68 protein-coding genes, 1 tRNA gene and 2 pseudogenes (1 of these 71 cut by a window edge) are annotated in these 55309 nt (G+C 48.8%); 48 read left to right on the top strand and 23 right to left on the bottom strand.

Going from position 1 to position 55309, the window contains the following annotated elements; translation table 11 throughout:
• Positions 1-86: 86 nt before the first annotated feature.
• The 5 genes from map to HMPREF3066_RS10775 form a co-directional block, all read right to left on the bottom strand.
• Positions 87-866 (bottom strand): type I methionyl aminopeptidase, encoded by a 780-nt coding sequence (gene map / locus HMPREF3066_RS10755; RefSeq protein WP_003768885.1) that lies wholly within the window; start codon positions 864-866, stop codon positions 87-89.
• A 109-nt stretch (positions 867-975) separates the two neighbouring features.
• A complete protein-coding gene (locus tag HMPREF3066_RS10760; RefSeq protein ID WP_039405960.1) occupies positions 976-1590 on the bottom strand; it encodes a hypothetical protein in 615 nt (204 codons plus the stop codon).
• Positions 1591-1659: 69 nt separating this feature from the next.
• The gene (locus tag HMPREF3066_RS10765) at positions 1660-2271 is read right to left on the bottom strand and encodes a BON domain-containing protein (RefSeq protein ID WP_060975678.1); all 612 of its coding nucleotides are present in this window, start codon (positions 2269-2271) and stop codon (positions 1660-1662) included.
• A gap of 73 nt (positions 2272-2344) precedes the next feature.
• Positions 2345-2938, bottom strand: coding sequence for a phosphoheptose isomerase (locus HMPREF3066_RS10770; RefSeq protein ID WP_060975677.1), 594 nt, complete (start codon positions 2936-2938; stop codon positions 2345-2347).
• Positions 2939-2963: 25 nt separating this feature from the next.
• Complete coding sequence (locus HMPREF3066_RS10775; protein ID WP_003760451.1) at positions 2964-3311, bottom strand: YraN family protein; 348 nt, start codon at positions 3309-3311, stop codon at positions 2964-2966.
• Positions 3312-3366: 55 nt separating this feature from the next.
• Here HMPREF3066_RS10775 and rsmI point away from each other — a divergent pair, with 55 nt between their 5' ends.
• From rsmI to HMPREF3066_RS10820, 9 genes are all read left to right on the top strand, one after another.
• On the top strand, positions 3367-4254 hold the full coding sequence (rsmI, locus tag HMPREF3066_RS10780; RefSeq protein ID WP_003768904.1) for a 16S rRNA (cytidine(1402)-2'-O)-methyltransferase: 888 nt from the start codon (positions 3367-3369) through the stop codon (positions 4252-4254).
• Between the two features lie 68 nt (positions 4255-4322).
• Entirely contained in the window at positions 4323-4694 is a 372-nt protein-coding gene (locus HMPREF3066_RS10785; RefSeq protein ID WP_070442868.1) for a DUF488 domain-containing protein, read from the top strand.
• Positions 4695-4790: 96 nt separating this feature from the next.
• Entirely contained in the window at positions 4791-5570 is a 780-nt protein-coding gene (locus HMPREF3066_RS10790; protein ID WP_003758273.1) for an exodeoxyribonuclease III, read from the top strand.
• Positions 5557-5901, top strand: coding sequence for a hypothetical protein (locus HMPREF3066_RS10795; RefSeq protein WP_016686828.1), 345 nt, complete (start codon positions 5557-5559; stop codon positions 5899-5901). The genes HMPREF3066_RS10790 and HMPREF3066_RS10795 overlap by 14 nt, the downstream gene beginning before the upstream one ends.
• Positions 5902-5911: 10 nt before the next feature.
• Positions 5912-6442, top strand: a complete 531-nt coding sequence (locus HMPREF3066_RS10800; RefSeq protein ID WP_070442871.1) for an alpha/beta hydrolase — start codon at positions 5912-5914, stop codon at positions 6440-6442.
• A gap of 260 nt (positions 6443-6702) precedes the next feature.
• Complete coding sequence (gene zupT / locus HMPREF3066_RS10805; RefSeq protein ID WP_016686830.1) at positions 6703-7512, top strand: zinc transporter ZupT; 810 nt, start codon at positions 6703-6705, stop codon at positions 7510-7512.
• Positions 7513-7585: 73 nt separating this feature from the next.
• The gene (locus HMPREF3066_RS10810) at positions 7586-8080 is read left to right on the top strand and encodes a hypothetical protein (RefSeq protein WP_240594003.1); all 495 of its coding nucleotides are present in this window, start codon (positions 7586-7588) and stop codon (positions 8078-8080) included.
• Positions 8081-8482: 402 nt separating this feature from the next.
• Positions 8483-8776 (top strand): helix-turn-helix domain-containing protein, encoded by a 294-nt coding sequence (locus tag HMPREF3066_RS10815; RefSeq protein WP_003744960.1) that lies wholly within the window; start codon positions 8483-8485, stop codon positions 8774-8776.
• Between the two features lie 135 nt (positions 8777-8911).
• A complete protein-coding gene (locus HMPREF3066_RS10820) occupies positions 8912-11851 on the top strand; it encodes a valine--tRNA ligase (RefSeq protein WP_070442880.1) in 2940 nt (979 codons plus the stop codon).
• Positions 11852-12009: 158 nt separating this feature from the next.
• Here HMPREF3066_RS10820 and HMPREF3066_RS12585 read toward each other — a convergent pair whose 3' ends face one another.
• From HMPREF3066_RS12585 to aldA, 7 genes are all read right to left on the bottom strand, one after another.
• Positions 12010-12288, bottom strand: a complete 279-nt coding sequence (locus HMPREF3066_RS12585; protein ID WP_210385717.1) for a hypothetical protein — start codon at positions 12286-12288, stop codon at positions 12010-12012.
• Positions 12289-12466: 178 nt separating this feature from the next.
• Complete coding sequence (locus HMPREF3066_RS10825) at positions 12467-13387, bottom strand: hydrogen peroxide-inducible genes activator (protein WP_049226127.1); 921 nt, start codon at positions 13385-13387, stop codon at positions 12467-12469.
• Between the two features lie 3 nt (positions 13388-13390).
• Positions 13391-13666: a cell division topological specificity factor MinE gene (gene minE, locus HMPREF3066_RS10830; RefSeq protein WP_003742768.1), complete on the bottom strand. Its 276-nt coding sequence runs from the start codon at positions 13664-13666 to the stop codon at positions 13391-13393.
• A 3-nt stretch (positions 13667-13669) separates the two neighbouring features.
• Entirely contained in the window at positions 13670-14485 is an 816-nt protein-coding gene (minD, locus tag HMPREF3066_RS10835; protein WP_039406013.1) for a septum site-determining protein MinD, read from the bottom strand.
• Between the two features lie 27 nt (positions 14486-14512).
• The gene (gene minC, locus HMPREF3066_RS10840) at positions 14513-15217 is read right to left on the bottom strand and encodes a septum site-determining protein MinC (protein ID WP_039406010.1); all 705 of its coding nucleotides are present in this window, start codon (positions 15215-15217) and stop codon (positions 14513-14515) included.
• A 224-nt stretch (positions 15218-15441) separates the two neighbouring features.
• Positions 15442-16953 carry a lysine--tRNA ligase gene (gene lysS / locus HMPREF3066_RS10845; protein WP_039406007.1) on the bottom strand — a complete coding sequence of 504 codons (1512 nt, stop codon included), beginning with the start codon at positions 16951-16953 and terminating at the stop codon, positions 15442-15444.
• A 178-nt stretch (positions 16954-17131) separates the two neighbouring features.
• Entirely contained in the window at positions 17132-18574 is a 1443-nt protein-coding gene (aldA, locus tag HMPREF3066_RS10850; protein ID WP_003760973.1) for an aldehyde dehydrogenase, read from the bottom strand.
• Between the two features lie 633 nt (positions 18575-19207).
• Between aldA and HMPREF3066_RS10860 the strand changes: the two genes are divergently transcribed.
• From HMPREF3066_RS10860 to HMPREF3066_RS10965, 22 genes are all read left to right on the top strand, one after another.
• A complete protein-coding gene (locus HMPREF3066_RS10860; RefSeq protein ID WP_070442886.1) occupies positions 19208-19849 on the top strand; it encodes a lytic transglycosylase domain-containing protein in 642 nt (213 codons plus the stop codon).
• Positions 19850-19913: 64 nt separating this feature from the next.
• Positions 19914-20234, top strand: coding sequence for a TrbC/VirB2 family protein (locus tag HMPREF3066_RS10865; RefSeq protein WP_083286454.1), 321 nt, complete (start codon positions 19914-19916; stop codon positions 20232-20234).
• 17 nt (positions 20235-20251) lie between these two features.
• Positions 20252-20686 (top strand): VirB3 family type IV secretion system protein, encoded by a 435-nt coding sequence (locus HMPREF3066_RS13665; protein ID WP_234396119.1) that lies wholly within the window; start codon positions 20252-20254, stop codon positions 20684-20686.
• Positions 20586-22997 (top strand): VirB4 family type IV secretion/conjugal transfer ATPase, encoded by a 2412-nt coding sequence (locus HMPREF3066_RS10875; RefSeq protein WP_070442889.1) that lies wholly within the window; start codon positions 20586-20588, stop codon positions 22995-22997. Before HMPREF3066_RS13665 ends, HMPREF3066_RS10875 begins: the two co-directional genes overlap by 101 nt.
• Positions 22998-23084: 87 nt before the next feature.
• Positions 23085-23750 (top strand): TrbJ/VirB5 family protein, encoded by a 666-nt coding sequence (locus HMPREF3066_RS10880; protein WP_045075658.1) that lies wholly within the window; start codon positions 23085-23087, stop codon positions 23748-23750.
• A gap of 62 nt (positions 23751-23812) precedes the next feature.
• Positions 23813-24727, top strand: a complete 915-nt coding sequence (locus HMPREF3066_RS10885; RefSeq protein ID WP_045075656.1) for a TrbL/VirB6 family protein — start codon at positions 23813-23815, stop codon at positions 24725-24727.
• 23 nt (positions 24728-24750) lie between these two features.
• Entirely contained in the window at positions 24751-24942 is a 192-nt protein-coding gene (locus HMPREF3066_RS10890; protein ID WP_128582986.1) for a hypothetical protein, read from the top strand.
• A gap of 18 nt (positions 24943-24960) precedes the next feature.
• The gene (locus HMPREF3066_RS10895) at positions 24961-25455 is read left to right on the top strand and encodes a hypothetical protein (protein WP_045075652.1); all 495 of its coding nucleotides are present in this window, start codon (positions 24961-24963) and stop codon (positions 25453-25455) included.
• A 195-nt stretch (positions 25456-25650) separates the two neighbouring features.
• Positions 25651-26352, top strand: a complete 702-nt coding sequence (locus HMPREF3066_RS10900; protein WP_070442892.1) for a VirB8 family type IV secretion system protein — start codon at positions 25651-25653, stop codon at positions 26350-26352.
• Between the two features lie 27 nt (positions 26353-26379).
• Positions 26380-27210 (top strand): TrbG/VirB9 family P-type conjugative transfer protein, encoded by an 831-nt coding sequence (locus HMPREF3066_RS10905; RefSeq protein WP_070442895.1) that lies wholly within the window; start codon positions 26380-26382, stop codon positions 27208-27210.
• A complete protein-coding gene (virB10, locus tag HMPREF3066_RS10910; protein WP_321178939.1) occupies positions 27207-28547 on the top strand; it encodes a type IV secretion system protein VirB10 in 1341 nt (446 codons plus the stop codon). The genes HMPREF3066_RS10905 and virB10 overlap by 4 nt, the downstream gene beginning before the upstream one ends.
• Before the next feature lie 35 nt (positions 28548-28582).
• Positions 28583-29731, top strand: coding sequence for an ATPase, T2SS/T4P/T4SS family (locus HMPREF3066_RS10915; RefSeq protein WP_321178940.1), 1149 nt, complete (start codon positions 28583-28585; stop codon positions 29729-29731).
• A gap of 14 nt (positions 29732-29745) precedes the next feature.
• A complete protein-coding gene (locus tag HMPREF3066_RS10920; protein WP_049225667.1) occupies positions 29746-30123 on the top strand; it encodes a single-stranded DNA-binding protein in 378 nt (125 codons plus the stop codon).
• A gap of 54 nt (positions 30124-30177) precedes the next feature.
• Positions 30178-32187: a type IV secretory system conjugative DNA transfer family protein gene (locus HMPREF3066_RS10925; RefSeq protein ID WP_070442898.1), complete on the top strand. Its 2010-nt coding sequence runs from the start codon at positions 30178-30180 to the stop codon at positions 32185-32187.
• Between the two features lie 62 nt (positions 32188-32249).
• Positions 32250-34817: an LPD7 domain-containing protein gene (locus tag HMPREF3066_RS10930; protein ID WP_070442900.1), complete on the top strand. Its 2568-nt coding sequence runs from the start codon at positions 32250-32252 to the stop codon at positions 34815-34817.
• Between the two features lie 68 nt (positions 34818-34885).
• Positions 34886-36250, top strand: coding sequence for a hypothetical protein (locus tag HMPREF3066_RS12985; protein ID WP_141743220.1), 1365 nt, complete (start codon positions 34886-34888; stop codon positions 36248-36250).
• Between the two features lie 60 nt (positions 36251-36310).
• On the top strand, positions 36311-36862 hold the full coding sequence (locus HMPREF3066_RS10940; protein ID WP_070442907.1) for a MobC domain-containing protein: 552 nt from the start codon (positions 36311-36313) through the stop codon (positions 36860-36862).
• Positions 36863-36872: 10 nt separating this feature from the next.
• On the top strand, positions 36873-37937 hold the full coding sequence (locus HMPREF3066_RS10945) for a relaxase/mobilization nuclease domain-containing protein (RefSeq protein ID WP_070442912.1): 1065 nt from the start codon (positions 36873-36875) through the stop codon (positions 37935-37937).
• A 227-nt stretch (positions 37938-38164) separates the two neighbouring features.
• Positions 38165-38407: a hypothetical protein gene (locus HMPREF3066_RS10950; protein WP_070442915.1), complete on the top strand. Its 243-nt coding sequence runs from the start codon at positions 38165-38167 to the stop codon at positions 38405-38407.
• Positions 38404-39036, top strand: a complete 633-nt coding sequence (locus tag HMPREF3066_RS10955) for a recombinase family protein (RefSeq protein WP_070442918.1) — start codon at positions 38404-38406, stop codon at positions 39034-39036. The genes HMPREF3066_RS10950 and HMPREF3066_RS10955 overlap by 4 nt, the downstream gene beginning before the upstream one ends.
• A gap of 3 nt (positions 39037-39039) precedes the next feature.
• Positions 39040-39255 (top strand): hypothetical protein, encoded by a 216-nt coding sequence (locus HMPREF3066_RS10960; RefSeq protein WP_321178941.1) that lies wholly within the window; start codon positions 39040-39042, stop codon positions 39253-39255.
• Positions 39256-39267: 12 nt separating this feature from the next.
• Positions 39268-40161, top strand: coding sequence for a zeta toxin family protein (locus HMPREF3066_RS10965; RefSeq protein WP_070442921.1), 894 nt, complete (start codon positions 39268-39270; stop codon positions 40159-40161).
• Between the two features lie 301 nt (positions 40162-40462).
• Here HMPREF3066_RS10965 and HMPREF3066_RS10970 read toward each other — a convergent pair whose 3' ends face one another.
• From HMPREF3066_RS10970 to HMPREF3066_RS10980, 3 genes are read right to left on the bottom strand one after another with little or no spacing between them, the layout of a single operon-like run.
• Positions 40463-41017, bottom strand: a complete 555-nt coding sequence (locus tag HMPREF3066_RS10970) for a hypothetical protein (protein ID WP_070442924.1) — start codon at positions 41015-41017, stop codon at positions 40463-40465.
• 17 nt (positions 41018-41034) lie between these two features.
• Positions 41035-41823, bottom strand: a complete 789-nt coding sequence (locus HMPREF3066_RS10975; protein WP_070442927.1) for an N-6 DNA methylase — start codon at positions 41821-41823, stop codon at positions 41035-41037.
• 57 nt (positions 41824-41880) lie between these two features.
• Positions 41881-42279 carry a phosphoglycerate kinase gene (locus tag HMPREF3066_RS10980; RefSeq protein ID WP_070442930.1) on the bottom strand — a complete coding sequence of 133 codons (399 nt, stop codon included), beginning with the start codon at positions 42277-42279 and terminating at the stop codon, positions 41881-41883.
• A 665-nt stretch (positions 42280-42944) separates the two neighbouring features.
• Between HMPREF3066_RS10980 and HMPREF3066_RS10985 the strand changes: the two genes are divergently transcribed.
• Entirely contained in the window at positions 42945-43325 is a 381-nt protein-coding gene (locus HMPREF3066_RS10985; RefSeq protein ID WP_070442933.1) for a hypothetical protein, read from the top strand.
• Positions 43326-43373: 48 nt separating this feature from the next.
• Here HMPREF3066_RS10985 and HMPREF3066_RS13670 read toward each other — a convergent pair whose 3' ends face one another.
• From HMPREF3066_RS13670 to HMPREF3066_RS11005, 5 genes and pseudogenes are all read right to left on the bottom strand, one after another.
• Positions 43374-43457 (bottom strand): type II toxin-antitoxin system YoeB family toxin, encoded by an 84-nt coding sequence (locus HMPREF3066_RS13670; protein ID WP_321178945.1) that lies wholly within the window; start codon positions 43455-43457, stop codon positions 43374-43376.
• A pseudogene (locus HMPREF3066_RS10990) lies at positions 43443-43633 on the bottom strand (type II toxin-antitoxin system YoeB family toxin); the annotation flags it as partial. The pseudogene HMPREF3066_RS10990 and the gene HMPREF3066_RS13670, both read right to left, overlap by 15 nt.
• Entirely contained in the window at positions 43633-43881 is a 249-nt protein-coding gene (locus HMPREF3066_RS10995) for a type II toxin-antitoxin system Phd/YefM family antitoxin (protein ID WP_231574631.1), read from the bottom strand. The gene HMPREF3066_RS10995 and the pseudogene HMPREF3066_RS10990, both read right to left, overlap by 1 nt.
• 506 nt (positions 43882-44387) lie before the next feature.
• Positions 44388-45155: a hypothetical protein gene (locus HMPREF3066_RS11000; RefSeq protein ID WP_070442936.1), complete on the bottom strand. Its 768-nt coding sequence runs from the start codon at positions 45153-45155 to the stop codon at positions 44388-44390.
• A 5-nt stretch (positions 45156-45160) separates the two neighbouring features.
• On the bottom strand, positions 45161-45349 hold the full coding sequence (locus tag HMPREF3066_RS11005; protein WP_049322041.1) for a Cro/CI family transcriptional regulator: 189 nt from the start codon (positions 45347-45349) through the stop codon (positions 45161-45163).
• A gap of 106 nt (positions 45350-45455) precedes the next feature.
• Here HMPREF3066_RS11005 and HMPREF3066_RS11010 point away from each other — a divergent pair, with 106 nt between their 5' ends.
• The 14 genes and pseudogenes from HMPREF3066_RS11010 to HMPREF3066_RS11060 form a co-directional block, all read left to right on the top strand.
• On the top strand, positions 45456-46106 hold the full coding sequence (locus HMPREF3066_RS11010) for a LexA family protein (protein ID WP_049322042.1): 651 nt from the start codon (positions 45456-45458) through the stop codon (positions 46104-46106).
• A gap of 220 nt (positions 46107-46326) precedes the next feature.
• Positions 46327-46485, top strand: coding sequence for a hypothetical protein (locus HMPREF3066_RS13215; protein ID WP_168160674.1), 159 nt, complete (start codon positions 46327-46329; stop codon positions 46483-46485).
• Between the two features lie 270 nt (positions 46486-46755).
• A complete protein-coding gene (locus tag HMPREF3066_RS11015) occupies positions 46756-47052 on the top strand; it encodes a hypothetical protein (protein ID WP_070442939.1) in 297 nt (98 codons plus the stop codon).
• Positions 47053-47057: 5 nt separating this feature from the next.
• Positions 47058-47432 (top strand): hypothetical protein, encoded by a 375-nt coding sequence (locus tag HMPREF3066_RS11020; protein ID WP_070442942.1) that lies wholly within the window; start codon positions 47058-47060, stop codon positions 47430-47432.
• Between the two features lie 14 nt (positions 47433-47446).
• On the top strand, positions 47447-47731 hold the full coding sequence (locus HMPREF3066_RS11025) for a hypothetical protein (RefSeq protein WP_070442945.1): 285 nt from the start codon (positions 47447-47449) through the stop codon (positions 47729-47731).
• Positions 47732-47736: 5 nt separating this feature from the next.
• On the top strand, positions 47737-48102 hold the full coding sequence (locus HMPREF3066_RS11030; protein ID WP_321178943.1) for a hypothetical protein: 366 nt from the start codon (positions 47737-47739) through the stop codon (positions 48100-48102).
• A gap of 493 nt (positions 48103-48595) precedes the next feature.
• Positions 48596-48787 (top strand): hypothetical protein, encoded by a 192-nt coding sequence (locus HMPREF3066_RS11035; RefSeq protein ID WP_070442952.1) that lies wholly within the window; start codon positions 48596-48598, stop codon positions 48785-48787.
• 49 nt (positions 48788-48836) lie between these two features.
• Complete coding sequence (locus HMPREF3066_RS13220) at positions 48837-49004, top strand: hypothetical protein (RefSeq protein ID WP_019271420.1); 168 nt, start codon at positions 48837-48839, stop codon at positions 49002-49004.
• A 109-nt stretch (positions 49005-49113) separates the two neighbouring features.
• Positions 49114-49665: a TrbM/KikA/MpfK family conjugal transfer protein gene (locus HMPREF3066_RS11040; protein ID WP_070442955.1), complete on the top strand. Its 552-nt coding sequence runs from the start codon at positions 49114-49116 to the stop codon at positions 49663-49665.
• Positions 49666-49815: 150 nt separating this feature from the next.
• Positions 49816-50577 carry a P-loop NTPase family protein gene (locus HMPREF3066_RS11045; RefSeq protein ID WP_070442958.1) on the top strand — a complete coding sequence of 254 codons (762 nt, stop codon included), beginning with the start codon at positions 49816-49818 and terminating at the stop codon, positions 50575-50577.
• A complete protein-coding gene (locus HMPREF3066_RS11050; protein WP_070442961.1) occupies positions 50577-51026 on the top strand; it encodes a hypothetical protein in 450 nt (149 codons plus the stop codon). Before HMPREF3066_RS11045 ends, HMPREF3066_RS11050 begins: the two co-directional genes overlap by 1 nt.
• A gap of 7 nt (positions 51027-51033) precedes the next feature.
• Positions 51034-51288, top strand: coding sequence for a lipopolysaccharide heptosyltransferase (locus HMPREF3066_RS11055; protein WP_070442963.1), 255 nt, complete (start codon positions 51034-51036; stop codon positions 51286-51288).
• Positions 51289-51290: 2 nt separating this feature from the next.
• Entirely contained in the window at positions 51291-51620 is a 330-nt protein-coding gene (locus tag HMPREF3066_RS12595; RefSeq protein WP_083286456.1) for a helix-turn-helix domain-containing protein, read from the top strand.
• Positions 51536-52525: pseudogene (locus tag HMPREF3066_RS11060) on the top strand (tyrosine-type recombinase/integrase); the annotation flags it as partial. The gene HMPREF3066_RS12595 and the pseudogene HMPREF3066_RS11060, both read left to right, overlap by 85 nt.
• Positions 52526-52559: 34 nt before the next feature.
• On the opposite strand, the gene HMPREF3066_RS11065 reads toward HMPREF3066_RS11060, so the two are convergent.
• Positions 52560-52635 (bottom strand) — tRNA-Lys (locus tag HMPREF3066_RS11065).
• Between the two features lie 186 nt (positions 52636-52821).
• Here HMPREF3066_RS11065 and HMPREF3066_RS11070 point away from each other — a divergent pair.
• Together HMPREF3066_RS11070 and trpC are read left to right on the top strand one after the other, a co-directional pair.
• Positions 52822-53199 carry an Ag473 family lipoprotein gene (locus HMPREF3066_RS11070; protein WP_070442967.1) on the top strand — a complete coding sequence of 126 codons (378 nt, stop codon included), beginning with the start codon at positions 52822-52824 and terminating at the stop codon, positions 53197-53199.
• Between the two features lie 125 nt (positions 53200-53324).
• Positions 53325-54107, top strand: coding sequence for an indole-3-glycerol phosphate synthase TrpC (gene trpC, locus HMPREF3066_RS11075; RefSeq protein WP_070442970.1), 783 nt, complete (start codon positions 53325-53327; stop codon positions 54105-54107).
• A gap of 85 nt (positions 54108-54192) precedes the next feature.
• On the opposite strand, the gene dapB is transcribed toward trpC, so the two are convergent.
• Together dapB and HMPREF3066_RS11085 are read right to left on the bottom strand one after the other, a co-directional pair.
• A complete protein-coding gene (dapB, locus tag HMPREF3066_RS11080) occupies positions 54193-55002 on the bottom strand; it encodes a 4-hydroxy-tetrahydrodipicolinate reductase (protein ID WP_070442973.1) in 810 nt (269 codons plus the stop codon).
• 16 nt (positions 55003-55018) lie between these two features.
• Positions 55019-55309, bottom strand: the 3' portion of a protein-coding gene (locus tag HMPREF3066_RS11085; protein WP_003757199.1) for an outer membrane protein assembly factor BamE. Its footprint extends 93 nt past the window's final position; only the last 291 of its 384 coding nucleotides appear in the window; its start codon lies beyond the right edge, outside the window; the stop codon is at positions 55019-55021.

Consider the following 55309-nt stretch of genomic DNA (forward strand, 5'->3'; position numbering starts at 1 on the left):
ATGTCCAACTTTTGGGGTGCAGTTCAAACTTGATTTCCAAGTTTCCAGACGACCTTTTTGCTTTGAAAGCGGGATGGTTTGACAGATTAGGGTTTGCCGGTGGCAGGGCTGATGGTCAGGATTTCGTAGCCGGTTTCTGTCACTAAAACTTCATGTTCCCATTGGGCGGAGAGGGAGCGGTCTTTGGTTACAACTGTCCAGCCGTCGTTTAGGATGCGCAGGTGGCGTTTGCCTTGGTTGATCATCGGCTCGATGGTGAAAATCATGCCGGGCTTCAGGACGACGCCTTGTCCTTTCCTGCCGTAGTGCAGAACTTGCGGGGCTTCGTGGAAACCGCGTCCGATGCCGTGGCCACAAAATTCTTGTACGACGGAGTAGCCTGCGTTTTCGGCAACTTGTTGGCAGGCATAGCCGATGTCGCCCAAGGTCGCGCCGGGTTTGACGGCGGCGATGCCCGCCATCATGGATTCGTGGGTGATGTCAATCAGGCGCTGGGCGATGGGGGAGACTTTGCCGACGGTAAACATACGGCTTGAGTCGCCGTGGAAGCCGTCTTTTTTGATGGTCAGGTCGATGTTGATGATGTCGCCTTCTTTGAGCGGCTTGTCGTCGGGAATGCCGTGGCAGATGACGTGGTTGACGGAGGTGCAGCAGGATTTGGGGTAGGGCGGGTTGCCGTAGTGCAAAGGAGCGGGATAGCCGCCTTGGACGTTGACGTGGTAGTCGTAAACGAGTTTGTCGATTTCGTTGGTGGTTACGCCGGGTTTGACGAATTGTCCGATGTAGTCGAGGGCTTCGGCGACGAGTTTGCCCAGTTCGCGCATTTTCTCGATTTCTTCGGGGGTTTTGATGATGATTTCGTTCATGTTGTTTCCTTGATGGTTTCAGACGACCTTGTTGCGGCACAAAGGTCGTCTGAAAGGGAAGAGGATGCAGATTACGGATAAGGCGGCCGCAGGCCGGCGGGTTGTCTGGTTAAAACAGATTGTCCATGACATCTTTGGACTGAGGTTTGGGCTGAACCGGTTTAGGTTGAGCGGGTTTAGGCTGAGCCGGCTTGGGAGCGGGTTGCGGTGCGGGTTTGGATTCGCCCTTCGTTTCGTGAACTTCGGTTTTGGCAGGCTGGGCAGGGGCTTGGGCCTGTGGCTGATCCGCAGGGGTACTTTGGGCAGGTTTGGCTTTGGTTTCCGCTGTTTCTGTCTGCGCGGGCGGTATTTGGTCGTGCTGGTCGTTGTTTTTATCTTTATTTTTCTTATTGTCAGGCTGTGCTTTGGCACGACGGTTTTCGGATTGGTTTTGTGGCGGAATAACGGGGTTTTGAGAAGCGGTTTTTTCTTGTTCGTTTGTTTCGTCTTCAGAGCCTACTATGATTTTTTTCGGTTCGACGGTGCCGTTCGGACGCCAAACTTCCACACCTTCGTCTTTGGGCGCGGTTTGGGCGGATTGGGTGTTGCTGGTGTCGGGTTTGGTATTGAGCGTACCGATAACGCCAACAATCAGTGCGCCGACGGCAATGATGGAAATGACGAAAGCGGCGCGGATAAGGTGTTTAGGTTTGAGTTGGAAAGATTCGTTTTGTTTTTTGGACATAGATCGATGTGTGAAAAGGTGGATGGGGACGGGCGGGATGTTGTTCCCGCCCTCTGGATTAGGGCTGCGTTATTCGGGTTGGGTGTAGTTTTGATACAGGGTAACGACTTTTTGTACGCCGACGGTGGTGCTGACGCGGCGGGTTACCTGCTCTTGCTCTTCGGGTGTCAGTACGCCCATGACGTAAGTAACGTTGCCGTAAGTTACGATTTTGACACGAGCCTGTGTAGCGGGTTTGAGGCCTAAAAGGGCGGTGCGGACTTTGGATGTACCCCATGTGTCGTTGGTTATGTCGCCGATGGTGCGTTCTTGGGAGGCAACGGTGATGTAGTTGTACACGCCTTCGGCGGCTTGTTCGGCGCGGGCGATTTGTTCGACGAATTGTTTTTCGCCTTCAGTGGCGACTTGTCCGAGCAGCAGCAGTTGGCGGTTGTAGCCGACAACGTTGATTTTGGGGGTGTAACCCTGCGCTTGGTTGTTTTGGCGCAGGTAGGAGCGGGCAGTGGTTTCGACGCGCACGGCCATTACGTTGTCGTCGGTTTGCGCGCCTGTGGTGCGGCGGTCGACGGCGGATTTGGTGCCGACTGCCGCGCCGCCGAGGAGTACGCCGACACAGCCGCTGAGTGTCAGGCTGAGGAGGAGGGCGGTCAGAACGGGTGCGGTATGACGTTTGATGTTCATATTTTTTCCTTGATGATGGGTTCGGCGGATATGTTTCAGACGACCTTTAAAAGAGGGTCGTCTGAAAAAAGGCTTACATTCCTTCAAGCAACATGGAGTCGATGCAGTCGCACATGGCGTGTATCAGCAGGATATGGTTTTCCTGAATGCGGGCGGTGCGCGGGTAGGGGACGTTGAGCAGTACGTCGGTGTCTTTGAGCATGGCGGCGATTTTGCCGCCGTCGCGGCCGGTCATGGCGATGACGTGCATATCGCGTTCGTGTGCCGCTTTGATGGCTTCGATGACGTTGGCGGAGTTGCCGGAGGTAGAGATGCCGACCAAAACGTCGCCGGCACGTCCGAGCGCGCGCACTTGCTTGCTGAACACATGGTCAAAACCGTAGTCGTTGCCGATGGCGGTCAGCGCGGAAGTGTCCGTCGTCAGCGCGACGGCGGCAAGTTCCATGCGCTCTTTTTCAAAGCGTCCGGTCATTTCGGCGGCGAAGTGCTGCGCGTCGGCAGCCGAACCGCCGTTGCCGCAGGCTAAAATTTTGCCGTCGTTCATCAGGCATTGCAGCATCAATTCCGCCGCTTGAGCGGTCGGCTCAATCAACACTTTTTCGGCTTCCTGCTTGGCAAGGATGCTTTCGGCGAAATGGGCGGCAACGCGCTCTTGTAAAGTCGTCATATCGTCAACTAATGTCGTCATATCGTCAACCTGTAATATTCTTTATCCATTCGGGCGGGCGGTTTCCTTCTATCAGCACCGCATCGATGCGGCACGCGCTATCCGTCATGCCGTTTTGTTGCAGATAATACTCCGCAGACCGTTGCAGTTTCAATAACTTAGACGGCGAAATACTGTATGCGGCACCGCCGAAACCCTGATTTTTGCGGTATTTTACTTCAACAAACAGAATCATGTTACCGTTTTTGACAATCAAATCGATTTCGCCGTAAGCGCAGTGCCAGTTGCGCGCCACGAGTTTGCAGCCTTGCGAAAGGAGAAACGCCAGCGCGGCATCTTCGCCCGCCACCCCTTGTTTGTGGTTCAGACGCATGGAAGTTTACCCCGTATAATATCGTTATATTGTTTTCAGACGACCTGATAAAGCCATGTTTCAAAAACACCTTCAAAAAGCCGCCGACAGTATTGAAAAACGGACATTATACGTTGTCGCCACGCCCATCGGCAATTTGGCGGACATCACCCTGCGCGCGCTCGCCGTCCTGCAAAAAGCCGACATTATCTGCGCCGAAGATACGCGCGTTACCGCACAGCTTCTGAGCGCATACGGCATACAGGGCAAACTCGTCAGCGTGCGCGAGCATAACGAACAGCAAATGGCGGACAAAATCATCAACCATCTTTCAGACGACCTCACTGTCGCACAAGTCTCCGACGCAGGTACGCCCGCCGTCTGCGATCCCGGTGCGAAACTCGCCCGCCGCGTGCGCGAGGCTGGGTTCAAGGTCGTCCCCGTTGTCGGCGCGAGCGCGGTCATGGGGGCATTGAGCGTCGCAGGCGTTACCGAACCCAATTTCTACTTCAACGGTTTCCTACCGCCGAAATCCGGCGAACGGCAGAAGCTGCTTGCCAAATGGGCGCAGGCTGATTTCCCCGTTGTGATGTTTGAAACCCCGCACCGTATCGAAGCCACCCTTGCCGACATGGCGGCCCTCTTCCCCGAACGCAGCCTGACCCTCGCCCGAGAAATCACCAAAACCTTCGAAACCTTCCTCAGCGGCACGGTTACTGAAATTCAGACGACCCTGAAAAACGACGGCAATCAGGCGCGCGGCGAAATGGTGCTCATCCTCCATCCTGCGCCCCGTGAAAAACACGGTACCTTGCCCGAGGTCGCGCAAAACGTTATGAAAATCCTCGCTGCCGAACTGCCTACCAAACAGGCAGCCGAACTTGCCGCCAAAATTACCGGCGAGGGTAAAAAAGCCTTGTACGATTTGGCGTTGGAGTGGAAACGGGTTTCAGACGACGTTTGAAGGTGAAAGGTCGTCTGAAAGGACTCGGTGCCGTTTGATTGAACCCAAGATATAGGAGCAGAAAAACGATGTTTACCGTACAACGCATTTATCGTTACCTCCCCGCAGACGGACAAACCGCCGTCTTTATCGATCGCCTTTATCCGCGCGGGGTGACGAAGAAAAAGTTTGCCTCCGTCCTCTGGCTCAAAGACATTACGCCCAGTGCCGCCCTGCGCCGTTGGTATCATGAAAACCCGGAGCAGAATTTCGACGGCTTCGTTACGCGCTATCACGAAGAATTGCAGGGCGAGGTGCAACAGCGCGCCGTGTCCCGCCTGCTTGAGTTGGAGAAGCAAAACGGCAGGGTATGGCTGCTGACCGCCGTCAAGAATCCGCAGCGTTCCCATGTTTCGGCGTTGGCTCAGTTTTTAGGTGCGGCGTTTGAGTATCGGGAATAGGATGGATTTGTCCGAACCTGTTTTTCAGACGACCTTTGCCGCTATCGGTTACAATCCGTTTTTTCTCCTTAAACCAATATTCCAAAGCACAAAATTATGCTGAAAATCATCTCCGCCAACGTCAACGGCATCCGCTCCGCCTACAAAAAAGGATTTTACGAATACATTGCCGCATCGGGCGCGGACATCGTCTGCGTGCAGGAACTCAAAGCGCAGGAAGCCGATTTGTCCGACGAAATGAAGAATCCGCACGGGATGCACGGCCATTGGCATTGCGCCGAAAAACGCGGTTACAGCGGCGTAGCGGTGTACAGCAAACGCGCACCTGACAATGTGCAAATCGGTATGGGCATTGAAGAATTCGACAGGGAAGGGCGGTTTGTGCGCTGCGATTTCGGCAAGCTATCGGTGATTTCGCTTTATCTGCCCAGCGGCACCAGCGCGCCGGAGCGGCAGGAATTGAAATACCGTTTTTTAGATGCGTTCTATCCCATGCTTGAAGCCATGAAGGCGGAGGGGCGCGATATTGTCGTCTGCGGAGACTGGAACATCGCCCACCAAAACATCGACTTGAAAAACTGGAAAGGCAACCAGAAAAACTCAGGCTTCCTGCCGGAAGAGCGCGAATGGATAGGCAAAGTCATCCATACGCTCGGCTGGACGGATATGTGGCGCACGCTCTACCCCGACAACCCCGGCTACACTTGGTGGAGCAACCGCGGACAGGCGTATGCGAAAGATGTCGGGTGGCGCATCGACTATCAGATGGTTACGCCTGAACTCGCCGCCAAAGCGGTGTCCGCACATGTTTATAAAGACGAGAAATTTTCCGACCATGCCCCTTTGGTAGTGGAGTACGACTATGCTGCCCAATAAAGTTTTCGGCAAATACGATTGGAATGTGAACGGTAAAACCGGCATAGGCGCGGCATGGGTAGTCGCCGCGTTTGTACTGCCTATGCTGGTGTGGACGATATTCATGCTGGCGCGGATGTCCGGCTGGGTTGAAATGACCCGCGCCAATCCGCTTTGGGCGTTGGTGTGGCTGCTGTTCTCGCTGCCCTGTCTTCTGATTGCCGCCAAGTGTTTCGGCTGGAAAGGCTGGCGGTTGATTGCCAACATCCTGATCTGCCTCGCCACCTGTGCCGTTTTAAGCGTCCCTGCCGCGCTCTTGATTACCTTTACGCTCAACGATTTGCTCAAATAGGTCGTCTGAAATGCGAACTTTCGAACTCGAAGACCTGACGCTTTTCTTGATACGCGACGCGGACGAAGCGGAAATGTGGATAGACCGCTGGGAGGTCAGCTATCCCGTCGTCCAAACCGCTGCCGCTTCCGCCAGCCAAAGCATCGCCCAATGGCAGGCAAATATTCAAACAGCGTTTGAAGGCATCAGCGGCGAACACATCGCCGTCGTCGCACACGGCGCAGGCGTATCCGCTTTTCTGGCGTGGCTCTACCAAACCGACATCCTGACACAGAAAAAAATCGTCAACATCATCCTCGTCTCGCCGCGTCCAGAAGCATTCCCCGACGATGAAATACACACCCTCCGGCGCGTCCGTTGCCCCTGCCGCACCGCGCTTGTAATCGCCGAACAAAACGGCACGCCGCGCAACTGGGCGGAAGAACGGGCAAACCTGTGGAACGCCCGCCTCCTCCTGTCGCCACACTCTGGCACGCTCAACGGCGCACTCGGCGGCTGGCAATGGGGCATGAAGCTGATGCAGGAAATGCTCTTGAGTTGAGTAAAACGCTTGTAAGGATTAAAGCAGAAAAGGTCGTCTGAAACCGGAAATCAGGTTTCAGACGACCTTTTTGTTACGTTAAAGTGAAATGAAAAGTCTGTGCCGTCATGCCTGCGCAGCCGCCTTTGCGTAAGCGGGTAGGGGATGACAGTTTCAATATTTTTCCATCTTAATCTTTATTTATGAAAATAATAACTATTCTCTTTTATGGAAATATGTGTTAGCCTGATGGCATTACATTCACTGAAGAACCGATTTTCATGCTTGATATTGCCTTGCCCAACCTTATCACCGCCTTCGGCATCGCCCTTGCCGCCGGATTGTTTACCGTATTGGGCAGCGGGCTGGTGATGTTTTCCAAAACGCCCAACCCGCGCGTATTGTCGTTCGGATTGGCGTTTGCGGGCGGGGCGATGGTGTATGTGTCGCTGACGGAGATTTTCAACAAATCCAGCGAAGCCTTCGGGCAGGTTTACGACAAAGACAAAGCCTTCGCCGCCGCGACGCTGGCTTTTCTGGCAGGCATGGGCTCGATTGCGCTGATTGACCGCCTTGTGCCGAACCCGCATGAAACGCTCGATCCGCACGACCCCGCCTTTCAGGAAAACAAACGCCGCCACATCGCCCGAGTCGGCATGATGGCGGCGTTTGCGATTACCGCGCACAACTTTCCCGAAGGTTTGGCAACGTTTTTCGCCACGCTGGAAAACCCCGCGGTCGGGATGCCGCTGGCGCTCGCGATTGCGATACACAATATTCCCGAAGGCATTTCCATTGCCGCGCCCGTTTATTTCGCCACCCGCAACCGCAAAAAAACCGTCCTCGCCTGTCTCGCCTCAGGACTGGCCGAACCCTTGGGCGCGGTTTTGGGCTACACCATGCTCAAGCCGTTTTTATCGCCTTTCGTGTTCGGTGCAGTGTTTGGCGTGATTGCGGGCGTGATGGTGTTTCTTGCGTTGGACGAATTGCTGCCCGCCGCCAAGCGTTATTCCGACGGACACGAAACCGTTTACGGGTTGACGTCCGGCATGGCGGTGATTGCACTGAGTTTGGTGTTGTTTCATTTCTGATCTGATTCCGCTTCAGGCTGATACCGCAAAGCGATTGTTCTATAATTGCCGTTGTTTTTGATTTTGGAACGGCATGATGTATCTCGAACAGGAAAAACCTTATCGGCCTTTGCTGACGGCATTGATTTTTGCCGCATTGCCGCTGTCGTTATTGATTCATGATGTGTTTGCCATGATGGCGGGTGGCGGCGGATTGCTGTTTGGCCGGCAGGGTGGCGGATGGTCTGTGGCGAAAGGATGGAACGATTCGGCGGTGTGGCTGGTTGCAGGCGTGTTTTTCTTTTTCAATCTGTTGATTGCTGCCGTTTTGGTCAAAGCAGCTTTGAAAAAAATGTTGCGCAGATATGCCCGCCATGCGCTGTTTCTTGCCGGCATGGCAGCTTGTGCGGCTGCCGCCGTTTGCTTGATGCTGGAGGCAGTTTTAGGCAGTACTGCATTGGGAGGGATGCGTAACGGCGGGATATTGTGTTACACGGTGGGCGTGTGGATGATTGCAATGATGACCTTGCCGAAACAGCTGACACGCTCCATCGTCCAGCCGATTACCTTTTATCCGAGAAAGCGCTAGGCAGCGTTTTGAGGCCGAATAGCTGAAAATACGCATTGGAATACGGTTCTATTGCGTATTTTTTGTGCAAAATATTATGATGAATTAATAATTGCGAATGAAATATTCCTGTTTGAATTGTTTATTTTTGTAAAATATTACTGATGCTTAAAATATATATTTTTGATTTATAATAATAATTTCATTGAAATTATTTGACTTGGAAATATTTTTGCAAATTATCAAGAATCTGACAAAACTTCTTTCGAATATACTGTCTAAACATTCAGTATAGATAGTTTTCTATCGCACAGCCGATTGTCATTTGTGTAACAATTCAGGCTGTATCGAAAGCTTCCGCATCCCGTTGCAGAGAAGCAGAATTGCTTATCAACAAACAATACAGAAGAAAAAGGAATTTTCATGAAGTCGTTTGAGAAAATTGACAACATCCGCGATATCCGCAAAAAACTCGGTTTGAACCAAATGGACTTTTGGAGCCGTATCGGCGTAACTCAGTCCGGTGGTTCACGTTACGAATCCGGCCGCAATATGCCCAAACCTGTACGCGAGCTGCTGCGCTTGGTACACATCGAACGCGTTGACTTGGCAAAAGTAAACCGCGACGATTTGGCGATTGCCTCCCTGCTGAAAAACCGTGACCCTGAGTTGTACGCTTCCCTGAAGAAAGAAGCCAAATCCGATAAAGGCAAATAAGCCCGTTTCGATTTGTTTCAAAAAGGTCGTCTGAAACGATATTCCGTTTCAGACGACCTTTTTGCGCTATAATCCGCAATTATTTTTTAAACAGACGTTTGCCCGCAAACCCTTTTACAGACAGCATTTTTTACCATGTTAGACAAATACAATCCCGCCGAAATCGAATCCAAACACTATCAAAACTGGGAAACCCAAGGTTATTTCCAGCCCGATATGGATTTGACCAAACCGTCTTTTTCCATCCAACTGCCGCCGCCCAACGTAACCGGTACGCTGCATATGGGCCATGCCTTCAACCAAACCATTATGGACGGCCTGACCCGCTACTACCGCATGAAAGGCTGCAACACCGCCTGGATTCCCGGCACCGACCACGCCGGCATCGCCACGCAAATCGTGGTCGAGCGTCAGCTTGCCGCGCAAAACGTGTCCCGTCATGACTTGGGCCGCGAAAAATTCTTGGAAAAGGTGTGGGAATGGAAAGAAGTTTCCGGCGGCACGATTACGCAGCAGATGCGCCGCGTGGGCTGTTCCGCAGACTGGACGCGCGAGTATTTCACAATGGACGACGTGCGCGCCGAAACCGTGACCGAAGTGTTCGTGCGCCTGTATGAACAGGGCTTGATTTACCGCGGCAAACGCTTGGTGAACTGGGATCCGGTATTGGGCACGGCGGTATCGGATTTGGAAGTGGAAAGCGTGGAAGAACAAGGCTCTATGTGGCACATCCGCTATCCGCTGGCCGACAATCCTGCCGAAGCCGTTATCGTGGCGACCACCCGCCCTGAAACGCTGCTGGGCGACGTGGCCGTTGCCGTCAATCCTGAAGACGAACGTTATACCCATTTGATTGGCAAAGAATTAATCCTGCCGCTGACCGGCCGCACCATCCCCGTGATTGCCGACGAATACGTTGAAAAAGACTTCGGTACCGGTTGCGTGAAAATCACGCCTGCGCACGACTTCAACGACTACGAAGTCGGCAAACGCCACGACACGGGCTTGGTTAATGTATTTGACTTGGAAGCCAAAGTGCTGGCAAACGCCGAAGTGTTCAACTTCAAAGGCGAAGCGCAACAAGGCTTTGCCCTGCCTGAAAAATACGCAGGCTTAGACCGCTTTGCCGCGCGCAAACAAATGGTTGCCGATTTGCAGGAACAAGGCTTGTTGGTCGAAATCAAAGCACACACGCTGATGACGCCGAAAGGCGACCGTACCGGCTCAGTGATTGAGCCGATGCTGACCAGTCAATGGTTTGTGGCGATGTCGGATAAACCTAATAATCCAGATAACCTCCGAATGTACGAAGTACATGAAGCAATTCAGGAAAGGATTGAAGGTAGAGAAATCAAATTTTTTGGCAACAAAAACCAACAACCTAAATGCCCTGAACCCGACAGCGACTTCAAAGGCTTGAGCCTCGCCGAAAAAGCCAAAAAAGCCGTCGACAGCGGCGCGGTACGCTTCATCCCCGAAAACTGGGTCAATACCTACAACCAATGGATGAACAACATCCAAGACTGGTGCATCTCACGCCAACTGTGGTGGGGGCATCAGATTCCCGCGTGGTACGACGAAGCAGGCAATGTTTACGTCGCCCGCAATCAGGCGGAAGCCGAAAAACAAGCCGGCAAAACAGGCTTGACCCGCGACGAAGACGTATTGGATACATGGTTCTCCTCCGCGCTCGTGCCGTTCTCCACGCTCGGCTGGCCGTCTGAAACCGACGAACTCAAAGCCTTCCTGCCGTCCAACGTCTTGGTCACCGGCTACGAAATCATCTTCTTCTGGGTGGCGCGCATGATTATGATGACCACCCACTTCACCGGCAAAGTGCCGTTTAAAGACGTGTACATCCACGGCATCGTGCGCGACTATGACGGCAAAAAAATGGCCAAATCCGAAGGCAACGTCATCGACCCTGTCGATTTGATTGACGGCATCGACTTGGACAAGCTGCTGGTGAAACGCACGACCGGCCTGCGCAAACCCGAAACCGCGCCGAAAGTGGAAGAAGCCACGAAAAAACTCTTCCCAGAAGGCATCCCCAGCATGGGCGCGGACGCATTGCGCTTCACCATGGCGAGTTACGCCAGCTTGGGCCGCAGCGTGAACTTCGACTTCAAACGCGCCGAAGGTTACCGCAACTTCTGCAACAAAATCTGGAACGCCACCAACTTCGTCTTGATGAACACCGAAAATCAAGACTGCGGCTACGGCGCAACCGCCACCGAACCGCGCGGCTACTCCTTCCCCGATATGTGGATCATAGGTCGTCTGAATCAGACCATCGAGCAAGTAACGCAAGCCTACGAAACCTACCGCTTTGATTTGGTAGCGGAAACCCTGTACAGCTTCGTGTGGAACGACTATTGCGACTGGTATCTGGAACTCGCCAAAGTGCAGCTCCAAACCGGCTGCGCCAGCCGCCAGCGCGCCACACGCCATACCTTATTGCGCGTACTCGAAGCCGCCCTGCGCCTGCTGCACCCGATTATCCCGTTCATCACCGAAGAACTATGGCAAACCGTCGCCCCCATGTGCGACGCCAAAACCGCCGACAGTATCATGCTCGTCCGCTTCCCCGAAGCCGACCGCGAACAAATCGTTCAGACGACCTTCGAGCAAATGACCGTGTTGCAGGATTTGATTGGCGCCGTCCGCAACCTGCGCGGCGAAATGGGCATCCAGCCCAACGTGAAAGCCCCGCTGTTTGTCGAAAGCGCGGACGATCTGGCGGACTACCTCAAATACCTGCCGATGATGACCCGCCTGACCGAAGCACAGCAAGTCGCTGCCCTGCCCGAAAGCGAAGACGCCCCCGTCGCCGTCTGCAACGGCGCACGCCTGATGCTGAAAGTCGAAATCGACAAAGCCGCCGAAACCGCCCGTTTGAGCAAAGAAGCCGAGAAGCTGCAAAAAGCCTTGGACAAACTCAATGCCAAACTCTCCAAACCCGGCTACACCGAAAAAGCCCCGGCGCATTTGGTGGAAAAAGACAAAGCCGATTTGGCGGAATTAGAAGACAAAATGGCGAAAGTTCAAACTCAGTTGGCGAAGTTGAAAGACTGATTGTTGGTTGAACAATTACAGAGGTCGTCTGAAAACCTTGGTTTCAGGTTTTCAGACGACCTCTTTTTGATTATTTACAGCATTTAACTCTCCGCGAAATAAATAATCACAAAGAATATCTAACGCATATTCCTAATATGGTGGATATTTTTCTGATGCTATTCCGCGCAAGATTTTAAAACTAATGCCTTTCTGACAGCTTCCTTCTCTCCTTTCACATTAGCAAGCTCTGTGGCTTTAACTCCGTCACCTTGTCCATATTCGAACCATGTCGCCTGCTTCTCACTGTTTTTTACGCGTTGCTCTTGGGCAACAACTAAAACTGATTCTCGTTGTGATATGGAATCAAGCTCGGTTTGCAGTTGATGGCAATCAAATAAACTGTACTTCGCACTTGAGATATAAGCTGTCGCAATCTGCGATGATGGTGTAGTCATGTTTGGATAAACGCAACCCTAAACAAGCAATAACATCAATACCGACAATGCAATCTTATTCATTGAAAATTCATCCTTTTGTTTTGACTATACAAGGTTGTAATCAGGATTAATCTTGTTTGATAAAATGTCAGGTGGTATTAATCAGTCTCCATCTAAATTTTATAACAACGCCCTTTTATTCCTTCACAAAACTTACGCCGTGAAGATGGGAATTGAGGATGGCAGTCCGCAAAGCAGTCAATGCTTTGGGGCGGACGAAGTTTCGACGGTATGCCAAAACGACGCGGCGGTGCGGTACGGAGCCTGAAAACGGGATGATGCTGAACAGCAAATGGTCGTTTTCGGTCAATGCTGTAGCGGGCATGACGCTGATAGCGAGACCGCTGGCAACCATGTGGCGGATAGTGTTGATGGAGCTGCCTTGCAGGGTGTTGGTCAGACCTTGGATTTTCTGCTTGGCGGCCAGCTCGGAACAGCTTGATAAAACTTGGTCGCGCATACAGTTGCCTTCCGTCAGCAACAAGACCTGCTCTTCGCCCAACATCTGCGGGGTAACGGCATCGAGTTCTTCGAAATGGTGTCCTTTGGGGACGATGACGAAGAAAGGCTCGTCATACAAAGGCTCGGTGACGATACCCGGCTCTTGGAAGGGTTCTGCGACTACGATGGCATCGACGTCGCCGCGTTTGAGCGATTCGGTCAGGATGTGCGTGTAGTTTTCTTCGAGCATCAGGGGCATTTTCGGCGCGGTTTCGCGCAGGGAAATGATGAGCTTGGGCAGAAGGTAGGGGGCGACGGTAAAAATCAGACCGAGTTTGAATGCGCCTTCCAATTCGTTTTGCTCTTCGCTGGCAAGGTGCTTGATCAGCTCGGCTTCTTCCAACACGCGACGGGCTTGGGCAATGATGCGCTCGCCCGCTTCGGTGGTGATGATGTCGTTGCTGCTGCGGTCAAACAGGGATACCGACAGCTCTTCTTCCAGCTTTTTGATGGCGATGGAAAGGGTGGGCTGGCTGACAAAGCAGCGGCGCGCGGCACGTCCGAAATGACGCTCCTGCGCGACGGCTACGATGTAACGCAATTCGGTCAAGGTCATGTGTTAAGCCTTTTTCTGTTCCGTTTTTTGTTCAGGCAGGGTGATGTTCAATTCGAGAACGTCCATACCGTCCTGCTTTTCTTGGGAAATGCGGATGTCGTCCAGGGAAACGTTGACGTATTTGGACAATACTTCCAGTAATTCTTTGCGCAGGGTCGGCAGGTAGTCGGGAGCCTTTCCTTCTTGAGCGCGTTCTTGGGCAATGATGATTTGCAGGCGGTCGCGCGCGACGGCGGCGGTTTTCGGCTTTCTGCCAAACAACATATCTATTAATGACATGGCTTAGCCTCCGAACAGTCGTTTGAAGAAGCCTTTTTTCTCAGCTTCAAGGAAACGCATTTCGCGGTTTTCACCCAAGAGGCGCGCGATGACGTCTTTGTAGGCTTCGGCAGCGGAAACGCTGTTTTGGTGGATGACGGGTTCGCCGGCATTGGATGCTTGCAGGACGTTTTGCGATTCGGGAATGACACCGATGAGCGGGATGCGCAGGATGTCGCAAATATCTTGTACGGACAGCATTTCGCCTTTGTTGACGCGTTCGGGAGAATAGCGGGTAATCAGCAGGTGTTCTTTAACTGTGCCGCCTTGTTCGGCTTTGCGGGATTTGCTTTGCAGGATGCCCAAGATACGGTCGGAGTCGCGGACGCTGGATACTTCGGGGTTGGTTGTAACGATGGCTTCGTCGGCGAAGTAGAGTGCCATCAATGCGCCCTGTTCAATACCGGCGGGAGAGTCGCAGATGATGTATTCGAATCCCATTTTGTCACTGCTCAATTCCTGCATGACTTTCTCAACGCCTTCACGGGTCAGTGCGTCTTTGTCGCGGGTTTGCGATGCAGGCAGAATGAAGAGGTTTTCGCAGTTTTTGTCTTTAATCAGTGCCTGGGTGAGCGTGGCTTCACCCTGGATGACGTTAATCAGGTCATACACAACGCGTCGTTCGCAACCCATAATCAGATCGAGGTTACGCAAACCGACGTCAAAGTCGATAACGGCAGTCTTGTGGCCTCGCAATGCCAATCCGGCTGCAATACTGGCGCTGGTCGTGGTTTTACCTACGCCGCCTTTACCTGATGTTACTACGATGATTTTTGTCACGATATTTCCTTTCAAATTTTGGAACGGTTAATCTGTGTCGATTGCGCTGATAACCAAACGGTTGTCTTGCAATGAAACCTGTACGGCTTTTTTGTGCAGGTGGTCGGGCAGGTCTTGTTCGAAATTGCGGTAGATCCCCGCTACGGAGACCAGCTCCGCCTGCATGGAGTGAATAAAGATGCGCGCGTTGGTGTTGCCTTTCGCGCCTGCCAGCGCCCTGCCGCGCATGGGTGCATAGACGTGAATGTTTCCGTCGGCAATGAGTTCCGCACCTTCACTGACGATGCCGGTTACGATAAGGTCGCCGTTTTCCGCATAAACCTGCTGTCCGGTGCGGACGGGGGTGCTGATGAGGACGGTCGGGTTATTGATGACGGTTGCCTGAACAGGGGCAGGCTCTTGGTTGATTTTGGGTTGTTGCGGCTCGGATTTGTCGCTGCGGCTGAAAACCAAATGATAACGTGCAGCAAAAGACGACCAACTTTCACTTTCATGGCGCAGCCCTAAAATCTGCATGCCATAACGGGCAAAAAGGGTCAGCATAGCTCCGATGTCCAATGACTCGGGATGATCGAAATCCTGTACGTCTAAAACAAAAGGAACAATATCCAATTCTTGATACTGACCGGCGCGCTGGCGCAAAAATTCTTCCAGTTCGGTCAAGTCTGCGGTATGCAGGTGAATAGCCAGTACGTCAAGCCGGGCTGACTTTATGTCGAAGGCGGGTTTCATAGTGAGTAAATCATAAAATTTTTTAATTGTATAAGTTTACCGTGTAAATCTTGGCTATTCAATCCGTTTGGGTCGTCTGAAGTGAAATTTCCCATTCTCTTCTGAATTTCATGAGAAATCGATATAGGTTAATCAAAGTTACAAAGTGGTACAAAAACGACAAAGGTCGTCTGAAAACCAATCTTCCGGTTTTCAGACGACCTTTTCTTTATTATCTGCCTACCTTATTCGGGACGCATTTGCGGGAACAAAATCACGTCGCGGATGGTTTGCGAATCGGTCAGCAGCATCACCAGGCGGTCGATGCCGATGCCGCAACCGCCTGTCGGCGGCAGGCCGAATTCCATCGCGCGGATGTAGTCGGCATCGTAGTGCATGGCTTCGTCGTCGCCCGCGTCTTTTTGCGCCACTTGCGCTTTGAAGCGTTCGGCTTGGTCTTCGGGGTCGTTCAACTCGGAATAGCCGTTTGCCAGCTCGCGACCGACAACGAACAATTCGAAACGCTCAGTCAGTCCTTGTTTCGTATCCGAAGCGCGTGCCAACGGGGAAACTTCGACCGGGTAATCGACGATGAAGGTCGGGTTCCACAGTTTGCCCTCGGCACAACCTTCAAACAGGGCAAGTTGCAGGCTGCCGATGCCGGGGGACGGCGGCAGGCTTTCGCCGTGTTTGACGATTTCTTTTTTCAGCCACTCCGCATCGTTCAACTGCTCGTCGGTGTAGTGTGGATTGTATTTTTTGATGGCTTCGAGAATGGTCAGGCGTTCAAACGGGCTTTCCAAATCGACTTCTTTGCCGTTGTAGCTGATTTTCGCCGTGCCGTTGACCGTGCGCGATGCGTTGCGGATGATGTCTTCCGCCATCTGCATCATGCGTTCGTAGTCGGAGAAGGCTTCGTAGAATTCAATCATGGTGAATTCGGGGTTGTGGCGCACGGACATGCCTTCGTTGCGGAAGCTGCGGTTGATTTCAAACACGCGCTCCAAACCGCCGACCACCAGGCGTTTCAGATACAGCTCGGGGGCGATGCGCAGGTAGAGCGGGATGTCCAAGGCGTTGTGGTGGGTCACGAACGGTTTCGCCGTCGCGCCGCCGGGAATCGGGTGCATCATCGGGGTTTCGACTTCGAGATAATGCTCGTTCACCATGAAATTGCGCACGGATTGGATGATTTGGCTGCGTTTGATAAACGTATTGCGCGATTCTTCGTTGGCAATCAAATCGACGTAGCGTTGGCGGTATTTGGTTTCCTGATCGCTCAAGCCTTTGTGTTTGTCGGGCAGCGGGCGCAGGGATTTGGACAGCAGGCGGATGTCGGATACGCGCACGGTCAATTCGCCGTGGTTGGTTTTGAACAAAGTACCTTCCGCGCCGACGATGTCGCCCAAGTCCCAATGGTTGAAATCGTCCAAAACTTCCTGACTCACGCCTTTGTTGTTCAGATAAAGCTGGATTTGTCCGGTCACGTCTTGGATGGTGGCGAAGCTCGCCTTGCCCATTTGGCGTTTGAGCATCATGCGGCCGGCAATTTTGACGGGAACGGCTTGCGGGTCGAGTTCTTCTTTGCTGATTTCGCCGTATTGGGCGTGCAAATCGGCGGCAAAGCTGTCTCGCTTGAAGTCGTTGGGATAGGCAATGCGCTGTTGGCGGATGTTGTGCAGTTTTTCGCGGCGCAGGGCGATGATTTGGTTTTCGTCCAACTGCGGCTCGGTTTGCGGATTGTTTTGTTCGCTCATGGTGTTTTCCGGAAAAATAAATCAGGCGCAATCTGTTTCAGACGACCTGATTGAATCACAAAATTTGCGCATATTTTACGCGATGTCGGTGTTTTTTTCTATAAAGGCAAAAATGCCGCCCGAAACCCGAAAATCGGTTGCAGGCGGCATTTCGTTTAACTGAGGCTAATATCGGTAGTTAAATATTGGTTTCCAGATAAACGACTTGGGTTTGCAGATATTCTTCCAAACCGTGTTTGCCGTCCGCGCCGCCGATACCGGATTTTTTCCAGCCCGCGTGGAAGCCCTGCATGGCTTCGAAGTTTTCGCGGTTGATGTAGGTTTCGCCGAATTGCAGGCGGCGGGTGACGTAGAAGGCTTCGTTCAGGTTGGTGGTGTAAACGGAGCTGGTCAGACCGAATTCGCAGTCGTTTGCCAAGGCGATGACTTGGTCGAGCGTGTCGAAAGTGGAAACAGGCAGGACAGGGCCGAAGGTTTCTTCCTTCATGATGTCCATGTTGTTGTCGGTGTCGGTCAGCAGGGTCGGCTCGAAGAAATAGCCGCGTCCTTCGGCGCGTTTGCCGCCGCAAACCAGCGTCGCCCCTTGTTTGACGGCGCGTTCCACTTTTTCGGCAACGGCTTTGACGGCGCGCTCTTCAATCAGCGGACCCATTTCCAGCGCGCCTGCTTCGGCTTCGGCAGGATTGCCGTAGCGCACGCCTTTCATGGCGGCGGTCATTTTTTCAATGAACGCGTCTTTCAGGCTGCTGTGGACATAGACGCGCTCGGCGCAGTTGCAGATTTGACCGGTGTTGCCGACGCGCGAAGCCAAGATGGATTTCACTGCCAAGTCCAAATCCGCGTCTTTCAAAACGATAGCGGGCGCTTTGCCGCCGAGTTCCAATGAGACTTTGGTGATGTTGGCGGAAGCGGCTTCCATCACTTGGCGGCCTGCTTCAACGGAGCCGGTCAGGCTGACCATATCGACTTGCGGATGGGCGGACAGGGCATTGCCGATTTCCGCACCCGGACCGTTCACCACGTTGAACACGCCTGCAGGCAGTCCGACCGCATCGACGATTTCGGCGAAGATGTGGCAGTTGATCGGGGTTACGCTGCTGGGTTTGACGACGATGGTGTTGCCCGTTACCAAAGCAGGCCCCATTTTGCGGGCAATCAGGAAGAAGGGGAAGTTCCACGGCAGGATGCCTGCCACGACGCCCAGCGGACGTTTGAACAATAAAATGTTTTCACGCGGACGGTCGCTTTGGATGATTTCGCCTTCGTAACGGCGCGCCCATTCGGCTTGATAATCGAGATAGTCGGCGGTAAACATGACTTCCACGCGCGCCAAGTCTTTGGTTTTACCACCTTCGGCAACGATGGTGTCGGTCAACTCGTCGGCGCGTTCGCGTATGCCTTGGGCGATTTTGCGCAAATACGCGCCGCGTTCGACCGCAGGCAGCCGCTCCCATGCCGGTTGCGCCGCACGCGCCGCCGCTACGGCACGGTCAACGTCCGCTTTGCCGCCTTTGGGTTCGCGGGCGATGGCCTCTTCAGTGGAAGGGTTCAATACGTCGCGCCATTCGCCGTTGAAATCGTTTTCAAAGCGTCCGTTGATGTACATGGCCAATTGTTTCATTTTAAGTTCTCCTGTTGTTGTAGTCGCGTGTAGTTTTAGTCTATGCTTAAATTGCCTGGCATACAAGTATATTTAGCATATTTACAGGGGAAGTAGATTATTCCGGAGAACATAAAAAAACCTGCTTTTTTCAAAGCAGGTTTTGATATTTGGTGGGTCGTGAGCGATTCGAACGCTCGACCAACGGATTAAAAGTCCAAAAAATATAATATAACTAATTGTTTCTAAACAGAGTTGAAGCCAGCACCTTCAGTCTGATACAGTCTGATTTTGCCTTATCACGGCACAAACCGGACACACTCCAAAGAACGAAAATCCAAGCATTTTTAATCAATTTGCTTCGCTTTTCGTTTTTTTTTTCAGAAAAAATAAAGGATAAGTAATGGGTAGAACAATTCGTAAGGAACAACCGGATGGTTGGAACGGTTCGCATCTTCTTAAATGTTCGCATTCATTGAATAGCCGGTCTCGGATTGATTACTTGATGTACTGCAATGTGTTGAAAACCATGTCTGACGGTCGTTTGAAAGTTTTTGTTTATGGAAAACGGTATCACTCTGTTCAAGGCGGCCGTATCCGTTATGTAAATGATTGGCAGGTGTCCCCTGCCGAGAAATGGGATGTGAAAAAAACATGAAGAAAATATTGATACTGACAACATCACTCTTTGCTTTTTACCAAACATCAGCGATTGCCGCCGCCCCGTACCCACAATATGAGGCTTTGGTGGAAAAGCATGCCGCTTTGCAACGATTAGACAAAAACATTGTATGGGCGGTTATGGGACGAGAAAGCTCAGGTAATCGTTTCGCAATATCTAATAAAAACGCCAGAGGTTTGTTACAGGTTATACCGCCGACGGCCGCAAGAATGGGGGTGAATCCAAAACATCTCTACGATCCGGAACAAAACATCATCGCAGGTACTCGTTACCTGCGTTTTTTATGTAACCACTTTCCTGACAAATCCAGTATTCACGGCTGCAATCTTGATTTGGTGCTGGCCGGCTACAACGCCGGTGAAGGGGCAGTGCGAAAATATGGTGGCATACCGCCTTATCGGGAAACACAACACTACGTCAGAGATGTCAAAGCGCGTTACGCGCGCTTGAGCGGCAGCCGTACAGTTCTGGCATCAAGTCCTGTTCAACCTTTCAAGTTGAAACCTATACCTGCTGTTGCCCGATCTGACAACTCGTCTGAAAACATAGTTAAAGTAGCAGCCCAAGCACCCGCCAAGCGATACGCGGAATGGGATGTATTCAAAGAGTTTTAACTGCCTTCGGGCTTTTTTATTGCCGCTTTAAGCGGTTTTTTTGTTTTCGTAAAAAGGAAAAACGATGATGAATAACATCAAAAAAGCGGGTAGTAATACCCAAACCGTTATAACAGTTGCTTTGTTGGCAATGGCACAAACGGCATTAGCGGACGGGTTTAGTAGTGACGTTTCTTCTATGGCTATAAGTGTCCGAACGGCCATCTACACGCTTGTCGGCGTTGTCGCCACTATTGCCCTTGTTTGGCAGGCGGCACAAGGATTCGGGGCAAGAAAGACATGGGGGGATGTTTTAGAAACCTGTTTATGGATTGTGTTTGCCGGTGCTGCTATTGCCGTTGGCACTTGGCTGTTTACAAAAGGCGGTAGTATGAAAGTGGGCTAAAAGTTGGAGGTTCTCAAGTGAAAAAAGAAGACATCCATACCGAACAGGCGACCTTCAACGGCTTGAATAGGCGTGCGATGGTTTTAGGAATTCCTCTACCGGCTTTGGCCGTTTGTGGTTTAGCTGCCGTCATCTTGACAATGGCAACACTGCCCTTTCTTGAAGGAAGGGCATTATATTTTCTGCTGTTGCCTTTGCCGGTTTTGGCCTTCCTATACACCATCAGTAAGAACGACGATCAGGCATTGAGGATTTATTTCTATGAAACGAAATATTTCTTACGTCGTCGAAATGCCAAAATGTTCAACGGTACCAATACCATTCTCGCCACAAAATTCGGGAGACAACAAAGTGATTATCAGCGATTTTTTGAGCAACGCTCTAAAAGCGCAACCGGCACAGTCGGATTTTCTACCGAAAATCTGCCAACACGTCACAAACAACATCGTTAATTACAAAACGGGACATCTCGCCTTCGTCATCAGGATGGAAGGCCTGCCGTTTGATGGTGTGGACGACAAGCACCTGTTCACGCAGTTTGTATCGTTACGCAACCTGCTCGCCGGTATGGGCAAAACCTTGGGCAACCGTTTGGCGGTGTGGGGAACGCTGCAACGCCAAAAGATTGTCTTTGACCGTGAATACAAGTTTCGGACGGCCTTCTGTCAGCAGTTTGCCGATAAGTATCTGAAACGCTTTCAGGAAGCGGATTATTTTGAAAACGTGTTCCATCTGACGGTTTTGATTAAGTTCGACCATTTGGAAGCAGGGATTAAAGAGGCAGAAGAACAAATTCAGATTCTGATGCGTGCACTCGAACCCTATGATCCGTATCTTCTGACTGCCTATCAGAATGAAAACGGTGTTGCCTTCTCGGAGGTGTACTCGTTTTTCGGTAGTCTGATTAATGGAACAAGGGAAGAGATTCCGCTATCGGTTGGTGATGCCTATCAGACCATTCCTGGTGCTAATCTGCATTTCGGATCGGATTTGTGCGAAATCCGTGCACAAAACGGAACGCGCAAGTTCGCGCAGATGTTCGATCTGAAGGACTTCGGTGTCAGCAAGCCTAAGATTTTGACATCAATCCTGCGCTTGCCGTGTGAATTCACATTCACGCAAAGCCTCGTATTCATCAATCCGTATGATATGCAGGGTGAAATCAGGAAGCAGCTCAACAACCTGACATCGGTCAATGACAAAGCTACCGCACAACAGGAAGAGTTACAACAAGGTCAGGGCTTGCTGGTATCGGGCGAACTGATGTTCGGCGACTATCATGCGGCGTTGGTCGTGTACGGTAAGACGGCGGAAGAGGCGGCGGCAAACGGTGCGCGTGCCTATTCCACATTCCTGAATGCGGGCGGTTATCGCTTTACCAAGGCGGGACTTTCCGCTCCTGCGACGTTTTTCAGCCAAGTGCCGGGCAGCAAGGAAAAGCCCCGCTCTTTCCCGAAAACGACAACAAACTTTGCGACAACCTTCGGCATACACAACTATTCGCACGGCAAAAAACAGGGTAATCCGATTGGCGATGGTTCCGCAATTATGCCGCTGCAAACCACGTCCAAAACGATTTATGACTTCAACTTCCATTTTTCAAACCTGAAGGAGGACAGCCTCGGAGAAAAAATCGCCGGACACACGCTGATACTGGGTGCAACCGGTACGGGTAAAACTACGCTGCAAACAGCCATGATGGCGTTTACCGAACGTTTCAACCCTTATATGTTCGTGATGGACTTAGACCGGGGCATGGAGATATTTATCCGTGCCATTGGCGGCTCGTATTTTGCGTTGGAAGCTGGAGTTCCGACCGGGTTAAACCCTTTCCAACTGCCCGATACGCCGTCAAACCGTGAATTCTTGTACAGCTTGGTTGGTATGTGCGGCGCAGACGAGAACGGCAAACTCACGGCGACGGAGGAAAAGGAGATTCAGGCCGCTGTCGATACGATGTTCAACATGAACTATGAGCATCGTCGTTTCAGCCATCTGTTACAAAGTATTCCCGTCGTTCCTGATCCCAACTCACTGCGTATGCGCCTGTCCAAATGGTGCGAAAGTGAAGGCGGACGGTTCGCATGGTGCTTGGACAACCCGACAAACCTGTTTGATGCTGAACAGTTCTACCGTGTCGGCTTTGACCTGACCGATATTCTGAAGGACGACTATCCGCCGACCGCTCCGGTTTTAGCGTATATGTTCCACCTGCGAAATATCATGATGGACAAAGTTGCCAAAGAAGACGGCATCCTTGCCTCCATCATTGAAGAATTTTGGTATGCTGCCCGATTTGAGGCATTGCAGGACATCATGCTCAAAATTCTGAAAACCGACCGCAAACGCGGCGGCTGGCTGATTTTGGTGTCGCAATCGCCGGAAGATGCTATTTCCTGTCCGATATTCCCCGCCATTGTTCAGCAAACGCCGACCAAAATCTTCTTGCCAAACCCTGATGCCGAGTATGAAAACAGCTACGAACGTTGCGGCCTGACGGTAAAAGAGTTTGAGGAATTGTCCAAACTCTCGTTGGAAAGCCGCACATTCTTGGTTAAGCAGTCGAAACAGTCGGCATTCGCCATGTTGGATTTGTACGGTTTTCAGGATGAAATGGCATTTCTTTCTGGATCATCTGACAACGTGGAGTTGTTGTATCGGGTGATGAAGGATGTTGGCAGTGAAAATCCGGATGTTTGGTATCGTTCGTTTGTTGAGGCAGTACAGGAACGCCGCGAACGGAAGAAAGCCCATGTCGCATGATATTCATCTTTATTACGAAGGTCGTCTGAAATATCAGACGGCCTTTTTTATTTCCGCCTACTGGCGGTTTTTAATTAGGAGTTCAAAATGAAGATCCATTTGAAAAAAACAGTCTGCTCGGTATTGCTGGCTGTAAGTTTGGCTTCAGTGCCACTTGTGTCAACTGCCGGAATCCCCGTTACCGACGGAGCGGCCGCAGCCCAGCGTGAAAAAAACTTTGCCAAAGAAATGCTTGAAATGGGCAAGCAACTTACAGAAATGAAGCGTCAGTTCGAACAGCAGGTCAAACAGTTCAAGGCAATGACCGGCTCTCGCAACATGGGCAACCTTTTGAAGGATACGGTTAAAGACCAAATTCCGTCCGAGTGGAGCGAGATTTATAAAGGCGCAAAAAATATCGACTATAAGTCTGTAATTAATAGTAAGGCTTATAACCCCGAAACGGCGCAACGAATGGCTGTGCATAACATGAAGGAGATGGAAAAAGTCTTTAACTCGATGGAGACACAACTTAAATCTCTGTCGCGCTTGATGGACGAAGTCAACAATACACAAGACATCAAAGCCGCTACTGACCTGCAAAACCGCATTTCTGTGGAACAGGCAAAAATCGCCAACAATCAAACCAAGCTGGATATGCTCGATCGGTTGTATAAACGACAACAAGAAATCGAACAGCGCCAGTATGCTTCCCGTGAAGCTTGTATGGCACGCCATATCCGTGACCGCAACTATGTGGTCTGCAATCAGTAGTAGCTTTATCGTGCTGTATTCGGGAATAAGCGAATGCAGCACTAAATAAAATAGGGCAAATTATGGAAACAACTTCTTATTTTTCCGAACTCGCCAACTTTCTACTAAACGGTATGGGAACTAATCTGTTCCATAAATCAAACAACATGATCAGCGGTATTGCTCCGGTTTTTCAAATCGGCTTTGGGATTTATATCCTGTTGGTCGCGTTTGACTATTACAAACGGGGGTTTGATGAAAATGTCGTGGATTTGGGCAAGCGCATGTTCGGCTGGTTGCTTATTATTGCTTTTGCTTTCAATTCCAGTCAGTATCAGAAACTCGCCAATATCATGTGGATGTTGCCCGAAAATCTGAGTGGATTGTTGGGGACTTCAACCTATACTGCAAGCGCGTTGGATACCCAAAGCAACAATATCTTAAAGATGATGGAGAATATTTTTGCGTATGCCGCTTCATTGGATATGTTACAAGTATCAGATAAGCTGATGCTTTATATTGGTGGTGGGTTTGCTGTTATATTGGCTTATTTGTTCTTTCTCATTACATTTGCTTATTACCTAATTGCCAAACTATCATTGGCGATGGTAATCGTCATCGGACCTTTGTTTATAGGTTCAATGCTGTTTCCTGCAACACGGCAGTGGGGCATGAATTGGATAGGACAAATCCTCAATTACTCAGTTACAGTAGTGTTTTACGTTATTCTAGGTGCATTGCAGAATGATTTTTTCAAGAACCAATTAGAAAGAGCTGTAGTTGGAGAAATTGGATCAGTTGCTCAGGTAGTCGGCTTGATTCCGCTCTTTTTCCTATCAACAACAATTTTTATTTTGGTTGCCTGGAGTATTCCTTCGATTTCTTCCGCTTTAACGGGTGGGGCATCTGTAAACGGTTTCAGTCGAACCGTTATGTCTGTGGCAAGATGGGCAAAAGGTGTGAAACTTCCCGGTGGAGGGAAAGTCAAACCGAAATAACCCAATTTTAGGAAAATATGATCATGACTTTCGTAACTAAAATGCTTTGGTGGATGTTGTTGCTTTCTGTGGGCACATTGATGTTTATCGGTATGTTCGGCAACTTGATGGAAAGTTCTTTGGCCAGATTAGCCGGGCTATGTATCGGTTTATCGATTTTTGGATTATTTTTTAAACTGCTTGACCGACCGGTACCGGTTCGTTTTGATGATTAATACTCTAAGGGTTTAAATATGGATTATCGCAAGATTACTAAATTTGCTGCTATAACAACCCTGAGTTTGGGCTTGAGTGCCTGTGCTGAACTGACTGACGGCCTCAGCGCTATCAATGGTACTTTGGCGGGCATCAATTCAGGTATGGCCAGTTCGGGAGCAGGTCAGGCTAAAGACATTTTGTCTTTAGGCAGTAAATCTACAGCTCAATACGAATTAAAAAACTTGAAAATGCTTGTTGTCCAAAGGGGTGGCAGTTATAAGGGGGCGATTCCACAGGCAGATATAACCTTTACTGGTGAGGCTTTAAACAAAACCAATCGTCTGATTGTGGTTAATGTGTCCGTTCCTATTTATGACAAACAGGGTTATTATGTGTCGGCAGTATCAACCGACATCCACATTCCGCCTAAAGAGAAAGTCAAAATTGACAACTTTCGTACAACTCTTTCTCTAACCGATGATAATCGTTTCAATATTCAAAAAACGCAATATCACTCAACAACCTATTAATCTACCTAAGAATCACACCCCAATCGGGGTGTTTTTTTGGGCTTATCGATTCATAAATCAAAGGAAATCCCCATGAAAACCATCCTTCTTCTTTCCCTTTCCATCGCACTCTGTGCCTGCTCCGGAAATAAACCACCGAAGCCGCATGGCTCGCCGTTTCCAATCAATTCAACTTTGCAAACAAGAGGGTAAACGATGTCTGAAAAATCAAAACAAGCTGTCAATAACAAGATGGCTAATGAATTTATCAATGCCGCCAAGGGTTTTGAAAGTGCGGAAATTGTGCGTGTCCACAAAAACGCAAAAATAGCATGGCGCATCAGTGGTGCATGCCTCTTGATTACAGGCTTGGCAGTTGGAGCAGTAGCAGGTTTGACACCTTTAAAAGAGTCACGGCCTTATGTAATCAAGGTCGATAACAACACCGGGCTAACGGAAGTCGTAACGATGATGAAAAATCAGGAACAATCCTACGGCGAAGTTATGGATAAACACTGGTTGACACGTTACGTCCAACTCCGTGAAAGCTATGACTGGGTAACGATACAAGATAGCTACGATGCAGTCATGTTGATGAGTTCTCCGGAAACACAGGCTGCTTATGCCAAAATTTACAATGACAATCCGCAGGCTCCACATAAGGTTCTGAAAAACCAATATAAAGTTGTCGCAAAAGTGAAAGCCGTGACCTTTATCGGTAACACCGCACAAGTCCGTTTTGAAAAACGTATGGTGCCGGTATCGGGGGATTTAAATCAGGAAATTCCCGTGCAGAACATGATCGCAACGATAGGTTATGAATACGCGAACCAGCCTATGAGTGAAGAAGCCCGACGTATCAATCCGCTGGGCTTTATTGTCAAAAGTTATCGCGTCGATCCGGAAACCGCGCCATAACAGAAAGGGTTAACGATGAATTTAAATATGAAACTGACAGCATTGTTGCTGATGGGGTTCTTGCCTGCGGTATCCGGCGCGGTATCCATCCCAAAAGGGTCTGCTAAAGACGGCCGTATCCAAACCGTTATGTACAATCCCGATGACGTTATCCATATCCATGCACGCATTGGTGAGGCAGTTTTAATCCAACTCGAAGATGGCGAGCTGTTGACTGGTGATCCGACCAGTGGCTTGGGTATGGGTGATGCCGCAGCGTGGAACTTGGCAGCACGGGGCAACAACCTCTACATGAAACCGGTTGCTTCCGCACCTGCCACGAATATGTTGATTACGACCAACAAAAAACGGACGTATGCCTTCGACCTATCGCTGACCGGCAAGAAAAACGGCAAATATGTGCAAAAACCAACCTATATATTGCGGTTCGTCTATCCCGACACGGCGGCTTACAAAGCCCGCGCCGAAGCACAGAAACAGGCAAAGGCTTTGGAAAAACTCAAAGCGGCGGGACACCGCCCCAACGCGCGGCACAATTACAACTATTGGGGTAAAGGTGATAAGACACTTGCACCGACAGCGGCCTACGACAACGGCCGCTTTACTTATTTCAGCTTCGATAACGGCCGTGAGCTGCCGCTGATTTACAAGGTGATGGACGACGGTTCGGAAATGCTGCTCAACAGCCATGTGGACGGCGATACCGTGGTTATCCATGAAACGGCCAAACATTTTGTATTGCGCTTGGGCAAATCGGTTTTGGGTTTGGAAAACCGCAGTTTTAACGAAAAAGGCTCTTTCAACCGTACAGGGGCAGGCAGCCGAGACTCAGTACGCATAGAGAAGGATGGCAGATGAAAATCTTAGACAAATTCAAACGTAAAAATCAGGAACAGGGTCAACCGAATACGGTAGAAAACGGCGACTACACAAAACCCGAAGCTCTGTCCCAATCCGTCAAGAACGAAAAAATCGAACCCGGTATGCCGCTGAACCTCAATTCCACGGCGCCCAACAATATGCGTAAAGTGTTATTCGCAGGTGTAGGTATTCTTGCAGCAGGTGTAGTTGTATCGGGCTTGATTGGCATGACGGGCGGCAGCGAAGATGCTGAAGCGTCGCAACCACAGGCGGCATCCGCTCCTGAAACAACAAAAGGTAAAAACTTCGATCGAGACAAAGCTGAACTTGCCCTGTTTGAACAACAGGCAGCTTCCGAAGCCGCTCCCGAAGGTGTGGCCTCAGAGGTGAAGACTGAAGCAGCCTCTCAAGTTCAACCGGCAGGCGGTCAACCTGCCGAAATACCTGTTGAACAACCCGATCTCGGAACATTGCCGGCTGATGGCCAACCAAAACAAACGCCCCAAGACCGGAAAATGAGTGGCAATGTGATGGCCAACTTGGAAGGCGATATGTCAGAAAATACTCGTCCCGTCTCTTTGGGCAGTCCTTCGTCAGAAGGCGGTCAACAGATGAATACAACTGGTTCGAGCTTATTTAGCGAAGCGGAAGGCAATAGTCCGTTATCAGGTAGCAGTGGCAATGGTTTCGGTTCACGCCTGAATGCCACAACGACGGCATCAGTTAAAGCGCAACAGCGCGGAGATTTAACCTACTTGCTTGCCAAAGGCACAAATATCCGCTGCGGACTGGATACCAAAATTGTAACGACCCAGCCGGGCTTTACCCGCTGCATCGTGTCAAAAGATGTATATTCCGCCAACGGGAAAACCCTTCTGATCGAACGTGGCAGCAAAATCATCGGCGAACAGACATCCGCCCTGTTACAAGGTCAGGCACGGGTCTTCGTTTTATGGAACGAACTGGAAACTCCATCGGGTGTGAAAGTGCCGTTGGCCAGTCCCGGGGCTGGAGCATTAGGCGAGAGCGGCCATGCCGCCTATGTGAAATATCATTTTTGGCGGCGTTTTGGTGGGGCACTCATGATTAGCATGATAGGTGATGTTGGAGATGCTTTCAGTAACCGCCAAAACCGCCCCTCCGGCAGCAATAATCATATATCCTATGAAAATACGACTGAAGCCGCGCAACAGATGGCAACTGAAGCCCTGAAAAACAGTATTAATATTCCGCCAACCGGCACAATTAATCAGGGCACGTTGATTAACATCATGGTCGCTCGGGATGTCGATTTCAGTAACGTGTATGAATTGGTCAATCCTTACGGATACTGATTAAGACGACCTGCTCCTTCGGGAGCAGGTTTTTTATGAAAGCCAAATTCCAAATGACACAAAATCCGAAACCTTTTAACGGGCAGGCATCAATCCATTCTGATGCGGTTGTCCGTAACTTGATGGCCAAAACGGGCTTGGACGACTATCTCAACCGCGAAGGCGTAACCGAAGTACTGATTAACCGCGAACGCGAAGTCTTTTTGGAAACATCAGCCGGTTTTGAACGGATAGAAGACGACCGTTTAACATTGCCGATCCTGACTCAACTTGCTACGGCGTTATGTACCTATAACAGTAAACATATCAGCATGGAGCAGCCCATCCATTCCGTTACGCTCCCTGACGGCGAACGCGGGCATATCATGATACCGCCTTCTTGCGAAGACAAAACCATCGTCTATGCCTTCCGCAAACCGTCGCAGACACGCTTTTCGTTGGACGACTATATCAATACGGAACGCGTTAATCGCTTCCACGACGTATCTGCCTATGGGGTTTCAGACGACCTCAATCTTGGCGAAATGGAGATGGACAGCAAATATTATCGGGATATTTCCGACAAGATGAAGCTGCCACACGATGTGCAGCTCCAGCCCTGGCAATATGAGATGCTGGAACACAAGGCAAACCGTAATATGAATGCCTTTTTCGCCTTGGCCATCAAACACAAACTCAACATATGTATGGTAGGCGGCACCGGCTCCGGCAAGACGACGTTTACCAAAGCCCTATCCGACCTCGTTCCGCCGGAAACCCGCATCATCACACTGGAAGACACACACGAACTGGATTTGCCCAAGCATCCCAACCATGCCCATCTGTTCTACAAGGGACACATCACGGCAAAAATGCTGATTGCCGCCTGTATGCGTTTAAAACCCGACCGTGTATTCTTGACCGAGCTGCGGGGCGACGAGGCTTGGGATTACATCTCGCTTCTAAACACCGGACACCCGGGCGGTCTAATGTCAGTCCACGCCAACGATGCACGAAGCGTCCACTATCGTATCGCGCAACTGGCGAAAGAGTCGGCAACCGGCAGAACGATGGATTACGACTATATCCTCAATTCCGTCAAATCCAGTATCGATGTCGTCGCCTATTTTGAGAAAACCCACATGACCGAACTCTATTTTGATCCGGTCGAGAAATACTACGCCATGCGTGGATATTCACAATAAGAAAAGGAAACATCATGCCATATCTGAACAAAGTCGAAGTCATGGGAAATCTAGGTAAAGACCCGGAATTGCGTTATCTGCCTAATGGGAAAGCGACGACAACCCTCTCCATTGCCTATACCGAAAAATGGCGCGACAGGGAAAAAAATGATTTACGGGAACGAATCGAATGGTTTACCGCCGTGCTGTACGACAAACAGGCGGAAACGGTTTGCAAGTATATGAAAAAGGGGGACTGTATTTTTGTCATCGGCAAATTCCAGTCCCGTATTTATAAAGACCGGCAGCAAATTGAACGGACAGCGCATGAAATCATCGTTGCCGAGATGCAGATTATCCATACACGCCAGCCGTCGGTCGCCGCCCCGACCGGACTGCCCGATTATTTGTGAGGTCGTCTGAGAACGTTGCCCGCCGGGAGCGGGCTTTTTGTTTGAGGTTTGAATATGAAAAAGAAACTGCTGACCCTGATTGCCGTACTTGCCGTAACCGTCCCTGCTGCATTGGCAGGCGGTCTATATTTGGGCAGTGTCGTATTTTCAGGTTGGATGAATCTGAAGACAGAACCGTCGATCGGAATGCTTTACCGTTATTGGAAATATTATGACCGCCTCCCTCCTGATTATCTGACAGCGTTTCAAGTGTCTGCCGGTCTTGCCCTATTGATACCGACGGTGGTTTTTTTGATCATGTTTGCCGGTATGTTGATGAAACCTAAACGCGAGCTGCACGGTTCGGCGCGTTTTGCCAACCGTTCAGAAATTGTCAAGCACGGGCTTTTGAGAAAGGAATTTAAACCTGACGAAGCACCTGACTTGTTAATCGGCAAATACGGCAACAACTACCTACGTTGGTCAGGCAACGAATTTTTGTATTTGGCCGCGCCGACCCGTTCCGGTAAAGGTGTCGGCATCGTTATTCCGAACTGCCTGCATTACCGCGACAGCATGGTGGTTTTTGATCCCAAATTGGAAAACTTCCTGATTACCGGCGGCTACCGTGCAGCACATGGTCAGGAAGTGTTTTTGTTTAACCCGGGCGGACGTATGCCGGAACACGAACGAAATCCAAATGCACCCTTGGTTTCACATCGTTGGAATCCCTGTACCTACATTCGACGCAATCCCGTCTATACCTACAAAGATGTGAAAAACATCGCTTCCATCATGTATCCGAAGCCTGCCAAGGACAACGGCAGCGCAACCTTCTTTCAAGAATCGGCGCAAAACCTGTTCGCCGGTTTGCTGCTCTACATGGTCGAAACGGAACATGAGCGCGATCTGTCCCTGCCTGAAAACAAAACTACGTTGGCCAACCTGTTCCGTTTGACGACGCCATCCGGAGACCGCACTCTGGCCGAATGGATTAAAGATGAAATGATCTTGCGTGAACAACAGACACATACGCAGTTAAGCCAAAACTGCCGTAGTTTGTTGATGGGCTTTGCCAATGGTAACGCCAAAACAGGTGCGGACATTTTGGCGACACTTATTGCGCCTTTGGGTATTTTCATTGACCCGGTGGTTGAAGCGGCGACCAGTGGCGATGATTTTTACTTGGATGAAGTACGCAAAAAACGGATGACGGTCTATATCGGCATCGTGCCAACCGAAACCGCCGTATTTTCTCGATTGACGAACCTGTTTTTCAGCCAACTGATTACGGTAAACGTCGAGCAGGGCTTGCCGTCCAACAATCCCGATGCGTTGAAATACCAATGCTGCCTGTTGATGGACGAATTTACCGCTTTGGGCGTAATTCCCGCCATTCAGCACGGTGTTTCTTATATTGCCGGTTATGGGCTGAGGCTGTTGCTGATTATCCAAACCCCATCCCAAGTAACTGACCTGTACGGCCGCGACGCGACGCGCACCTTCTTTACCAATTTCGGCTGTCAAATCGTCTATCCGCCACGCGAACAGACCGACGCAGAGGAATACAGCAAGCTGGTGGGCTACGAAACATTCAAAACAAAATCTATTTCACACTCCTCCGGTAAAGGGAAAAGCCACAGTACCAGTACCAGTGATCAACGCCGCGCCGTGATGAATCCTGATGAGATGAAAATGATGCCGAAAAGTGACTGCATCATCAGTTTGGGCAACAGCCGTCCGATCTACGCTAAGAAAATCGTGTACTACACTGATCCGGTATTCGCCAAACGGGCGAACTGGGCATTACCGGAGATTCCGGTTTTGAACATCCATCTTGATAAACAAGCACCCGTCTCAGCTCCGAAAGCAACCTTTGTAACACCGGAGGAAATGGAAAGTTTCCACTGGTCGGATGCTTCCAACGCCGAAGAAATCGCCGGTGCCATTCTTGCTTCGATTTTGCCTCCGGACAGCCCGCCTGACTATATCGCGGCATTGATGCCCGCCCTTTTAAAAAATTGGGGAGAGGACTCATTGCCATTCATCAGGCAGTTTATTGGGGATTCCGTTCAAACAGCATAGAAAAGCGGTCTGTGAAATGCAGACCGCCTTATTTTTTATTTTTTCTATAAGGAAGTGAAAATATGAGCGACATTGACGACATCCGCAGTGCCTTGAGTTATATCGACTCACATGATCGCGATACTTGGTGGCAGGTTGGCGCGGCCGTTAAAGACGAGCTGGGCGAAAACGGTTACGACCTTTGGGACGAATGGTCACAACGCGCTGACAACTATGACAACCGTGCCGCCAAATCAACGTGGAAAAGCCTTAAACCGGGCAGCTTCAGTATCGGAACGGTATGGAAGCTGGCGCGGCAGACCGGCTGGCAGCCTGCCAAGCCCTACACGCCGCCAAGCGTGGAAGAACAGGCGCGGCGCAAAGCGGAATCGGAGGCAAGGCGGCAGGCGGCGGAACAGGAGCGGCAGCAGACGCAACAGAGGGTGAAAGGTACGGCACAAAAGATTTGGAATAGTAGCCGCCCCGCTTCGTTGAGCCATCCCTATCTTGCTGCCAAAGGTATTACCAACCCAGATGCCATCGCCGGTCTGCGTCAAAACGAATATAAGGACAACGACAATCTGATTATCCCCGTCCTGTATGAAAATGAAATCGTCAATCTGCAATCCATCAACCAAGACGGAGGCAAACGCTTCTTGGCAGGCGGTCAGGTTCAGGGGGCTTATGCCTTTATCGGCAAGGCCGATGATGTGGAAAAAGTCGGTGTCGTCATGGCGGAAGGTTATGCTACGGCGGCAAGCATCTACGAAGCCACGGGTAAGCCCGTCATCATTGCTTTTGATGCAGGCAACATGGTTGCCGTTGCCGAACGTTTGGCACAAAAACTGCCTCAAAACGTCCCTGTTGTGATTGCGGTCGATAACGATGCTTCGCAAACCGGTATCAAAAAAGCACGGCAGGCAGCCGCCTTGTTAGGCGACCGCGCCACGGCAATCCAACCAGAGTTTTCTATGACACTGATACAGCAATATCAGAAAGGCAAAGGCGTTGATGAAAAAGGGCGTCCCCCTTTACCGAGCGACTTCAACGACCTACACAAACTGGCTGGACTCGAAGCCGTTCGCCAGTCCTTTGCAGAAGGTGTCAATCTCGTCTTGAACCCCGACAACAGCCAAGAACAGGCAATCGCCGACGAATTGGAAGAATGGAGCGAAAGGGCTGAGAAAGCCAACAATAGCCGTACTGAACCTGAAAACTTGGAGAATCCCATGAATCCTGAAAACAAAGACAATATTCAGACGACCTCTTCTAATACAACCAACAGTATTGAATACGATGGTCGAACCCAAACAGTCAATGAGCCGGTTTACCGTGAGTCTGACTTTAAACATTACGAGTTGCATGATGTAACAACCGACATTAAGTATCTACGCAAAACCCCTGAAGAAATTCAACAAGACTTGGATAAAGAAGGTACGCTTAAATTCTATGAAGGTATTACACATGATGGTCAACGTGTTACGTTTCGTAAAACGGAACAAGGATGGGAAGCACCCCTAAAAGATGAGCCTGCTCAGGAAACGAATAAAAAAGCACAGAGTTCTACCCGCTCCGAACCGGAATTTACCGACCCAAAGGTCGAAAGGCAGTCTGAAACTAAACTTAACGACCGTAAGGTCGTTTTAGACCTGCAATACCGTATCCCCGACAACATCAAAACACGTTACCACACCGTAGGCGGCAAATTCTATTCCGTTTCAGACTACAAAACAGTGCTGTTTGAAGATAAAGGTAAGCAGCTTAAAACCGCACTTTCCGATCCGCAAACGGTCAGGGATATGCTGGAAGTCGTAAAAGCTAAAGGTTGGGACAGCATCAAGTTGTCAGGCAGTAAAGACTTTCGCCAGGCAATGTTTATTGAAGCCGCCGCCCAAGGTATCCGTACCAGTGGCTACAAACCGACCGCCGCCGATTTGCAGCGTGTGGAAGAATTGCGGGAACGTTATGCACAAAACGGTATTGCGCCAGAGATAGTGCAGGAACAGGAAAGAAGGCAACCGGACGCAGCGCAGAAACCGCCAAAGCAGCCTGATCCCGAACGAACTCAACAATCGAACCCGCAACACGAAACCGGCAAGTCTGTCCAAGGGCAGGAACAGTCAAAACCGGATGTTGAACGAGAGGAGCGCGTCCATACACAACCTGATGCTGCCATGTTGTCTGCCGCCGACCGCCTGAAAGCACAAAATACCTTGCCGTCCGACAGTGCCATCAATGTTTCGCCACGAGCTGATACCGACATAGACGTTCCGGTTCACTCCATTGGTCAGGAAGAAATCCCCGCCCAAGTGCTACATCAAACCGATAATATGAAAGCGGCCGCACTGGATACCGGTTTAATTGCGGCAAAAGACAACTATATGCAGAAGGCGCAAAAGTTGAGTAAGCCGAATCAGAAGAAACTGGCATTTTACGAACGTGGAGTAATGGATACGTTACGCGGTCTTGAAGGAAATGTTCGCACCCAAGCCCTACGGAACTACTACGAGCATACCGCCAAACAGATGAGCGGCACAAAGCTGAAACTACCCGATCCGATTCAGATTCCGTCTCCGGAGCATGCACGACAAAACGATCGGCAGCATCAGCACGGACGCTCCCAAGAGCCTGAAGTGGAAATCGACCGCTGATTTTTCTGACGGTTTACCTTACAGCCTGAAACCATTCGGTTTCAGGCTGTTTTCTTTTTGGAGGATATATGGCAGATAACGAAAACGGGCAACCTGCGAGCAGCAGACGAATGGAAATCCTGCAACAGTCGCTAGCAAAGAAACAGGCGGCTTTCGACATACGGCTGCAAAACCATTTTGACGACGTTCTTAGTGCAAACGGACAACCACTCAACGACAAGCGCAACGGACAGGCAACATTGAATCGCTGGGAACGCCAAAACGACGGTTTGCGGACGGCGAACAAGGAAATTGAGAAGACCCAACGCGCCATCGAACGCGAACAGGCGGCGATCGACCGCGTGAACAATGCCGACATCCCCGAATTTTTGAAACCGATGATCGAGTCCGGCGAGATTACTCAGTGGCGTAAGTTCCCGAACCGCTTTTTTGTCAGCGGCGTGGAGAAAGCGCGCATCATATGGGATAAGGACAAGCAGCAGTTCGGCTATGCCTACCTGCAAGGCGTGAAAGGCGAACAGTTCGCCAAGTTCCGCGACACCTATAACCATATCCTTGCCCTGCACCGCCAAGAACGCGAAAACGTAACCAAACAAGAGGCGGCATCAGAAAAAAACGAAGCCCGGTCGGCACAAGAACCGGCAGAAAAGTTACCTGAAATATCTGTGAAACGTCCTCCCCAGCTACCCACAATGCCTGATTTCGGTCTCAAAGGTGAAGACCTTCGAGCCTTCAATCGCGGCTGGCAGAATGCGGCTGATTCTTTGGATGCGGTCATCGCCAAACAATCCGAAAAAATTGCCGAACGAATAGCTTTATTGGAAAAAGCCGGTATTCCCTATGTTCGTATGGAAGCATTTATGGACAAAATCAATGGTGGTGAAGTCAACGGATACGGGGAGAAACATACGGTGCAACGGTTGACTGAACTGGAACAGTTTACAGAACGGTTGCGCGACAAGGCCATGAAACCTTCCGGCTATATTGGCACCGGTTACAAAAATCCCCGTACTACTGCCTTCACAGCCTTGGGTTGCGATATTGCAGATACATACGCCAAGCTGGATCCTGCCATTCCTTATTACGAAGATCGCAACATCGTCGCGTGGCTCAACCATCACCCTGTACCACAGCAGATCCGCCCTGCCCCAACTATCAAAGGCTCAAACACAGCCGTTATACAACAATCCCTTGAGGAACGTTTACAGGCAGTTCAAGGACAGTACGAAAAGCGGTTATCTGATATGAATGCAGACGGACAGAAAAAGCACCGCATTTTAGAGGCAGGCATGGAAAACCTGATTCTAGGTCTGCCCGAACAGACGCAGATGCAGGCGCGTCTGAATTTCTACCAAGCCCAATACGAGCGTATGGACGTAAAAAACGAACCGGAGCAGCCTCCTGAGCAACAGGAACTGTTTTACGGAAGATAACGATAAGAAAGGTCGTCTGAAACCATGTTTCAGACGACCTTTTCCTATTAGGACAGACAGATGAGTAAGGACACAATTGAAACCGACGAAAAACGCCTTGCCCTGCGCGTATTCGGTTTAACCGAAGGCGAATTGGCAGCTTTACGCGAAATTGCCTGTAAAGAATACGGGAAACCCAGTGTATCGCTGCTTGCAAAAAATATGCTGAAAGCCCGGTTGGATGCACCGGAGGAACCCGAACTGGTCAGACTTCCACCGCCCAAAGGCAACAAGCGGATTACAGTCCGTCTTCCGGAAAAAGACCGCGCCTACCTCGAGGCCGCTGCTAAACAACATAAAAGCAGTGTGAACGACATCGTGCGCGATATAGTCCAGTCCCACGTCCGCAACCATCCCATGTTGTCTGCCGCCGAAGTCGAAGTTCTGCACCAATCTAATTACCAGCTTGTTGCCATTGGCCGCAACCTGAACCAAATCGCTCGAAACCTCAACATGGGCGAAGGTGTTTCACTTACATCTGACCAAATCAATACCCTTTCCCAATTCATCAAACAACATACCCAAAGGGTAGGTGACGTACTGCGAACCAACCGTAAACGCTTGTCTGAATAGGAGCAAACCTATGTCCCTGTACCGTAAAATAGACGACTGGTTCTTGGGCTACAAAACCCGTTCCGTCCGTGCAAAAGATTCCGGCATCCCCATCCCAAAATCCAAACACCGGACAAATTCCCGCGTTCCGCTCAAACCGGGCAGCGGTTTGGCCAACCTGACAGCCGCTGCAAAAAAACACCCTGAAGTCATGGTTAAAATCCCTAAGCGACTTAGCCGTAACTCTAACGGTATGCAGGGCATACGAAACCATTTGGACTATATTTCTCGCAATGGTAAAACTACCGTCGAAAATCATTCCGGCGAAAAGTTAAACGGTAAAAAGGCGGTCAAATCGCAACTTGATGACTGGCAGAAACTCAATATCCCTGAAAGAGGTAAACATCGGGAAGCCCTCAATATCGTCTTGTCCATGCCCGCCGGAACACCTCCGCAGGCTGTATTGAATGCCGCCCGCAATTTCGCTTCCGAACAGTTTGCCGACCATCAATACCTGTTTGCTTTGCATCACGAATCTGATAAAGAAGGTGAACCCGAGCATCCCCATGTCCATCTGTGTGTATTGATGAGAGATACTTATGGGCAGAGGCTTAACCCACGCAAAAACGATCTTTTTGAATGGCGAGTGCGGTTTGCCGAAAAACTCCGTGAGGAGGGCGTAGAGTGCGCCGCCACCAAACGACAGCACAGGGGAAAGATACACAAAGCCGAAAACGGCATAGTGAAAGCAATGAAGAAACGCGGAGCAACCCCCCGCATTGAAAAGCAGCGGCTGGAGGAATTGAACCAAGCTATCAAGAACTTGGAACGACCGACACATCCACACATTCAGAAGGTCATGCAGACACGCGGTTACATATTGGCCGAATACGGTCTAATCGCCAAAGAACTGTATAAGATGGGACACAAAAATGAAGCCCGGCTTATCAGTAAACTGGCTAAGGATATGGTTGGTCAGCCTCTAAGCACCAAAGCTCAACAGGAATACGACCAAAAAGTCAGACCTCAAATGCAACACGAAACCCGCTCTTTCAAGCAGTCAAATGTTGAACAAGACAACGACCTCTCTCGTTAAACGATAAAGCAAAAGCCCTGCGGCCATACAGATGTCTGTATGGCCGCAGGGCTTTTTTTGTTTTTTTGATGAGTCAAACTGTGTAAATGATATTTATCGTTGGGCAAATAGAATGGACAATTTGATTATGGACAATTTAAGTCCTGATTATTTTAAATTAGCCAAATTTTAAGGCATTTATTTGATAGGTAATTAGAGCATACCCAAAATATCCAGGAGCAACATTTATGATTACAGATACCATGAAGAATTTAATTGGAAAAAAATATTACCAGCTCTCCCGTGACGAGAAACTTATTGTTTCAGAAATATTTAAAATAGGGAGAAAGCACGGTTTCAAATTGATTGTCAATCTACCGCCGGATGCAGATGAAGACCTCAAAAAATCCTTACAGAATGGCGTTTGGGGTATTCATGAGATGGAACATAAAGACGCGATAGGTCTCATTGTTCAAGTAGAAAAAATATGAAAGCAGCGAGAATCTACCAACGCGTCAGCACCGAAGAACAAAATCTCAAGCGGCAAAACGCCCTAATTGAACAAGCCAAAGCTGAAGGTTACTACATTGCGGGGGTCTATAAAGAGAAGGCCTCCGGCGTCCGTGCAGACCGACCTGTGTTGAATCAACTGATTGCAGATTTGCAAGAAGGCGATGTAATCATCACCGAACATATCGACCGTATCAGCCGTTTGCCTTTGGCAGAAGCGGAAAAACTGGTCGGCCGCATCCGGGAAAAAGGCGCGATTCTGTCCATTCCCGGCATTATCGACCTGAGCCAAATCCAAACCGATTCCGAAATCGCCAAAATCGTTTTGGACGGCGTACAGGCCATCCTGCTTAAAATCGCCATGCAGACGGCGCGGGACGACTATGAACAGCGCAGGCGGCGGCAGATGGCAGGCATAGCCGAAGCTAAGAAAAACGGGCATTACAAAGGCAGACAGGCGGATACGGAAATACACGGACGCATTATTGCCCTCCGCCCGAACCACACCTTGCAGGAAACTGCAAAGCTTGCCGGATGCAGCGTATCGCTGGTAAAACTGGTGATGCGTAAACACAAAATATCCCAAACTTCAGAATCAGAAAAGGAATAAGCAATGGCTACATTAATGGAAAAAGACGCTTTGATCGAACGGGTCGCCTCCCTTTTGGCGATGATTGCACGCAACCGCCCGCGTAGCGAAGGACGGACTGAAGAACAACACAGACTCGTCGCACTAAGGCGGGAACTCTATGCCTCCAATCCCAAAGATATTGATTTTGACAAAGCAGTTGCCGAATGCAATCAGATTTATCAGAAATACTCTGCATGATAGGAAAAATCGATGAGTACCGAACGGGAAAAAGAAGCATTCGAAAACATATGGGACGACCTGATGGACGAACATCAGGTCAAACCCGAAACCGCGCCGAAGGGTTTTGTCCTGGGCGGTCAGCCGGGCGCAGGCAAATCCAATCTGATCCGAAAAATCAATATGGAATTGGAAGGCAATGTACTGGTTGCCAATGGCGACGAGTTCCGCCGCTACCATCCCGACTTTGACGCAATCCAAGCACAATACGGCAAAGACGCGCCCAAGTACACGGCAGAGTTTTCAGGACGAATGACAGAGCAGGTCATCGAAAGAGCATTGTCTGAAGGTTACAACCTCATCGTAGAAGGTACATTCCGCACCGCAGAAACGCCAATGAAAACGCTGGACGATATGCACAAACACGGCTACGAAACCGCCGCCCATATCCAAACCGCTCCGTCGGAAATAAGCTGGCAAAGCACCTTAGAACGCTATCAGGTAATGGAAAAGGCAGGCGAAACCCCAAGGGCAACACCCAAAGAACATCATGATTTAGTCGTAGAACTACTGCCCAAGAATGCCGATACCGTATTTCTGTCAGGCAAGGCAAATGTTTTCAAAGTGTATTCCCGCGAAGGACTGATTTTTGACAGCCGAATCCATCAAGGACAGATGCCGAGTTCCGCCATCGATCACGAACTGCACCGCAACACACGTCGTCTGAAAACGTTGGAAGCCGACATGAAACAACGTTCGCACCTACTTTCCGATTTTCAAAAACAGGTTGTCGCCGGGGCGGAAAAACTAATTGCCGATCTACCGCCTGCCGACCAAATTCAGGCTAAAATCAACCTGTACAGCAGTCAGCTTCAGTCATTGGACAAACGCCCAGAGCAGGACGCGGATATTGAAATAGACCGCTGAACCCTCTCCGCCGCCCATCAGCAGCTCTCTTTTCATCTGTGACGGTATGCTCATCAATAACCCGATCCGATAATAAAAAAAGCCCGCCGTAGGGGGCAAGAGAAAAATAGGCGTGGCAATTTTGCAGGCTGCCGAAGGTGCCGGAAAAGTTGCCTAAGTCTGTTTTTCTCTTGGGGGCGTGGGGACGTTTCTGCCGAACCTTGAGAGGCGGTAACGGGGCTGCGGCGGGCGTTTTTTCCGTTCAGTTTCCTTCGGCATATAGAGGTCGTCTGAAATTGCTGTTTCAGACGACCTCTATATCTTAGTCATTGTAAATAATCTGCTCTACCGTCCACCATGTATGCGAGTAATTAGCCTTAAAATCTTCAATTTTCCATTGAATATTTTCATCATCAATCCCTGTATCATAGATAAATTTTTTACCTGAACCTATAAAATGTGTTGCCCTTATGCAACCTTTTCTAATGCTTGCCTCTACTTCAGATACGTTTTCGAACATCAATAGCTTTATTAGGGCTTCAGTATCCAGCCTCGTTTCAGTAGGAATTTTACCTTTGAGACATTCAGAAATCATTTTGTCATACGTTTCACGCGGTAATAAGGCAAATGTTTCTGTCATCGTGCCTACGCTATAATCATGACAGGTATCCTTCAACAAATCATAGGTCAAATCCGAACTGCCTTTTAATGCGGTTGCAAAAAGTTCGACACAATCGTCAGCCGTTAAGCCGTCATTCAGTGCATCCATATGCCGCCACATCCGCATAAAAATTTCTCGGATTTCTTTCGGGCTTAACGCCGAAATTTCATTTAAAATTCTATCTATCATATTCACTTCTTTAACTTCTTGAATCATCACTCTTCTGCCTTTCTTTAAAACAAAACCAACTGTTCTTCCAATGTCAATAAGGGGGCGGTTATCTTCGTTTCGTCTTGGCTGTGCTGTTTTGCGTCGAAAGCGGCTTTTTTGTCGGCTTCAATTTCGGCTTTCATATCGTCTTCAAAACCGCCACGCAACCAATGCACTGTCCGCCATGCCGTATGAAATTCGTTTTTTATACTGTCTCCATGTATGATTTTTGCGGGGATACCGTAAAAATGACATTGCACAAAACACATCCACACACACAAAACATCTATATCCACCGCAACCGTCGCCATATGCAAAGTTGGAACTTTTCCGCTATCGGCGATATGTTCCGCAAAGGCAAGCAGATTCGCACCGCTGCCGCAACACGGCTCAAGCAAGGAAACAAATCTTTGTTTTTCCAGTTTCTCCGCCGTGTCGATTCCTACCAGTTTCGCCATCACTCTTGACACTGACATCGGCGTAAAATACTGCCCGTTACGCTCGTTTGACGCGCCCAAGTCCATATAAAGCTCACCCAAAAAATCTTCGTAGCTTCCGACGTTTACCGCTCTAATGCAGCCCGAAGCCAAAACGCCCAACAGCTCAGGAAAAATTTTAAAAGCCTCTTCTTTATATTCTCGGCGGATAGTGTGGTATCGCTCCTCCCGCATTTCCCAATCTTCATCCCGCATGTAACTGTTTAAAATCGCAAGGGCTGCCAGCTCCACGAAATCACGAAAAACATCAGACGGTTTATATGCCGCACCGAATGAATAAATAAGTTTTTTCAGGTCTTTAACCGTGTTATCCATTTTTACGCTCCCGAAGGTTTCAGACGACCTTTGCCGCCCGAAACCGTTTAAATGCCATTACCACCAACTGTCATAGAAAACCGCCTGTCCTTCGGCTATTGCTAATCGCGCATTCGCTATAAAGTTTTTGGTTTCTGTAATGTCTTCGGGATAAATTTGTGAATCTCCAAAGAAAAAGCCCGGCGTGTGTTCTAGTTTTTCTTCATTTAAATCAGCTTCCAGCCGTTCTAAATCTTCTAGTTCCAGCCGCACCGTACAACAATTAAATACATCGCATTTACCGCCTTTTTGCCGATATAAATTTTCCATCCAGCCATGAAGATGGTTAAATTTCCGCCAGTACGCAAATTGATTCAGTTCTGCTTCATCGCGTTCATCTTCACTCACATTCACATCGGTTTGACGGTCGCCGACAAACTCGGCATTCATGGTATAGCCGTACATATCAAGTCCCATTTGATAATCCTTTCATAAATTTTCATTCATAAATAAACAACCATCGGGGGCAGTGGCCGCCGTGTTGTGATGTCGTAAAAAATTTCAAAGCGCAAAAAGTCCAGACTGGCTTTGTGCGGCTTTTATCTTTGTCCGGTGCGCCCTCTGCGGCGTGGTGGAAAAGGTGGAAGCCGTGCAAAGACACTTGTCTTGGTCTGGACTTTTTGCGCTTTGAAATTTAGACATCAACCAACAACACGGCGGCCACTGCCCCCGATGGTTGTTTCAAACCTTCAGCCGCTCTGCGGCGTTTCCGCCCCTTGGGGCGGAATTGAAAAAACGCTTTAGGGCGTTTTTTGGCACTCGTTGCCTATCCTGCGTTGTAGTTAAAATTAGTGTTGTACTTATGAAGTCTCCCTTTTTGAAGGGTAGATACGCGCTGATTGGAAAGATATTAGTTCAAATATTAGATATTATTAGATTCAAATAGATTTGAAATAGATTATTATTAGAATAAATTTAGATTGATATAGACTATAAATAAATTTAGTTAGATTTAAAATAGTTATATAATTAGAATGATATTAGATTGAAAAGTAGATTCTATTGGTTTACTATTAGATTTTATGGGTTCTTTATTAGAAATTATTAGATTTGAATAGATTAAAATTAGATTGGATTTATATATGGGTATTTCGGTAGAAAAATTCATAACCGAGCAGGAAGAAAACGGACGGCGTTCCAAATTAGAGCCGTTCAAATCCGACATCCTGCTGCTCAAACAAAAAGGTTTTTCTCAAAAACAGATTCAGCAATTTTTGAAAGAAAACGGCCTTGAAGTCGGACTGACGACGATCAACTGGTTTGTCAAAACACGCTCGCAAACGGAGCAGAGCAACCAGCCGGAAAACAGCAAAACCGAAGCTCAAAAACCGTCCTCATCTCGAAATCATTTTCAAAAAAATGAACGTCAAAAGACAGAAAACTCGGAACAGTCCTCACCCGGGAAACCAGGCGAAGGAAAATTCGATTGGCAGAATCAGATCAATCCTAATGAGTACATATAAAAAAAGCCGTCTGAATTTTCAGACGGCTTTCGAGGTAAAATACCGCGTTCAGCGTTCGTAATGGTATCGGCAGGCATAAACCGTTACCGTATCTTCTTCTACCGAGTAAACCAAACGGTGTTCCCGATCAATCCTTCGTGACCACAGTCCCGATTTCTGATGACGCAGCGGTTAGGTTTACCGATTCCCTTCGGATGGTTGGCTTTAATATCTTCCAAAAGCAACTTGATCCGTTCAACCTTCCTGGCATCGTGCTTTTTCCAATAAGCCAAATCTTCGGCGGCATCGGTGGTAAAACGGTGCTTCATCACAGATCAACCTCGACAAATTCTCCCTGTTCTGCCTGAGCCAGCGAGTGTTCCAAACGTGCAGCATTGGCAGGATTTCCGAACAGGTAAAGCGTCTCCATAATAGAGCCGTACTCTTCTTCAGACATCAAGACACAGTTCCCTCCGTTCCGGCGTGTAATATGTGTTACTACTTGGTCTTCGCACACTTTGGTCATAACCTTCGCCAAATCTTCACGGGCTGCGGTGTAGCTGATTACATAGTCCATTTTTTGTATCTCCATTAAGTAACACAATTAATTGTACAGTAAACCTGTACATATTTATAGCTATTTATCCACAAAACTTGTACATATCCCTCCCTCAAAAACGTTCTATATCCTCCCAAACGTCAATATCCATCTGTATCAGCCATAAATTGCACAAAAAACAATCAGGTGGCCGCCTGTAATATTTTTTGATAGTGGTCTGTGATCGTGGTCTTTGTATAAAGGTCGTCTTATGGGGACAAAGTTCTCTGTCCTCAAAAGCCAATGTTCTTTGTTCAATATGTACAAACATAGTATTTTCAATTACTTATTTCATTCAAAAAAGCAGATTTTTATCATCCGATTTGGGTAAAAATAGGAAGATAGGACGGAAAAAAGGTGGGCATATCCCGATCTGCGCCGAAAAACAGGCAAAACCGCCTTTCAGACGACCTTTCCCGCTTCAAAGGGCGCAAAAAAAGCTGCCGGAGCAGCATTTGGGCGCGACTGTGCCAACAGCCTGATGATTACTGTTTTTTCCTAAAGAGGTTTTTGAGATTTTGGCGATCGGGATTGTCGGGATTCCGCTGTCCGCCTTTATCGGGCGGCGGGTCTGAGGATTGTTTGATTTGCGCCTCGTATTCCGCCTTAGCTTTGCGCGTGGCCGCTTCGGACGTCGGTGGCGCAGGGATGTTGGGGGAACGGTCGGAGGCGTAGAAGCCTGCCCAGCCGTTCAGAATAGCTTTCCGCATGGCGGCTTCGAGGTCGTAGTTTTTGTTTTTGAGGTCTTTGAGCTGGTTGAGCAGGACTTTTTTCTGCTTGATATTGAGGGGTTTACCTTTTTCGGCGCGCATCTTCAAAAAGTCATTCCAAAGTGTGAGGTTGACCCACTTCTCAAGGCGGAAATTGTCGATGTCGAGATGGTAGCGGCTGTCAAACTGTGGCACTGCCTCGCCTTTAACTAGATAGCAAAGCTCCAATAAACGCTCTTTGTTGAGCTGCCAGTGCATTCTGCCGTGTACGCCTGCGCGTCGGCATTGGATCACGCCTTTGCCCGATAAAAATTTCCGCGCTTTTTCGTACCCACGTCGCGTTAGTCCAAATTCAGAGAACAACTGGGCGGCCGTCTTGTATATCCAGCCATGACGTTTCGGATCCTTGTCAGCCACATCGCTCCACCAAAACAGCCCCGACAATAACGTCGCTGCCTGAATATTGGAGCCGCACAAAAGCCCGAACTCGCGGTAAACCACGAAGTCCGTTGTGATGTGATGACGAAGGTCGGCTGTGAGCATAGGATTTATTTTGCTCTTTTGTTATAAAGCGAGGGGTTAACTTTCAATTTTCCCTTTGTTATCTTTTCAACCTTATATGCTTGCTTTTCAGGAATGATATCTTTCCACTGAGTAACTGCTGAGGGGCTAACATCCAAATGTTGAGCAGTGGCACTTTTTGAACCGAAATATTCCAGTACATCAACTTTAAACATGATTTTTACCTGTCATTTTAAGTATTCTTAAATTATAAGTGTGAAGAAAACTTAAAGCAAGATGAGTTAAGATTACTTAAATCAATTTCGCAAACAGGTTTGAACCGTGGAAACTTCAATTGGACAAAGAATTCGGCATAAACGAAAGGAGTTCGGTTGGACTCAACAAGAGCTTGCAAAGAAGCTCAAAGATGTCTCGCATGTAGCTATTTCTCAATGGGAGTCGAACACAACCAAGCCAAATGCTGAAAATTTATATGAACTATCTCAGATTCTTGGGTGTGACTTCGGCTGGCTTTTAAAGGGAGAAGGCGAAAATACAAATGTCTTATTTTTAGCTGATCCGGAAAATAAAAAAATTCCAATTTTGGAAATTACTCAACTCGAACATTGGCATATCGGTATAGACATACCAACCCCAATAGAAAGAGAGTACCTTATGAGTAATATCCATAAACCCAGCAAATGTTTTGCTTTGAAAGTTCTGGATGATTCCATGAAACCCGATTTTGTAGAGGGAGATATGATTGTAATTGACTCAGAACAGAAGCCAGCACCTGGAGAGTTTGTAGTGGCTCGAGTTGATAAAGACATTTTATTTAGAAAGTATCAAGTTGAGAGCTCCGTGAATGGAGAGGCAGAATATTTCTCTCTTACCCCACTTAATCAGGATTTTCCCCCATTCTCATCTTCTCGGCACTCAATTGAACTTCTTGGCACAATGGTAGAACATCGGATTTTTAGAAGGAAAAGATAATTTCTTGATTCACCCGAGATAAAAGGTCGCCTGTAAAAACAGGCGACCTTTTTTTATTAATACAAAGCAATAACTTACAGCAATTTAACTAAAAAAATTAAGAAATCTTAAAATTTAGCTTGCTTAATAATTTAAGATAACTTAAAATTCATCCAGTCACAGATTTAAGCTCTTTAACAATTTGTAATGAAGCAACCGGCCTTCGGAGTTTTTTCGGAGTATGAACCCCGAAAAAACAGGCGTAGAAAAGGCGATCGAGCCTTTGGGTAAGAACAAACGGTTGCTGGCAGCTTTCAACCTGCCAAAAAAAAATGCCGCGCATCCGGGTAGCCTGATGAGAGGGTCCGGTAACAGGCGGCAAGTTGGACGTATTTTTTAATCGGGACGTAATCCCGATGCAGCAGCGATAATCTGCGGACAAGCTGCAAAATACATTTTGGTTTTTCTTTTCGCCCGCCGTGAGCGGGTATTTATCGGATAAATCCGATAGGGCATATGCCCAATATTCAGACGGCTCTACCCGTCTTTAAAGGTGTATCCAAATCCAAGCCCACTTCTTGCACAAGTGGGTTTCCGTTTGGGTTCATCCGAAATAATAATAAAGTTTATTATTTCAGATAGTTTATTATTATAGTGCAAAGGCGAAGTTATGACAAATATGACAAAGGATGAAATTAAAGCCCTGCAAATCAAAGCAGCAGAAATCAGTGATCATTTTGAAAAACGCTCGGCGGTTTATGTGCGCTCGGGACAGGAAATTTTTGAGGCGAACCGTGAGAATCACGATGACGCATTCATCGCATCGCGCATCGCGAATGAATATTGGTGGAAATTCGAGTGGTTTTTGAATGATAGTGAACTCTGGAAAGATAGCGATTTTGACGATATTGATGAGGTTGCGGCAGAGTTTGAGAGTCGGTTTGCGGAATTTTTTCGGGAAGGTTGAGAACGATGGCGTTATTACTTAGTTTGTTATTTAATGATTATGGCCTTCCAAGTGGTAAGGCTTGGATATTTCTCACGATTATACTTTGCATAATCGCTGTTTTTTTCATGGCTTTTGATGAGGATACGGATGGCTTACCTTCGTATCTTGTTTCAGGCTTTGGTTTTGCCTTGTATTTAGCTTTATTTTTTATTATTGCTGCAATAAACCAATATGAGCATATACCTATCAGTGGTACGGATATTCAAAAGAGCAATTTGAAAAGATGTACAGTTGGGAAAACCATTACACTCGAAAACATCGAGGATATTATGACTGAGTGCCAAAACCGTGATCAGGAGCTGAAACTTAAGGAGGGAATCGAATCCTTAAGAAAATAGCGCATAGGGGAATTATGAAAGATATTGAAGTATGCAACTTGATGAAAAAGGCCGAGGATATTTGTGAGTTCTTAGAATTGCGAGCTGGTTCTTACATTATCCCTAATCCTGAGTTTTATTTTCCTCGTCATGATGACCCTGAAATCTGTTACGTTGAAGCAGGTATTGCCAAAAAATATCAAGAACAATTTGGATTGTATTTAACGAAAGGGCAATTTGGATTAGAAGCAGGTTTTGATATTGCTGAGATAGCGAAGCAATTTAAGGAGCAGTTTTCGGGATTTATTCACGAAAGATGAAAACGATGTCTTTTATTCTTAATTGGTTTTTTGATGATTATGGATTTCCTAGCGTTTGGGTATGGGTATTCCTTTTTATTAGTTTATTAATTTTTGCAGCTAACTACATTTATTTTATATGCAATTGGAAAGGTAGTGAACTTCCAAGATTTATAGCTTGCGTAGCATTCTTCCTGTATTTACTCCTATTTGGATTTGTTTCAAAAGTAAACCCATATAAATATATCCCCCTCAGTGGAACTGCTATTCAAAAAGAAAATGTGCAAAGATGTACAGTTGGGAAAACCATTACACTTGGAAACATCGAGGATATTATGTTTGATTGCAAAAAACATGATTTGAAAATGGAGCTTAAGTCCATAACAAAATAAGCAAGGTTAATTTCAGGTCGTTAGAAGTTTCAGACGACCATTTCTACCGCCTAGCTACACCATAGGCGGCGGGCAACTCAGCGGCTCGAGAGAAAGGAAGACTGAGCGGTTCCGATACCGTCCGTGTGTGATGTTGTGTGAACAAGCACTTTACCCGCGAAACAACGAGCAGTAACGGGAGGGTAAAAATCGGCGGTATGGTATTTATCACACCCTGCCGTTTTGAGCGATGCCCTGATAAGGCTGACTACCGGCAATACGTCGGGGAGCAGGTGGAAGCCCTGCATTTCAATCAATTTAAAAGAAGATTCCTATGTATAACAAGGTTCTTGTAATAATAGTTGGTATATTGCTTTCAGCAATGACAATCAAATTAATATATACGGCCAACCTGATAACTTTTCTTACAGCAAGTCCATTTATTATCTTGAGTTTTATGGCACTTGTTTGTATGTGGGTATTAGATGATTAAAAACTAGAAGGAGTTATTGATATGCGTTTAGATGAAGGAAAAATGGAAGAATTGAGAGATCGAATTCGAGAGCTGAATGGAAAACGGTTATCAGAGTTAGATGAAGTGCAATTGAAGCTATATGGAACTGCACTTTCATATAATAGAAAATTAGAACTGCAAATCATTAGTAAGCAAATTAATGAAAATGATTCCATCATTTTCATTATATAAGCAATTATGCAAATGACAAATTTAATTCAAACGAATGAAAGGAAGCAACATGAAAAAACTCCGCAAGCCCGTCAAACAAATTGTGATTGGCACTTATGAAAGCATGAAGGCTGCATCCAAGCAGGTTGACCTGTTGATGCGTGGTAATAGTGATTTATGTGTAAATATCGTTCAGGACGGTCGTAAGTTTCAGGTTCGAACAGTTGCTTGGCAATAAAAAAGCCGCTTTCTTTCAAAAGCGGCTTTGGGAGAATTGGATAATCTCGTAGGGGTACGCAGATTATCCTTTTTTTCGTCTTTTATTTCAATATGGAAAAGGTATGTGTATGAAAAAATCCTTGGGTTTGTTGACAGCGGCGTTGCTGGGTGCAGCGCCCGCCGCTTATGCTGACGATGTACTGACGGGCGATACACGATTGGCGTGTGAAGCGGTTTTGTGTCTGTCTTCAGGTGATCGTCCGAGCGAGTGTGCGCCGTCGATTAAGCGGTATTTTTCGATTCGGCATAAAAAGTTGGGTGATACGCTGAAAGCGCGGCGCAATTTTTTGAAAATGTGTCCGGCAAGTTCGGAAACCGCTGAAATGGCGGGTTTGACAGATGCGATTGCGGAGGGCGCGGGGCGCTGCGACGCTAAAGAGTTGAATCGAATGATGCGTTACCCGGCATGGGAACAGGTTTGCGAACAGAAAACCTATAACCGTCTTGGCCGAAACTACACCAAACAGGAAAACTGTCAGATGGTTAAAAAATTCCGTGTCCGTCCCGATAAACCGCAATACTGCAAAGCATATTTTGAACATGGTTGGACAACCACTGGCGACAAGGTGCGTTATGTAGGCGAAGAGAAAACCGGTGGTCGTTGGGTTGATGTTCACTGAAAATTTCACTCCTGCTCTACATCGGCATAATGTTTAGCAGTTTATGCAGCTCTTCCGAAAGGTGAGAGCTGCTTTTTTACAAACGAAAGCCTGTTCAAGGGCGAGCAGGTTTCTTTTTGTGAAAAATCATTACAAACGAAAGGTTATGCCATGAAGGAAGTCCATTTTATTGCCCAGGGTAAGGGCGGGGTCGGTAAATCTACGATTGCTGCATTTACCGCCGACTACTTGAAAAACGCCGCAGCCGCAGCCATGCCTGTCCCTATGTTCTGCTTCGATACAGACCCTGTAAACCAAACCTTTCTGCGTCATCAGGCTTTCAAACCCGAGCTGGTTAAAATCATGACGGAACACAATACCATCAATTCGCGAAATTTTGACGGTTTGGTGGAAAAATTAGTATTCGAAGAAGGTATAGCCATTGTTGACAACGGCGCGGCAACGTTTGTGCCGTTGATGTCCTATATGGCGGAGAACTCAATTCCGGAGTTGTTGGCCGAGAATAATGTTCGGATGGTAATTCATGTGCCACTGACGGGCGGACAGGCATTGAACGACTGTATTACCGGGTTAGTACAGATACTGAAAAGCCTGAAAGCCGAGGTTGTTGTGTGGTTGAACGATTTTCGGGGAAACGTGGAGCAGGAGAAACCGTTTGACCAATTTAAAGTTTATAAAGAATTTAAAGACCAAATTATAGGTATCGTACATATTCCGAACCGCAATCCCGACACTTTCGGTAAAGACCTGGAGGAGATGACAAGTAAAAATTTATCACTGTCCGAAGCAATTACATCTGACACATTTGGCTTGATGCCGCGCCAGCGTCTGAAAACCGTACAGCGCGATTTGTGGCAACAACTGGATAAAGTCCCGTTCTTGGCAACGCAGCAAGCAGACGGAAGCGAGTGATGATGAATCAAGCCGATGTAGATGCCATTATTGCAGAAACATTCCGCCTGTCGGGCATAAAGCTGACGGCGGACGATCCCATCATTCCCATCCTGCTGATAATGGAAGGCCGTCTGAAAGCTCTGTTTGCCGAGCAGCGCGTCCATACCCGTCAGGATTTTGACGAAATCACTGCCGAAATCGAAGAACCGCTGAAAGCGGCGGTTCAGATTGCGGAAGATTTGAAAACCTATCGGGCACAGATTCTGGCTGATCTGCTGGCAGGGTACGGCAAAGAATTGTCCGAAAGCGAAGGACGAATATCCAGTTCCATTCAACAAACAATTGCAAAGCAAACTCAGGCGCATATTGATGAAGTGGTAGCTAAAATGAATCGTTCTTGGTTAGTCGCTGCATTGATATTTTTTGCAATTATTCTTTTGGGGCTCTTTATTCCAAAATTTGTATAGGATTCATATGTTATCGGAATCAAGAATAAAGGTTGTTACCGAAAAAGTAGGTAGGTTGTTTGTCCCACATGAGGAACAATACCCACATTACAAACTGGTTCCGATTGATACAGACAGGCAGGGTTATCTCTGCCTGCTGTTTTATATCGACAGGAGCAATTTTTTGGTACTTGAGCCGCGTATTAAACGCTATGCGGCAGTTCGGCGGCTGTCGCTGCTGCTGGAAAATGCCCCTTATACGGTCTATGAAACAGTGAGGTAGCCATGAAAACTTATGACGTAAAAGAGGCGGCGCAATACTGTAAATGCCACCCCGAAACCATACGGGAATACATCCGCTCCGGCCGTTTGGCAGCCTCCATGCCCGGGCGGAAATACTGTATCACGCAGCCCGCACTTGACGCATTTTTGACCGAACTGGAAAATGCGCGGGTGCTGGCTTCACTTGAAAGTAGGAGTGAACAAAAATGCCGATCTATAAACGCGAAAACGGTGTCTATTATATTGACATCACAACGCAGGGCGGTCAGAGAATTAGACAATCTGCTCGCACCAAAGACAAGCAAGAAGCCCAAATGCTGCATGACAAACTGAAACATGAACTGTGGCAGCAGCAATATCTCGATGAGAAACCGAAACGGCTGTGGGATGAAGCGGCTGTTCGGTGGATTGAAGAGATGAAAGACAAAAAAAGCATTCGGGACGACATCAGCCGCCTACGCTGCTTGACCGGTCTTAGAGGCGTCTTCCTGCATCACATGAGCCGTGATTTCATCATGCAGACCGTCGGCAGCATGACGTGTTCGGACAGTACCAAAAACCGCTACCTTGCCTTAATCCGCGCGATTTTGAACAAGGTGGCGAAAGAATGGGGCTGGTTGGACGGAGTACCGAAGCTGACGTTGTACCGCGAAGCCAAACGCCGTATCCGCTGGCTGACGCATGAAGAAGCCCAAAGGCTGATTGATGCCCTGCCGGAATATATGGCAGATATGGCGGTCTTCAGTTTGGCGACAGGTTTGCGGCAAAGCAATGTACTGGGGCTGAAATGGACGCAAATCAATCTAGAACGCAAAACGGCATGGATTGAAGCTGACGAAGCCAAAGCCGGAAGGCCTATCGGCGTTGCGCTGAATCAGACGGCACTCGGTATATTGGTAAAACAGATGGGCAGAAACCCGTCTTTTGTTTTTACCCAGCCGAACGGCAAACCCGTGAAAAGCATCAGCTCCCGCATTTGGAAAAACGCATTGTCAAAAGCAGGCATTGCCGATTTCCGCTGGCACGACTTGAGGCACACATGGGCAAGCTGGCTGATACAGGCAGGCGTTCCGCTGGCCGCATTACAGGAAATGGGCGGTTGGGAGAATGTCGGGATGGTTCAGAAGTATGCCCATCTGGCTCCTGAACATTTGCACGGACACGCGGCTTTATTGGACAGTGTCGGTCTCGGTTGCGACACAAAACAGGCACACCCCAACATAGGCGGTGGCAAAGAAAAAAGCCTAAACGACTGTTTAGGCTTAGGAAAAGTGGTGGGTCGTGAGCGATTCGAACGCTCGACCAACGGATTAAAAGTCCGCTGCTCTACCGACTGAGCTAACGACCCGATAAGCTGTGAATTATATTGGCCGACATCCTGCTCGTCAATAAGTTTTTTGAATTTTTTTTCAATAAAAGTAAACAGCCTGTTATTTGCCGTTAAACTGCCCTATTTTACTGGTCCGTTATGTTATGATTCCCACGTCTGCCTGAAAAGGGGTAGGCGTTTTCCAGATTTAAGAAAGGATAAAACATGAAAAAATTACTGATTGCTGCGATGATGATGGCCGGTTTGGCTGCATGCTCTCAAGAGGCCAAACAACAAACCCAAGAGGCTGCTTCTGCCGTAGCTTCTGACGCCAATGCCGCTGCTTCCGAAGCAAAAGATGCGGCTGATAAAGCAGTTTCCGACGTTAAAGATGCGGCTGCCGATGCTAAGGCAAGTGCAGATAAAGCTGTATCCGACGCTAAGGAAACCGCAGATAAAGCCTTATCGGATGCAACCGAAGCCACAGGAAAAGCAGTTGAAGAAGCTGCCAAAGATGCAAAAAATGCTGCTAAAGATGCTTTGAACAAAGCCGCTGATGCAACTCAAGATGCTGCGGATAAAATGAAAGACGCTGCCAAGTAATTGTTTTAACAACGTATCAACAAGCCGTCGGAATTATTCCGTACGGCTTGTTTTGTTTGCCTCGTTTTATTTTTCAGACGACCTCTTGTGTTAAGATGACGGCTTTACCGTGCAGGAAATCTGTTATGACCGATATTCTGAATAAAATCCTTGCAACCAAAGCCCTGGAAGTCGCCACACAAAAAGCTTCTGTCTCTTTGGATGAAATGAAAAAACAGGCAGATGCCGCCTTGCCCGTACGCGGTTTTTTTGACTCTATCCGTACCAAACACGAGCAAAACCGCCCTGCCGTCATTGCTGAAATTAAAAAAGCCAGCCCGAGCAAAGGGCTGATCAGACCCGATTTCCATCCTGCACAGATTGCCCGTGCCTATGAAAATGCCGGAGCTGCGTGCTTGTCGGTATTGACTGACGAACAATATTTCCAAGGCTCTCCCGAATATTTGAAAGCGGCACGTGCGGCAGTCGGGCTTCCCGTTCTACGAAAAGACTTCATCATCGATGAGTATCAGATTTATCAGGCGCGTGCCTGGGGTGCTGATGCCGTCTTACTGATTGCCGCCGCGCTTGAGCAAGAACAATTAGAACATTTTGAAGCAGTAGCCCATCAATTAGGCATGAACGTATTGTTGGAACTGCATGATACTTCCGAATTGGAAAAATGCCGAAATCTGACAACACCCCTATGGGGCGTAAACAACCGCAACCTGCGGACATTCGACGTATCTTTACAGCAGACTCTGGATTTACTGCCTGCGCTGGCAGGTAAAACCGTCGTTACCGAAAGCGGCATCCGCGGCAAATCCGACGTGGATTTTATGCGCAGCCACGGCATACATACCTTCCTTATCGGCGAGACCTTTATGCGTGCCGACGATATTGAAGCGGAATTGCGGAAGTTGTTTTAAGGTTTCATATTGCGGAATCATGTAAAAGGTCGTCTGAAAAACATTTTTCAGACGACCTTTTTGTGTCATGCGGATGAAAACGGTTTTAGCGGTTTTTCAATCCCAAAACGTCCTGCATATCGTACAACCCCGTTTTGCCGTTGACCCAAATTGCGGCGCGGACGGCGCCGGCGGCGAAGGTCATGCGGCTGCTGGCTTTGTGGGTGATTTCGACGCGTTCGCCGTCGGTGGCGAAGAGGGCGGTGTGGTCGCCGACGATGTCTCCTGCGCGGACGGTGGCAAAGCCGATGGTGGACGGATCGCGTGGGCCGGTGTGGCCTTCGCGGCCGTAAACGGCGCATTGTTTGAGGTCGCGGCCGAGCGCGTCGGCGATGACTTCGCCCATGCGCAGGGCGGTGCCGCTGGGTGCGTCGACTTTGTGGCGGTGGTGGCCTTCGATGATTTCGATGTCGTAGCCTTCGTTGAGGACGCGGGCGACGGTGTCGAGGATGTGGAAGGTGAGGTTGACGCCGACGCTGAAGTTGGCGGCGAAGACGACGCCTATTTTTTCGCCGGCGGCTCGGATGGCGGCTTTGCCTGCGTCGTCGAAACCGGTAGTGCCGATGATGATGTTGACGCCTTTTCCCACGCATTTTTGCAGGTGTTTCAGGGTCGGTTCGGGACGGGTGAAGTCGATGAGTACGTCACTTTGGGCGAGGACGGCATCAACGTTGTCTGAAATGGCGATGCCGGTTTTGATGCCGGAGGCGAAACCTGCGTCCAAGCCTAAGACTTCGGAGCCTGAATGTTCGAGTGCGCCGGAGAGGACGGTGTCGGGATGGTTGTTGACGGCTTCAACCAGTACGCGCCCCATGCGGCCGTTGACGCCGGCGATGGCGATTTTTAATGCGCTCATGCGGTTTCCTTAGTGATTATTGTGCAGTTTGGGCTGCTTTTTGTTCGGCTTGGAGGGTTTCGATGGATTTTTGGATGGCATCGCCTTCTGCGCGGACAAGGACGTCGTTTTCAAAATAAACGGTGAGGTTGCTGCGGTCTTTGATGATGCCGTTGCGGCTGGTATTGAAGGTGTAGTCCCAACGGTCGGCATGGAATGCGTCGCGCAGCAGCGGGGTGCCGAGCAGGAGTTGGACTTGGTCGCGGCTCATGCCTGCTTGGAGGGAGACGACGGCGCGGGGATCAAGTTCGTTGCCTTGGATGACTTT

It is taken from the genome of Neisseria sp. HMSC03D10 (genome assembly GCF_001807625.1).
Lineage (GTDB): Bacteria > Pseudomonadota > Gammaproteobacteria > Burkholderiales > Neisseriaceae > Neisseria > Neisseria mucosa.

Coding starts and splice junctions, on each gene's coding strand:
- minE (WP_003742768.1), bottom strand. CDS start 13,666: ATGTCATTAATAGATATGTTGTTTGGCAGAAAGCCGAAAACCGCCGCC.
- zupT (WP_016686830.1), top strand. CDS start 6,703: ATGCTTGATATTGCCTTGCCCAACCTTATCACCGCCTTCGGCATCGCC.
- HMPREF3066_RS13215 (WP_168160674.1), top strand. CDS start 46,327: ATGAACCCCGAAAAAACAGGCGTAGAAAAGGCGATCGAGCCTTTGGGT.
- HMPREF3066_RS10985 (WP_070442933.1), top strand. CDS start 42,945: ATGGGTATTTCGGTAGAAAAATTCATAACCGAGCAGGAAGAAAACGGA.
- HMPREF3066_RS11030 (WP_321178943.1), top strand. CDS start 47,737: ATGTCTTTTATTCTTAATTGGTTTTTTGATGATTATGGATTTCCTAGC.
- HMPREF3066_RS11015 (WP_070442939.1), top strand. CDS start 46,756: ATGACAAATATGACAAAGGATGAAATTAAAGCCCTGCAAATCAAAGCA.
- HMPREF3066_RS10795 (WP_016686828.1), top strand. CDS start 5,557: ATGCTGCCCAATAAAGTTTTCGGCAAATACGATTGGAATGTGAACGGT.
- HMPREF3066_RS10890 (WP_128582986.1), top strand. CDS start 24,751: ATGACTTTCGTAACTAAAATGCTTTGGTGGATGTTGTTGCTTTCTGTG.
- HMPREF3066_RS10760 (WP_039405960.1), bottom strand. CDS start 1,590: ATGTCCAAAAAACAAAACGAATCTTTCCAACTCAAACCTAAACACCTT.
- HMPREF3066_RS11055 (WP_070442963.1), top strand. CDS start 51,034: ATGTTATCGGAATCAAGAATAAAGGTTGTTACCGAAAAAGTAGGTAGG.
- HMPREF3066_RS10930 (WP_070442900.1), top strand. CDS start 32,250: ATGAGCGACATTGACGACATCCGCAGTGCCTTGAGTTATATCGACTCA.
- map (WP_003768885.1), bottom strand. CDS start 866: ATGAACGAAATCATCATCAAAACCCCCGAAGAAATCGAGAAAATGCGC.
- HMPREF3066_RS10770 (WP_060975677.1), bottom strand. CDS start 2,938: ATGACGACTTTACAAGAGCGCGTTGCCGCCCATTTCGCCGAAAGCATC.
- HMPREF3066_RS10920 (WP_049225667.1), top strand. CDS start 29,746: ATGCCATATCTGAACAAAGTCGAAGTCATGGGAAATCTAGGTAAAGAC.
- HMPREF3066_RS10820 (WP_070442880.1), top strand. CDS start 8,912: ATGTTAGACAAATACAATCCCGCCGAAATCGAATCCAAACACTATCAA.
- rsmI (WP_003768904.1), top strand. CDS start 3,367: ATGTTTCAAAAACACCTTCAAAAAGCCGCCGACAGTATTGAAAAACGG.
- HMPREF3066_RS10865 (WP_083286454.1), top strand. CDS start 19,914: ATGATGAATAACATCAAAAAAGCGGGTAGTAATACCCAAACCGTTATA.
- HMPREF3066_RS12985 (WP_141743220.1), top strand. CDS start 34,886: ATGGCAGATAACGAAAACGGGCAACCTGCGAGCAGCAGACGAATGGAA.
- HMPREF3066_RS11035 (WP_070442952.1), top strand. CDS start 48,596: ATGCGTTTAGATGAAGGAAAAATGGAAGAATTGAGAGATCGAATTCGA.
- trpC (WP_070442970.1), top strand. CDS start 53,325: ATGACCGATATTCTGAATAAAATCCTTGCAACCAAAGCCCTGGAAGTC.
- HMPREF3066_RS11050 (WP_070442961.1), top strand. CDS start 50,577: ATGATGAATCAAGCCGATGTAGATGCCATTATTGCAGAAACATTCCGC.
- HMPREF3066_RS11040 (WP_070442955.1), top strand. CDS start 49,114: ATGAAAAAATCCTTGGGTTTGTTGACAGCGGCGTTGCTGGGTGCAGCG.
- HMPREF3066_RS10995 (WP_231574631.1), bottom strand. CDS start 43,881: ATGGACTATGTAATCAGCTACACCGCAGCCCGTGAAGATTTGGCGAAG.
- HMPREF3066_RS11025 (WP_070442945.1), top strand. CDS start 47,447: ATGAAAGATATTGAAGTATGCAACTTGATGAAAAAGGCCGAGGATATT.
- HMPREF3066_RS10980 (WP_070442930.1), bottom strand. CDS start 42,279: ATGGGACTTGATATGTACGGCTATACCATGAATGCCGAGTTTGTCGGC.
- HMPREF3066_RS10790 (WP_003758273.1), top strand. CDS start 4,791: ATGCTGAAAATCATCTCCGCCAACGTCAACGGCATCCGCTCCGCCTAC.
- HMPREF3066_RS10815 (WP_003744960.1), top strand. CDS start 8,483: ATGAAGTCGTTTGAGAAAATTGACAACATCCGCGATATCCGCAAAAAA.
- HMPREF3066_RS10905 (WP_070442895.1), top strand. CDS start 26,380: ATGAAACTGACAGCATTGTTGCTGATGGGGTTCTTGCCTGCGGTATCC.
- HMPREF3066_RS10810 (WP_240594003.1), top strand. CDS start 7,586: ATGATGTATCTCGAACAGGAAAAACCTTATCGGCCTTTGCTGACGGCA.
- lysS (WP_039406007.1), bottom strand. CDS start 16,953: ATGAGCGAACAAAACAATCCGCAAACCGAGCCGCAGTTGGACGAAAAC.
- HMPREF3066_RS13220 (WP_019271420.1), top strand. CDS start 48,837: ATGAAAAAACTCCGCAAGCCCGTCAAACAAATTGTGATTGGCACTTAT.
- minC (WP_039406010.1), bottom strand. CDS start 15,217: ATGAAACCCGCCTTCGACATAAAGTCAGCCCGGCTTGACGTACTGGCT.
- HMPREF3066_RS11070 (WP_070442967.1), top strand. CDS start 52,822: ATGAAAAAATTACTGATTGCTGCGATGATGATGGCCGGTTTGGCTGCA.
- HMPREF3066_RS10960 (WP_321178941.1), top strand. CDS start 39,040: ATGGCTACATTAATGGAAAAAGACGCTTTGATCGAACGGGTCGCCTCC.
- HMPREF3066_RS12595 (WP_083286456.1), top strand. CDS start 51,291: ATGAAAACTTATGACGTAAAAGAGGCGGCGCAATACTGTAAATGCCAC.
- HMPREF3066_RS10775 (WP_003760451.1), bottom strand. CDS start 3,311: ATGCGTCTGAACCACAAACAAGGGGTGGCGGGCGAAGATGCCGCGCTG.
- HMPREF3066_RS10965 (WP_070442921.1), top strand. CDS start 39,268: ATGAGTACCGAACGGGAAAAAGAAGCATTCGAAAACATATGGGACGAC.
- HMPREF3066_RS10975 (WP_070442927.1), bottom strand. CDS start 41,823: ATGGATAACACGGTTAAAGACCTGAAAAAACTTATTTATTCATTCGGT.
- HMPREF3066_RS10900 (WP_070442892.1), top strand. CDS start 25,651: ATGTCTGAAAAATCAAAACAAGCTGTCAATAACAAGATGGCTAATGAA.
- HMPREF3066_RS10945 (WP_070442912.1), top strand. CDS start 36,873: ATGTCCCTGTACCGTAAAATAGACGACTGGTTCTTGGGCTACAAAACC.
- HMPREF3066_RS10885 (WP_045075656.1), top strand. CDS start 23,813: ATGGAAACAACTTCTTATTTTTCCGAACTCGCCAACTTTCTACTAAAC.
- HMPREF3066_RS10940 (WP_070442907.1), top strand. CDS start 36,311: ATGAGTAAGGACACAATTGAAACCGACGAAAAACGCCTTGCCCTGCGC.
- HMPREF3066_RS12585 (WP_210385717.1), bottom strand. CDS start 12,288: ATGACTACACCATCATCGCAGATTGCGACAGCTTATATCTCAAGTGCG.
- HMPREF3066_RS10785 (WP_070442868.1), top strand. CDS start 4,323: ATGTTTACCGTACAACGCATTTATCGTTACCTCCCCGCAGACGGACAA.
- HMPREF3066_RS11020 (WP_070442942.1), top strand. CDS start 47,058: ATGGCGTTATTACTTAGTTTGTTATTTAATGATTATGGCCTTCCAAGT.
- HMPREF3066_RS10825 (WP_049226127.1), bottom strand. CDS start 13,387: ATGACCTTGACCGAATTGCGTTACATCGTAGCCGTCGCGCAGGAGCGT.
- HMPREF3066_RS10955 (WP_070442918.1), top strand. CDS start 38,404: ATGAAAGCAGCGAGAATCTACCAACGCGTCAGCACCGAAGAACAAAAT.
- dapB (WP_070442973.1), bottom strand. CDS start 55,002: ATGAGCGCATTAAAAATCGCCATCGCCGGCGTCAACGGCCGCATGGGG.
- HMPREF3066_RS10880 (WP_045075658.1), top strand. CDS start 23,085: ATGAAGATCCATTTGAAAAAAACAGTCTGCTCGGTATTGCTGGCTGTA.
- HMPREF3066_RS10895 (WP_045075652.1), top strand. CDS start 24,961: ATGGATTATCGCAAGATTACTAAATTTGCTGCTATAACAACCCTGAGT.
- HMPREF3066_RS10800 (WP_070442871.1), top strand. CDS start 5,912: ATGCGAACTTTCGAACTCGAAGACCTGACGCTTTTCTTGATACGCGAC.
- HMPREF3066_RS10925 (WP_070442898.1), top strand. CDS start 30,178: ATGAAAAAGAAACTGCTGACCCTGATTGCCGTACTTGCCGTAACCGTC.
- HMPREF3066_RS11000 (WP_070442936.1), bottom strand. CDS start 45,155: ATGCTCACAGCCGACCTTCGTCATCACATCACAACGGACTTCGTGGTT.
- HMPREF3066_RS10915 (WP_321178940.1), top strand. CDS start 28,583: ATGAAAGCCAAATTCCAAATGACACAAAATCCGAAACCTTTTAACGGG.
- HMPREF3066_RS11045 (WP_070442958.1), top strand. CDS start 49,816: ATGAAGGAAGTCCATTTTATTGCCCAGGGTAAGGGCGGGGTCGGTAAA.
- HMPREF3066_RS10970 (WP_070442924.1), bottom strand. CDS start 41,017: ATGATTCAAGAAGTTAAAGAAGTGAATATGATAGATAGAATTTTAAAT.
- HMPREF3066_RS10765 (WP_060975678.1), bottom strand. CDS start 2,271: ATGAACATCAAACGTCATACCGCACCCGTTCTGACCGCCCTCCTCCTC.
- HMPREF3066_RS10860 (WP_070442886.1), top strand. CDS start 19,208: ATGAAGAAAATATTGATACTGACAACATCACTCTTTGCTTTTTACCAA.
- HMPREF3066_RS11005 (WP_049322041.1), bottom strand. CDS start 45,349: ATGTTTAAAGTTGATGTACTGGAATATTTCGGTTCAAAAAGTGCCACT.
- virB10 (WP_321178939.1), top strand. CDS start 27,207: ATGAAAATCTTAGACAAATTCAAACGTAAAAATCAGGAACAGGGTCAA.
- HMPREF3066_RS10950 (WP_070442915.1), top strand. CDS start 38,165: ATGATTACAGATACCATGAAGAATTTAATTGGAAAAAAATATTACCAG.
- aldA (WP_003760973.1), bottom strand. CDS start 18,574: ATGAAACAATTGGCCATGTACATCAACGGACGCTTTGAAAACGATTTC.